This window comes from Streptomyces aurantiacus JA 4570, from assembly GCF_000414115.1.
Lineage (GTDB): Bacteria > Actinomycetota > Actinomycetes > Streptomycetales > Streptomycetaceae > Streptomyces > Streptomyces aurantiacus_A.
On sequence record NZ_AOPZ01000355.1, the window covers coordinates 1 to 55,314 of the forward strand.

Below are 55,314 nucleotides of genomic sequence, written 5' to 3' on the forward strand. Positions count from 1 at the left end.
GGCCGCCCGCGCGGGCCGCCCCGCCCTGGCCACCGCCACCGCCCTGGCCGGCACGGTCTGGGCCTACGACCTGGGCCTCAAACGCACCCCGGCAGGACCCGCGGCGATGGCGGCGGCACGAGGGCTCGACCTGCTGCTGGGAGCCGCGGCCACGGCGACGAACACGCGGGCCGCGACGACACGACCACGCGGGCCGCGACGACGACGGCGACGACCACGCCCGCCACTACGACGATGGCGACGACCACGCCCGCCACCACCTCCGCGGCCGCGGTCACCGGTGTGGCCAAGGGCCACCACCGCCCGGGCCGGTCGGCAGCCGCCCGCGCCGCCCTGCCCGCCGCGGCCACTCTCGCCGCCCACACCCTCGCCGTGACCGCGGTGTCCCGCCACGAGACCCAGGGCGGTTCGACCGCGACCCCGCTGGGCGCCCTCGCCGCCACCCTCGCCCTCGGCCACGCCGTCGCGTACGCCCCCCGACCCCCGGCAGGCCGGCGGACCGCAGCCACCGCCGCCCTGCCGGGCATCACCGTCGCCCTCACCGCGGCCTACGCCACCACCGCCGCCCGGCCCTACCTGCACGCGGCCCTGAACCCCTCACCTCCCCTGACCCAACGAGCCGTCGGCGGCGGCATCCGCGCCCTGATCCCGCTCCAGGCCGCCCTCGCCGCTCGCTCCGGCGCCCTCGGCAGCGCCTTGTTCACGGCGGCCCTGGCCCCCGCGGCCCGCCGCTTCGCCCGCAAGGTGAGCGTCACATGAGCGCCGACGGAGCTGTGGGCGGCGGCGAGGGTGCCGCGGACGGCGGCGAGGGTGCTGGAGTCAAGGGCGAGAGTGCCGTGAACGGGTCGGCGTCGGTGGGCGCACCCAACCGGCTCCGGTTCGGCTACGGCACCAACGGGCTCACCGACCTCCGGCTCGACGACGCCCTCGGCCTGCTCGCCGACCTCGGCTACTCCGGTGTCGGCCTGACCCTCGACCACATGCACCTCGACCCGCTCGCGCCCGACCTGGCCGCCCGCACCCGCCGCGTGGCCCGACGCCTCGACCGGCTCGGCCTGACCGCCGCCGTCGAGACGGGCGCCCGCTATGTTCTCGATCCTCGCCACAAGCACGGCCCCTCCCTGCTCGATCCCGACCCCCAGCGCCGCGCCGACCGCGTGCGCCTGCTCATCCGCGCCGTCCAGGTCGCCGCCGACCTGGGCGCCCACGCCGTCCACTGCTTCAGCGGCATCACCCCCGACGGCACCTCCGAGGCCACCGCCTGGCAGCGCCTCGCCGACGCGCTCACCCCCGTCCTCGACGCCGCGACCGGCGCCGGCGTGCCACTCGCCATCGAGCCCGAACCCGGTCATCTGCTCGGCACGCTGGCCGACTTCCACCACCTCCGCCTCCTGCTCGACGACCCCGAACCCCTCGGCCTGACCCTCGACATCGGCCACTGCCAGTGCCTGGAGCCGCAGTCGCCCGCCGACTGCGTCCGTGCCGCCGCGCCCTGGCTGCGGCACGTCCAGATCGAGGACATGCGCCGTGGCGTCCACGAACACCTGCCGTTCGGCGACGGCGAGATCGACTTCCCGCCCGTCCTGCGCGCCCTCGCCGCCACCGGCTACCAGGGCCTGACCGTCGTCGAACTGCCCCGCCACTCCCACGCGGGCCCCCAACTCGCCTCCCAGTCCCTAGAGTTCCTGCGCCGAGCGGACAGGCTCGCCGCCACCCCGCCCACAACCCACGGGGTCTCAGCCCAAGGAGGAACGTCGTGACCGAGCGCTCCACCGTCGCCGACCTCCGCTCCCACCTCGACGCCGTCCTCGGCGGCGCCGCCCGGGCCTGGCTGGACCAGGCCACCGACGAAGCGACCACGTACGCCGCCGCCGGACAGACCCCCGGCCCCGCCCGGACCTCCGCACCCGCCGCCACCCCCGTCTGGGAGCTGCGCTTCGCCGAAGCCGGCCGCCGCTGCGGCCCCGACCACGCCGACGCCGCCCGGCTGGTCCTCCTGCACGCCGCCCGTGCCGACACGGACGCCCTGACCCGGCTCTACGAACACGGCACCGCCACCGAACGCCGCGCCGTCCTGCGCTCCCTCCCGCACCTCGTACCCGGCCCCGACGCGCTGCCGCTGGTCGAGGACGCGCTGCGCACCAACGACACCCGCCTCGTCGCCGCCGCCGTCGGCCCTTACGCCGCCGCGCACCTGGCCCCGCAGGACTGGCGCCACGCCGTCCTCAAGTGCCTTTTCACCGGGGTGCCCGTGGACGCCGTCGCGGGGCTCGCGGACCGTTCCCGGGCCGACGCCGAACTGGCCCGCATGCTCGGTGACTACGCCGAGGAACGCACTGCCGCCGGCCGCGCCGTACCCGACGATCTGTATCGCGTCCTGGCCCTGACCGACCCCTCGGCGGTCAACGGCGGCGAGGCCCCGGCACCCACCGGCCCCGAAGGCCCGGCAGCCGCCCGCCCCGACCGCTCGGCACCCACGGGCCCGGCCGGCCCCGCGGCCCCCGCGCCCTTCGCGGCCCCTTCGACGTCCACCGGCGAGGAGCAGGAGTCCTGATGCGCATCTTCGACCCCCACATCCACATGACCTCCCGCACCACCGACGACTACGAGGCGATGTACGAGGCCGGAGTCCGCGCCGTCGTCGAGCCCGCGTTCTGGCTCGGCCAGCCACGCACCTCGCCCGCCTCCTTCGTCGACTACTTCGACTCCCTTCTGGGCTGGGAACCCTTCCGCGCCGCGCAGTACGGCATCGCGCACCACTGCACCATCGCGCTCAACCCCAAGGAGGCGAACGACCCGCGGTGCACGCCGGTCCTGGATGTGCTGCCCCGCTATCTCGTCAAGGACAACGTCGTCGCCGTCGGGGAGATCGGCTACGACTCCATGACGCCCGCCGAGGACACCGCGCTCGCCGCCCAGTTGCAGCTCGCCGCCGACCACGAACTGCCCGCCCTCGTGCACACCCCGCACCGCGACAAGCTGGCCGGTCTGCGCCGTACCCTCGACATCGTCGCCGAGTCCGAGCTGTCCGTGGAGCGGGTCCTGATCGACCACCTGAACGAGACCACCGTCAAGGAGGCCAAGGACGCCGGCTGCTGGCTCGGCTTCTCCGTGTATCCCGACACCAAGATGGACGAGGACCGGATGGTGGCGATCCTGCGCGCCCACGGCCCGGAGAAGGTCCTGGTCAACTCGGCCGCCGACTGGGGCAAGAGCGATCCGCTGAAGACCCGCAAGGTCGGCGACGCCATGCTCCATGCCGGGTTCTCCGACGACGACGTCGACCGGGTGCTGTGGCGCAACCCCGTGGCGTTCTACGGACTCAGCGGCCGTCTCGCCCTGGACGTCACGGACACGGACGCCACCCACGAGGGCAACTCCATCCTGCGGGGCGGTGCGTGAGTCATGCGCTTCCGCCACCCCGACGGGTCCACCGTCCACCTCGCCTACTGCACCAACGTGCACCCCGCCGAGACCCTCGAAGGCGTCCTCGCGCAACTGCGCGACCACTGCGAGCCCGTCCGCAAACGGCTTGGCCGCGACCGCATCGGCATCGGTCTGTGGCTCGCCAAGGACGCCGCGCACGCCCTGGTCACCGACCCGGCCGCGCTGCGCGGACTGCGCACCGAACTCGACCGGCGCGGCCTCGAAGTCGTTACCCTCAACGGCTTCCCCTATGAGGGCTTCGGCGCCGAAGAGGTCAAGTACCGCGTCTACAAGCCGGACTGGGCCGACCCCGAACGCCTCGCCCACACCACCGCCCTGGCCCGTGTCCTCGCCCAGCTGCTGCCGGAGGACGTCACCGAAGGCACCATCTCGACCCTTCCGCTCGCCTGGCGCACCACCTTCGACGCCACCCGTGCCGAGGAGTCCCGCACCGCCCTCGTCACGCTCGCCCAGCGTCTGGACGCCCTCGCCGAGCTGACCGGCAAGTCCATCCGCGTCGGCCTCGAACCCGAACCGGGCTGCACCGTGGAGACCACCGGCGACGCCATCGCGCCCCTCACCGCGGTCGGCCACGACCGCATCGGCATCTGTGTCGACACCTGCCACCTCGCCACCTCCTTCGAGGACCCGGGGACCGCGCTCGACGCCCTCGCCGCCGCCGGCATTCCCGTCGTCAAGTCCCAGCTCTCCGCCGCCCTGCATGCCGAACACCCCCATCTGCCGGAAGTACGCGCGGCGCTCGCCGCCTTCGACGAACCCCGCTTCCTGCACCAGACCCGCACCCTGCCCCGCGAACCCGAGGCCCCCGCGGCCGGTGGGACCCTCGTCGCCACCGCGCTGCGCGGCACCGACGACCTGGGCGAAGCCCTCACCCGCCAAGCCCTGCCGGACTCGGCGCCCTGGCGCGCGCACTTCCACGTCCCCCTGCACGCGCCCCCCGCCGCACCACTCACCTCCACGCTCCCCGTCCTCAAGGACGCCCTCACCCGGCTCGTCGGCGGACCGCACCCGCGCACCCGCCATCTCGAAGTCGAGACCTACACCTGGCAGGCCCTCCCGCCCGAGCTGCGCCCACGTGCCCGCCCCCAGCTCGCCGACGGCATCGCCGCCGAACTCACCCTCGCCCGTGACCTCCTGACGGAACTCGGCCTGAAGGAACTGCCATGACACCTCCCTCCACGGGTGGGCCGACCCCGCTGCTCGTCCTCGACGTCGTCGGCCTCACCCCCCACCTGCTCGACCACATGCCGCACCTCACCGCCCTCGCCAGGTCCGGCTCCCGGGCGCCGCTCGGTACCGTCCTGCCCGCCGTCACCTGCGCCGCCCAGTCCACCTTCCTCACCGGCACCCACCCCGCCGAGCACGGCATCGTCGGCAACGGCTGGTACTTCCGCGAGCTCGGCGACGTGCTGCTGTGGCGCCAGCACAACGGCCTTGTCGCCGGCGACAAGCTGTGGGACGCCGCCCGCCGCGCGCACCCCGGATACACCGTCGCCAACATCTGCTGGTGGTACGCCATGGGCGCCGACACCGACTTCACCGTCACCCCCCGTCCCGTCTACTACGCCGACGGCCGCAAGGAGCCCGACTGCTACACGCGGCCCCCCGCCCTGCACGACGAACTCACCGAGAAACTCGGCACGTTCCCCCTCTTCCACTTCTGGGGCCCGGGCGCGGACATCGTCTCCAGCCGCTGGATCGTGGACGCCACCCGCCACATCCTCACCACCCGCCGACCCGACCTGGCCCTGTGCTACCTCCCTCACCTCGACTACGACCTGCAGCGCTTCGGCCCCGACGACCCGCGCTCGCACCAGGCCGCCGCCGACCTGGACACCACACTCGCCCCCCTCCTCCACCAGGCGAAGACCGAAGGCCGCACCGTCGTCGCCCTGTCCGAATACGGCATCACCCGGGTGAGCCGGCCCGTCGACATCAACCGGGCCCTGCGCCGCGCCGGTCTGCTCGAAGTGCACACCCAGGACGGCATGGAGTACCTCGATGCGATGGCCTCCCGCGCCTTCGCCGTCGCCGACCACCAGATCGCCCACGTCTATGTGCGCAAGCCGGAGGACCTGGAGGCCACCCGCGCTGCGCTCGCCGACCTGCCCGGCATCGAGCAGCTCCTCGACGACGAGGGCAAGAAGGCCCACCACCTGGACCATCCCCGCGCCGGCGAGCTCGTCGCGGTCGCGGAGCCGGACGCCTGGTTCACGTACTACTACTGGCTCGACGACGCCCGCGCGCCCGACTTCGCGCAGCTCGTCGAGATCCACCGCAAACCCGGCTACGACCCGGTCGAGCTCTTCATGGACCCCCAGGACCCCTATGTGCGGCTCAAGGCCGCGGGCGCCCTGGCCCGCAAGAAGCTCGGCATGCGCTACCGCATGGCGGTCGTGCCCCTGGATCCGTCACCTATTCGCGGCAGCCACGGCCGCCTCCCCGCGAGCGAGGACTCCGATTCCGGCCCGCTCATTCTGTGCTCCACCCCCCACGCCGTCACCGGCCGCGTCGAGGCCACCGATGTGAAATCACTCCTGCTGCGGCTCGCCGGCCTGCACTGAACCTCGCCGGCCCGCACTGAACATGGGTGCGCTCCGTGGCGCGCCGCGCGATCCACGGGACCGGCGTCGCACCCGCCGCGTCCCGCACCACGTTCGAGCCGCGTTCCGAACGATCTCCACTGAACCAGAGGGCGCGGCCCACGCCATCAGGGTCCGCCCCGGAGCCCACCCTGATCCGTGATTCGAACCCATCCCTGATCCGACCCCGACCTCCATTTCCAGGGAGAGCCACATGACCCGCAAGCACACACCGGACGACCCGGAACTCGCCCACAGACTCAGCCGGCGCGGCATGCTCGGCGTCGCCGCGGGCGCCACCGCGGCTGCCCTCGTCGGCACCGCGGCCGCCGCGGGCCCGGCGTCCGCCGCTTCGGGCTCGGCCGAGGCAGAGGCGTCGGGCAAGGGCCGCGGCCGTCCCGTCCTGCCGCCGGGCCGCCTCGGCGTCCAGCTCTACAGCCTCCGCGACAAGGTCTCCACCGCCGGATTCGCGGCCGTCTTCGCCGAGTTGGAGCGGTACGGGTACGACGAGGTCGAGTTCGCCGGGTACACCCAGGGCTCCGCGGGCCCCATCACCCTCGCGCAGCTCAAGCGGCTGGCCCGCGATCACGGGCTGCACCCGATCGGCAGCCACGTCGGCTACTACGACAACGGCAACCCGAACGCATACACCTTCGCGCAGAACCTCACCAAGGTCCTCGACGACGCCGAGGCGCTCGGCCTGAAGCACATCGGCACCGCCGCGGGACCCTTCCGGTACGGCGCGACCGTCGACGCGTGGAAGCGGGCCGCGGAGGACTTCAACACGTACGGCGAGGCGGCCCGCGCGCGGGGCATGAAGTTCTATCAGCACAACCACGCCGAGGAGTTCTCCTTCGCCACGGACAAGCCGGGGGTGCGCCTCTATGACGTACTCCTGGCCGAGACCGATCCGGACTACGTCTTTCTGGAGATGGACATCTACTGGGCGTACGCGGCCCAGTTCCGCTTCGGCAAGCAGGTGGACGGCACGCCGCGCCCCTTCGACCCGCTGGACTACGTCCTCAAGCGACCGCACCGCTACCCGCTGTTCCACGTAAAGGACGGCATCCGCGACGACTCCGCTCGTGACGGCTACCGCATGGTGGACGTAGGGGACGGCGACATCGACTACAAGCGATTCCTGTCGAAGGTGACCGCCCGCACGCACGGCGGGCGCCGCTACCACCACTGGCAGGCCGAGCACGACAACCCTGCGGAGTCCTACGCGTTCGCCCGGAAGTCCAGCGCGCACCTGCACTCGCTGCGGGAACGCTGCGGCGACTGAGCGTACGGCGGGGCCCGGCACGCACGGGGGAGGGGTTCTGCCCACCGGTCGCGGTGGGCAGAACCCCTCCCCTGGAACACGCGGCGGAACGCTACACGGCGGCCGCACGCGCGCGTGGGACCCCCGGTTGCCGCAGCAGCAGCGACAGAGCCGCCGCGAGCAGCGACACGGCGCCGGCCATCGTGTACGCGCCGACATAGCCCCAGGAGTCCACGACCATCGCGCCCATGCCGCCTCCGAAGAGGCCGCTCACGAGCTTCGCGCTGTAGACCATGCCGTAGTTGGACGCGTTGTTGTTCTCTCCGAAGTAGTCGGGTACGAGCGCCGCGAACAGCGGATAGAACGCGCCGCCGGCGAAGCCCGACAGGAAGGCGAAGGCCAGGAACAGCGGTTGGTCGCGCATCTCGCCCGCCCACAGGACACCGAACTGTGCCACGGCCAGCGTCAGACACACGTAGGTCAGCGTGCGCTGCCGGCCGAGACGGTCGGACAGCCAGCCCACGACGCCACGCCCCGTGCCGTTGATCACCGACATGACACCCATCGACGACGCCGCGATCAGCGGGCCGAAGCCCATCTCCTTGGCGAACGGCACCTGGAAGGAGATCCCGAAGATCGACACTCCGGCGCAGCACAGCATGCACGCCCACATCAGCGGCACGACGCCGGTGCGTAACGCCTCACCGGGGGTGAACTGCCGTACGGCGGGCGGGTTCTTGGCCAGGGCCACGGCGGTGCGCGGATCGCTGCTGGGCCGCAGCGGATCGACGTCGGCCGGCCACCAGTTCTTCGGCGGGTCCTTGAAGAACAGGCCCGCCACGAGGGTCACGGCGAGGACGTAGAAGCCGACCAGGTCCAGCACCGCGCGGTAGTTGGACGTGTCGAAGCCGTACGAGAACAGGAAGATGAAGGGCACCGCTCCGTAGGCGAACCCTCCGTTGACGAAGCCCGTCTTGCCGCCGCGCCGCTCGGGGTACCACTTGCCGACCATGTTCACGCACGTCGAGTAGATCAGCCCGGAGCCGACCCCGCCGAGCAGGCCGAAGCCGACCATCGCCGCCGCCACGTTGGGCGCGTGGCTGAGGCTGACGAACCCGAGCAGCGACAGCACGGAGCCCACCAGCATGGCTCTGCGGCTCGTCAGGACGCCCTTCTCGCGCAGCTTCCCGGCCGGGAAGGAGACGCCCGCCTGAAAGAAGATCCAGACGCTCAGCACCCAGAAGGTGTTCGACGACGTCCAGTGGTGCGCCGCGGACAGGGTGTCCTCGGCGGCTCCGTAGGCGTACTCGAAGACGCTGATGGCGATCATGGCCACCCAGGGGAGGACCACCATCGTCCAGCGGGGGCGGCCGAGGATCTCCCGGTCGCTCTCGCCGACGCGGTACACGCGCCCGCGTTCGTCCGTGATCTCTTGGGGCGACTGATGCGACTGATGCGACTCGCGTGGCTCGTGTGGCGGGTGGGACGCGTGCGGCTCGTGCGCGTTGCTTCCGGCGATGGGCTCCGCCGTCATATCAAGCCATCTCCTCACCGAGGGGTTGCGGATTGGGTTTGATGTCCTTGGATTTCGGCCTTCCGGGCTGAGAAAGGAAGAGTGCGATGAATCCGGCGAACAGAGAAATGGATCCGGCCAGGGTGAATGCCCCGGTGTGACCCCAGTGGCTCACCACGACGGCTCCCATGCCGGATCCGAGGAGTCCGGAGACCAGCTTGGAGCTGTAGACCAGGCCGTAGTTGGAGGCGTTGTTGTTCTCTCCGAAGTAGTCGGCCGTCATGGCGGCGAACATCGGGAAGATGGCGCCTCCGCCGAATCCGGAGATGCTGGAGAAGACCAGGAACAACGGCAGGTTCTTGATGTCCGCCGACCACAGGATTCCGTACTGCGAGAGACCGAGGACGATGCACACGAAGATCAGGCAGCGTTTGCGTCCGTAGCGGTCGGAGAGCCAGCCGATGACGCCGCGGCCGGTGCCGTTGACGATGGCCTTCAGGGACATGGCCGTCGCGACGATTCCGCCGGCGAATCCGGCGTCCTCCCCGATGTCCACCTGGAACGCGATGCCGAAGATGTTCACGCCCGAGGTGCACAGCAGGCAGAACCACATCAGCGCGACCCGGCCGGTCTGCCATGCCTCCTTCGGCGTGTACTGCTTCACGGCGGGCGGGTTCATCGCCAGGGCCCGCCTGGCCCGTGGGTCGTCCGGCGGCCGCAGCGGGTCCACGTCGGCGGGCCACCAGTTCTTCGGCGGGTCCTGGAAGAAGTAGCCGGCCACGGCGACCAGCGTCGCCAGGAAGAGGCCGACGGACACCAGCACCCAGCGGAAGTTCGTCAGATCCATGAAGCCGGTGAATATGAACACGAACGGCACCGAGCCGTAGGCGAATCCGCCGTTGACGAATCCGGTCTTTCCTCCCTTTCGTTCCGGATACCACTTGCCAACCATGTTCACGCAGGTGGCATAAACCATTCCGGCGCCCATGCCGCTGAACATGCCGAAGCCCACATAGGCGACGACCACATGCGGCGCGAACGCCAGTGAGAGATAGCCCAACAGTGTGCCGACCGCGCCGAGCATCATGGCCCAGCGCGCCGGTAGCTTCCCGCTCTCCCTGAGCTTGCCCGCGGGGAATGCCACCGCGGCCTGGAAGAAGACCCAGACCCCCAGCATCCAGAAGATGTGCAGACTGCTCCAGGAATGCGCGGTGTGCAGTGTGTCCTCAGCGGAGGCGAACGCGTACTCGGCCGAGCTGATGCCCATCATGCCGATCCACGGCAGAATGACCATCCATTTGCGCTTGCGGCCCATGATGTCGATGTCGGTCTCGCCGAGCCGGTAGATCCGGCCGTTGGCGTCCGTCACCTCCCGGTAGGGGACGGCTGTGCGTATGTCCGTTGTCGTCATGTCGCTCGAGCACCCCTTGCGTCGAAAAGATCCTGGCCAGCGCCCCCTGTCCAATTCCTTTCGTGTGCGCACGGGTCCCGGGGCCGGCCGGCGCGCACCGCAGGCCGGCCCCCGCACCGATCACGTCATCGACTGCCCTCCCACCGGCCTGCCGCCCCCCAGCAGCCCGGCCGCCCGCGCCCAGCGGTACTTCGCCCCGAGCACCGCGACCGGCTTCTCCGTCGTGTACGGATACGCCACGACGCCCCGCTCGAAGAGGTACTGGCACGCCTCCTCCACCTCGATGTCGCCCGCGAGCGACGCGACGACGGGCTTGTCGATGCCGCGTTCACGGAACTCGGCGATCACGCGGGCCGTTAGTTCGGCGAAGACCATGGGAGGGGTGACGATGGTGTGCCAGTAGCCCAGTACGAGCGCGTGGACGCGCGGATCCTCCAGGCCGAGCCGGATCGTCGCCTCGTACGTAGAGGGGGGCTCGCCGCCGGTGATGTCGACGGGATTGCCCGCGGCGCCGAACGGCGGGATGAACTTCCGGAAGGCCGCGTCCAGGTCGGCCGGAATCTCCATGAGTTCGAGGCCGTTGTCGGTCACCGCGTCGGAGAGCAGCACGCCCGAGCCGCCCGCCCCGGTGATGATGACGATGTTGTCGCCCTTCGGCGCCGGAAGCACCGGCAGCGCCCGCGCGTACTCCAGCATCTCGTTCAGCCCCGGGGCCCGGATGACGCCGGCCTGCCGCAGGATGTCGTCGTAGACGGCGTCGTCGCCCGCGAGCGCGCCCGTGTGCGAGCCGGCGGCCCTCGCGCCCGCGGCGGTGCGGCCCGCCTTGAGGACCACGACGGGCTTCTTCGGCACGGTGGCGCGCGCGGCCTCCACGAAGGCCCGGCCGTCCTTGAGGTCCTCCAGGTGCATGGCGATGCACTGCGTGTTCGGGTCCTCGCCGAACCACGTCAGCAGATCGTCCTCGTCCAGGTCCGACTTGTTGCCGAGCCCGACGATCGCCGAGACGCCCGTCTTCGTCGCGCGGGCGAAGCCGAGGATGGCCATCCCGATGCCGCCGGACTGCGAGGTGAGCGCCACCGGGCCCTTGACGTCGTAGGGCGTGCAGAACGTGGCGCAGAGGTCCTGCCACGTCGAGTAGTAGCCGTAGATGTTCGGCCCGAGGAGCCGCACCCCGTGGCGTTCGCCGATCGCCACGATCTCGTCCTGGAGGGCCTGTTCACCGGTCTCGGCGAACCCCGAGGGGATGAGGACCGCGTTCGGGATCCCCTTGCGACCGACCTCCTCGAGCGCGGCGGCGACGAACTTGGCGGGTATCGCGAAGACCGCCACATCCACCTCACCAGGGACGTCCGTCACGCTCTTGTACGCCTTGCGGCCCAAGATGTCATCGGCCCGGGGATTCACCGGGTGGATCTCTCCGGAGAACCCACCGTCGACGAGGTTCCGCATCACCGAATTGCCGATCTTCCCCGGCTCGTTGGACGCGCCGACGACGGCGACGGAGCGGGGCTGCATCAGGCGCCGCATCGAGGCGAGTATCTCGGCGCGCGTGTACGTGCGCCGCTGCTTGGGCTGCTCGGTGGCGAGGATGACGCGGATGTCCGCGGCGAGCGCGCCCTCAGGAGTCGCGATGACCGGATTGAGGTCGACCTCCGCGATCTCGGGGAAGTCGGTGACCAGTTGGGACACCCGGCGTATCTGCTCGGCCAGCGCCCGTCGGTCCACTCCTTCGGCGCCCCGCACTCCGCGCAGGATCTCGGCCGCGCGGATCGAGTCGAGCATCGACTGGGCCTCGTCGGTGTCGACGGGCGCCAGGCGGAACGTGATGTCCTTGAGGACCTCGACGAGGACACCGCCGAGACCGAAGGCGACGACCTTCCCGAAGGTGGGGTCGGTGACCGCCCCGACGATCACCTCCTGCGCGGCGGGGCCCGACGGCAGCAGCTCCTGCACCTGCACGCCGTCGACGCGCGCCCCGGGCGCGTACGCACGCGCGTTGGCCACGATCCGGTGGAACGCCTCACGCACGTCCTCGGCGCCCTGTACGCCCACGATCACGCCGCCCGCGTCGGTCTTGTGCAGGATGTCCGGCGAGACGATCTTCAGGACGACGCGCCCGCCGAAGTGCGCGGCGTGTGCCACCGCCTCGTCGACGTCCCGCGCCAGCTCTTCTCCGGGGACGGCGATTCCGTACGCGTCCGCGAGGACCTTGCCCTCCGGCGCCGTCAGCGACGTACGTCCGTCGGCGCGCACGGAGTCGAGCAGCGTCCGCACCCGCGCGAGGCGTGCCTCGGAGCTCGCGCGGCCCTCCGGGCTCACGCCGCCCTCCGCGCTCACGCGGCCTTCCGCACTCACCTCGTCCTGGGCACTCATTCAGATCACTCCGTTCGACTTGAGCAGGCGCAGCTCCTCGTCGCCGAGGCCCAGCTCGCCGATGAACACCTCTTCGTTGTGCTCGCCGAGCAGCGGCGAACTGAGCACGTCCACGGGAGAGTCGGAGAGCTTGAGCGGCGAGCCCACGGTGGTGAACGAACCACGCTCGGGGTGCGGGACCTCGACGACCATCTCGTTGGCCACCAGCGAGGCGTCCTCGATGATCTCCTTGGTGGACAGGATCGGGCCGCACGGGATGTTGTGGGCGTTCAGCCGCTCCAGGACCTCCCACTTGGGCAGGGTCGAGGACCACTCCTCGATGAGCTGGAACATCTTCGTGAGCTGCGGGAGCCGCGCCTCTGGGGTGGCCCACTCGGGGTCGTCGGCGAGCTCCGGGCGCCCGATGAGCTCCGTGAGGGGTTTCCAGCCGACGGGCTGCACGATGACGTACACGTAGTCGTTGGGCCCGCCCGGGGCGCACTTGACGGCCCACCCGGGCTGCCCGCCGCCGGACGCGTTGCCGGAGCGGGGCACCTCGTCCCCGAAGTCGTCGTTGGGGTATTCGGCGAGCGGCCCGTGCGCCAGGCGCTGCTGGTCGCGCAGCTTGACGCGGCACAGGTTCAGCACAGCGTGCTGCATGGCGACGTTGACACGCTGCCCGCGGCCGGTGTTCTCCCTCTGGAAGAGGGCGGCGAGAATGCCCGCGACGACATGGATGCCGGTCCCGGAGTCGCCGATCTGCGCGCCCGTGGCGAGCGGCGGGCCGTCCTCGAAGCCGGTGGTCGACATGGAGCCGCCCATGGCCTGGGCGACGACCTCGTACGCCTTGAAGTTGGTGTAGGGCCCGTCTCCGAAGCCCTTGATCGAGGCGTAGACGACGCGCGGGTTGATCTCCTGGATGCGCTCCCAGGTGAAGCCCATGCGGTCGACGGCGCCCGGGCCGAAGTTCTCGACCATCACGTCGGAGCGGCGGATCAGCTCGGTGAGGAGTTCCTTGCCGCGCTCGGTCTTGGTGTTGAGGGTGATGCTCCGCTTGTTGCAGTTGAGCATGGTGAAGTAGAGCGAGTCCACGTCCGGCAGGTCGCGCAGCTGCTTGCGCGTGATGTCTCCGGTCGGTGCCTCCAGCTTCACCACGTCCGCGCCGAGCCAGGCGAGGAGCTGGGTGGCGGAGGGGCCGGACTGGACGTGGGTCATGTCCAGGACGCGGATGCCTTCGAGAGCCTTGGTCACGGCCGTGTCACCTCACTTGTACATCGTCTGGTTCATGGTTCCGGGGGCGTACGCGTCCGGGTCGACCCATACGTTGATCAGCGAGGGCTTGCCGGACTCGCGGGCGCGGCGCAGCGCCGGGCCGATGTCGGCGGGGTCGCGGACCTCCTCGCCGTGGCCGCCCAGCATCTGGGCGAACTTGTCGTAGTGGACGTCGCCGAGGGTGTTGCCGACCCGTTCGCGCTCCGTGCCGTACTTGGCCTTCTGGCCGTAGCGGATCTGGTTCATCGAGGAGTTGTTGCCGACGATGCCGACGAAGGGCAGGTTGTAGCGCACGAGCGTCTCGAAGTCCCAGCCGGTGAGGCTGAAGGCGCCGTCTCCGAAGAGGGCCACCACTTCCTTGTCGGGCCGTGCCTGCTTGGCCGCGAGCACGAAGGGCACGCCGACGCCGAGCGTGCCGAGCGGCCCCGGGTCCATCCAGTGGCCCGGTGCCTTGGGCTGGACGACCTGCCCGGAGAAGGTGACGATGTCGCCGCCGTCGCCTATGTAGATCGAGTCTTCGGTGAGGAAGTCGTTGATCTCGCTCACCAGGCGGTACGGATGGATGGGCGAGGCGTCGGACTTGAGGCTCGGCAGCCGCTTCTCGAGGGCGGTCTGCTCGGCGGCCCGCAGCTCGTCCAGCCACTCCTTGCGCCGCGAGGCTCCTCCATTGACGCGGCCGGAGGCGGCCGCGGTCACCGACTTCAGGACGAGCCCCGCGTCGCCCACGATGCCGAGGTCGATGTCGCGGTTCTTGCCCACCGTGCGGTAGTCGAGGTCGATCTGGACGACCGTCGCCTCCGGAGAGAGTCGTTTCCCGTATCCCATGCGGAAGTCGAAGGGGGTGCCGACGATCACGATGAGGTCGGCGTTGGAGAAGGCGTAGCGCCGCGAGAGCTGGAAGTGGTGCGGGTCTCCGGGAGGAAGCGTGCCGCGGCCGGCGCCGTTCATGTAGGCGGGCACGTTGAGGGCGCGGACCAGCTCGATGGCTTCCGCCGTGCCGCGGGTCGTCCACACCTGGCTGCCAAGGAGGATGGCGGGCTTCTCTGCGTGCACGAGGAGGTCGGCGAGCTTCTCGATGGCCTCGGGGTCGCCGGCCGAGCGGGTGGAGGCGCGGTAGTGCCCCGCGCGCGGGACGCGGGCCTTGTCCGCCGGGACCTTCGCGTCGAGCACGTCGCGGGGGATCTCCAGGAAGGAGGGCCCCGGAGCGCCGTGATAGCACTCGCGGAACGCCATCGACACCATGTCGGCCGCGCGCGCCGTGTCCGGCACGGTCGCGGCGAACTTGGTGATGGGCGTCATCATGTCGACATGCGGCAGATCCTGCAGTGAGCCCATCTTGTGCTGCGTGTGCGCTCCCTGGCCGCCGATCAGCAGCATCGGGGACTCCGCGCGGAAGGCGTTCGCGACGCCGGTGACGGCGTCGGTGGTGCCGGGGCCCGCCGTCACCACGGCGCAGCCGGGCTTGCCGGTGATCCGCGCGTACCCGTCGGCCGCGTGGGCGGCGACCTGTTCGTGGCGTACGTCGACGACATCGATGCCCTCGTCGACGCAGCCGTCGTAGATGTCGATGATGTGGCCGCCGCAGAGGGTGTAGATGACCTCCACACCCTCCGCCTTGAGTGCCTTGGCGACCAGATGCCCACCGGAGATGAGGGTGTTGTTGTCGCTGCTGCTGTCGTCGGGCATGGCGAAGTCCTGTCCCTTCGTAGGGGAGTTGGAGTGCGCTGTTCCACGCTCGGGGCGCCCTCGCAGTACATTGCATACAGTCGACGAATACTGTATGAAACTTGTTATCCCGCATCCGGTGGGTGGTGTCCAGGGGGCGTGCGCACTTTCCAGACAGGAGCCGGAAATGGACCTGTACGAGCACCAGGCAAGGGAACTCTTCGAGGAATACGGCATCTTGGTGCCGCGGGCCGAGGTCGCCGACTCGGCCAAGGAGGCCCGCGCGTGCGCCGAGCGCCTCGGGGGCCGCGTCGTGGTGAAGGCCCAGGTCAAGACCGGGGGCCGAGGCAAGGCGGGCGGTGTGAAGCTCGCCTCCGACCCGGCCGCCGCGGAACTCACGGCCCGGCAGATCCTGGGCATGGACATCAAGGGCCACACGGTGGGCGCGGTGATGCTGGCCCAACCCGTGGAGATTGACAGCGAGTTCTACGTCTCGTACGTACTGGACCGCGCCCAGGGGCGCTTTGTCGCGATCGCCTCCGCCGAGGGCGGCATGGACATCGAAGAAGTGGCCGCCGCCCGGCCCGAGGCGGTGGTCCGCGTGCCGATCGACCCCTTCGAAGGCGTGCCCCGGAAGAAGGCCGCCGAGATCGCCGCCGCGGCGGGGCTGCCCGACGCGGCGGCCGACACGCTGACGGCGCTGTGGAACGTACTCATCCGCGAGGACGCGCTGCTCGTCGAGGTCAACCCGCTCGTGCGCACCGCGCGCGGAGAGATCCTCGCACTCGACGGAAAAGTGACCCTTGACGACAATGCGCGCTTTCGTCAGGTCCGTTGGGGAGCATGGGACGAGACACACGATCAGGGAGGGGACGGCCTGGAGGCGGTCGCGGCCGCCAAGGGGCTCAATTACGTCAAGCTCGACGGCGAGGTCGGCGTCATCGGCAACGGCGCGGGTCTCGTCATGTCCACCCTCGACGTCGTCGCGGGCTGCGGCGCGCGGCCCGCCAACTTCCTGGACATCGGGGGCGGCGCGTCCGCGCAGACCATGGCCGACGGCCTGTCCGTCATCCTCTCCGACCCGTCCGTCACCGCCGTGTTCGTGAACGTCTTCGGCGGCATCACCGCCTGTGACGCGGTCGCCGACGGCATCGTGCGGGCCCTGGAGTCCGTACGCCTGACCAAGCCGCTCGTCGTCCGCCTGGACGGCAACAACGCCGCGCGGGGGCGCGCCATCCTCGGCGAGCGCGCCCATCCGCTGGTCGAGCAGGCCACCACCATGGACGGCGCCGCGCGCCGCGCCGCCGAACTCGCCCACGCAGCCTGAGGAGCCGGCCATGGCCATCTTTCTGACCAAGGAGAGCAAGATCCTCGTCCAGGGCATGACCGGCGCCGAGGGCATGAAGCACACCCGGCGCATGCTCGCGGCCGGCACGGACGTCGTCGGCGGCGTCAACCCCCGCAAGGCGGGCCGCACCGTCGACTTCGACGACCGCGCCGTACCGGTCTTCGGATCCGTACGCGCGGGCATGGACGCCACGGGCGCCGACGTCACCGTGGTCTTCGTGCCGCCCGCCTTCGGCAAAGCCGCCGTCATGGAGGCGGCGGACGCCGGGATCGGCCTCGCCGTCGTCGTCACCGAAGGCATCCCCGTGCACGACTCCGTCGCCTTCCACGCGTACGCCGAGCGGCACGGCACCCGCGTCGTCGGCCCCAACTGCCCCGGCCTGATCACGCCCGGCCAGTCCAACGCGGGCATCATCCCCGCCGACATCGCCAAGCCCGGACGCGTCGGCCTGGTGTCCAAGTCGGGGACCCTCACCTACCAGCTCATGTACGAGCTGCGCGACATCGGGTTCTCCACCTGCGTGGGCATCGGCGGCGACCCGGTCGTCGGCACCACCCACATCGACTGTCTCGCCGCCTTCGAGGCCGACCCCGACACCGAACTGATCGTCCTCATCGGGGAGATCGGCGGCGACGCGGAGGAACGCGCCGCGGACTACGTGAAGGAGTCCGTGAGCAAACCCGTCGTCGCGTACATCGCCGGGTTCACCGCGCCCGAAGGCCGGACCATGGGGCACGCGGGCGCCATCGTCTCCGGCTCGTCCGGCACCGCGCAGGCGAAGAAGGCCGCGTTGGAGGCCGTCGGCGTGCGGGTCGGCGGCACGCCGACGGAGACCGCCGAGCTGGTGCTCGAACGGCTCGCCGGTCCGGCCCGGGGGCGGGGGTGAGTGACCTCACTCATAGGTGACGGACCGCCGCTCCACTACCGTCACTGCCGCGGCCTGCGCCACCACCGGCGCCGTCGCCGCGCAGGAACAGCCATGCACCCCCGCCCCGACTGTGCACCGTGAGCGGAGAGAACCGAATGGCATCCACCCTCGACAACTCCCCTGCCCCGCGGGCCCACAAGCCCGGCCCCAAGATCCTCAAGGCCGGGACGGCCTGGTCCGACGCCTGGGAGCGCTGCCTCGCCGCCGCCCCCGAGGCGTTCCGGGACGACCGCGTCCTGAACCTCTGGCACGGCGGCTGGCGCCCCGACGGCCGGCCCCTGCCCGCCACCAGCCCCGTCGACGCGAGCCCCATCGCGGGCCCGCCCCGGCTCGACGCGGCCGCCGCGCGCCGGGCCGTGCGCGCCTCCCTCGACCAGCACCGCGCCTGGCGCCACGTCCCGCTGCCCGAGCGCCGCGCCCGGGTGGCCGCCACCCTCGACGCCCTCACCGAACACCGGGAACTCCTGGCCCTGTTGCTCGTCTGGGAGATCGGCAAGCCCTGGCGGCTCGCGCAGGCCGACGTGGACCGGGCCATCGACGGCGTGCGCTGGTACGTCGACGGCATCGAGCCGATGGTCGAGGGGAGGTCTCCGCTGGACGGTCCCGTCTCCAACATCGCGAGCTGGAACTATCCGATGAGCGTGCTCGTTCACGCAATGCTGGTACAGGCACTGGCAGGGAACGCGGTCATCGCCAAGACCCCGACCGACGGCGGCGTCTCCTGCCTCACCCTGGCCGGCGCGCTCGCCGCCCGCGAAGGGATTCCCGTCACCCTCGTCAGCGGCAGCGGCGGCGAACTGTCCGAAGCGCTCGTGCGCGCCCCCGAGATCGGCTGCGTCTCCTTCGTCGGCGGCCGGGACACGGGCGCCGCGGTCGCCACGGCGGTCGCCGACCTCGGCAAACGACACATCCTCGAACAGGAGGGACTCAACACCTGGGGCATCTGGAACTACAGCGACTGGGACGCGCTCGGCGCGGTGATCCCCAAGCTCTTCGACTACGGCAAGCAGCGCTGCACGGCCTACCCGCGCTTCGTCGTCCAGCGTGAGCTGTTCGACGCGTTCCTCGCCGCGTATCTGCCCGCCGTGCGGACGGTGCGCGTCGGCCACCCGCTCGCGGTCGCCGGGCCCGAAGACCCCTTCCCGCAGCTCGACTTCGGCCCGCTGATCAACGCGGCCAAGGCCAAGGAACTCACCGACCAGGTCGCGGAGGCCGTCGACCGCGGCGCCGTGCCGCTGTACCGCGGGGCGCCCGACGCGGACCGTTTCCTGCCCGGCCAGGACACGTCCGCGTACGTCCACCCGGTCACGCTCCTCGCGCCGCCGCCGTCGTCCCCGCTGCACCACGCGGAGCCGTTCGGCCCGGTCGACACGATCGTCCTCGTCGACACCGAGGCCGAGCTGCTCGCCGCCATGAACGCGTCCAACGGCGCGCTGGTCGCCACCCTGTCCACCGACGACCAGGCGACGTACGACCGCCTCGCTCCGCAGATCCGTGCCTTCAAGACGGGCCGGGGCAAGCCGCGCTCGCGCGGGGACCGCGAGGAGCTGTTCGGCGGGTTCGGCGCGTCCTGGCGCGGCGCGTTCGTCGGCGGGGAACTGCTGGTGCGGGCCGTCACGCGGGGCGCGGCGGGGGAGCGGGCGCCGGGGAACTTCCCCAGCTACCACCTGATGGCGTGAGGCGCTCGGCCCGGGCCGCCCGCTCCTAGCCGATGCCCTGCCGGTCCGGCAGCAGGGCGAAGTCGCGGTCCGCGGACTCCGGCACCGTGCGCTCCACCGCCTGCTCCAGGAGCGCCCGGTGCCGGACGAGCGGTGCCCGGCGACCGGCGGAGGCGAGCAGGAGCAGGTCGTCGATGCCGGCCAGCATGCGCCGGGTGACCTGGGGATGGCCCGCGGCGCAGGCGCGGATCTCGGTGAGGCCGAGGTCGACCAGGTCCGGCCAACCGGGCACGGGCTGCACGAGGCGTACGGCCCCGCGCCGGTCGCGATGGCGCAGCGCGCCCAGCGGATAGGGGGCGACCGACGCGAGGAACTGGACGATGCGGTCCAGGGCCTGCACGGCGGTCGTCGGATCGTTCACGGCCGGGGACAGCGCGCGCAGCGCGATGTCGGACAGCTGCCGGAGACCGAAGCCGAGATCCTGGTGGAAAGTGCGCTCCACGCCGACGGACACCGTGTACCGGAGCGCGTGGCGCCCCGGCGCCGGACCGCCGTGCACGGCGAACACGGGCGTGCCCGGCACCACGAAGTCCCCGATCCGCGGCAGCAGCCGCAGGACGACGCCCTGGCGGCGTGCCGCCCGCACCGCCCGCGCGATATTCACGTCCCGCAGCACCCCCGCGCGGCCCTCGTGGGTGATCCGCGCCGTCTCGGGCCCGAGAGGGCCGTCGTCCGGCTCCTTCTCGACGGGGTGTTTCACGGCCACCCGGAACGACTCGCGCGCGATGCGGTCGATCACGAAGCCGATGCGCATCATTCGCAGAGTGCCGTTCACGTACGCCACGAAGAGAAGCAGGCTCAGCAGCACCATCAGGAAGGCGAGCACGCCTTCGAGCAGCGGCACGGTCGTCACCAGGCGCGGGTCCTGCTCGCTCTCGAAGGACGTCAGCGTCATCAGGGAGAACAGGAACGTGGCGAGGAAGACCGTCAGCGTGATCTTCGTGATCCGGGAGCGGACATAGAGCCGGACCACGCGCGGGCTGAACTGGCCGCTGGCCATCTGCACGGCCACCAGCGAGATGCTGAAGACGACACCGATGAAGGTCATCATCGCCGAGCCGATGGTGCTGATCACCACCTTCGTGTCCTCGGCGACCCGGTTCAGGTCCTTGATCGTGTCGTATTCCTCGTCGTCCTGAAGGAGCCGCACCAGCTCCGCGTCCAGCTGGGCGGCGGCCCACCACAGCACCAGGGAGCCGACGAGCCCCACCGTGGGCGCGAACCACATCGTGTCCCGCAGATGCTCGCGCAGCGGAGACAGCATCCGGGGCCGTCGTGCCCGCCCGTCACCCAGCGCACCCGTAAGCAAACCGTCACTCATGGTGAAACCTTAGGCGCGGCCGGGGGCGAACCCGCGCAGCGCGCGGCCGCCCGGCGGAGGCCGCGGATACGCAGGTGAAAGGCACTCCGAAACCTTGGTATTGTTGTCTTCGTCGCCGCGGGGAAGACCCCGCGAGGCGGCAGACACCTAGTCCGGGTGGCGGAATGGCAGACGCGCTAGCTTGAGGTGCTAGTGCCCTTTATCGGGCGTGGGGGTTCAAGTCCCCCCTCGGACACCAATCAGTACATTCATGGACGGTGCTGGCCGATTTTCGGTCGGCGCCGTTTGTGTTTGAAGGCGCTGGCGCTCGAGGCGCGGCGTCAGACGGTTCCGGTGAGCATCTCGGCGATCGCGATGCCGGAGACCCGGGTCGCGCCGTGGGTGATCATGTGTACGGCGCCGAGTGTCGCGCCCGTGGGCACGCCCATCTCGACGACCAGGGCGTCGGGGCGGGTGCGCAGCAGGCGGGTCAGGGTGTCGGACATCCAGCGGTGCCGGGCCGCGTCGCGGACGACGACCACCAGGGCGCGGCCGTCCGCCGGGGCCAGGGCCGCGCGGTCGAGGACCTCGTCCGGGCCGTCGTGGTCGTCGAGCTCGGGCTGGGTGAGGCGCACGGACGTGGTGTCGGGCCGCAGGTCGCGCAGCGGGTCGGCGACGCCCCAGGGGGTGCCGCCGTCGACGGCGGGGTTCATCACCGGTGAGAGTTCGACCACGTGCGGTGCCGCGGTCAGGGGGAGCGGGGGCGCCGCCGCGTCGGGGCGCCGGTGCACCCGCACCGCGCGGCGCGCCGCGACCAGGCCGATGTCGGAGCGGTCGCCCGAGGCCAGATCGGAGTGCCCACCCGCCCGCGCCACCGCACGCGAGCGCCGCCCCGACCACGCGGCGAACTCCCGCACCCGCCCGCTCGCCTCCGTGAGCCGCTCCTCGGGCAGCCGCCCGTCGAGCACCGCCTTGACGAGCGCGCCGGCGAGCAGTTCGACGGTGGACTGCTCGGCGCTGTCGCCGCCCACGCACACCGCGTCCACGCCGCCCGCGACCGCCCGGACCGTCGCGCCGTCGATGCCGTACCGGTCGGTGACCGCGCCCATCTCGATGCCGTCCGTGACCACCATGCCCTCGAAGCCCAGCTCGCCGCGGAGCAGATCGTTCAGGATGCGCGGGCTGAGCGTCGCGGGCAGGGCCGGGTCGTACGCGGGCACGAGCAGGTGCGCCGTCATGATGGCGCGCACGCCCGCCTCCGTCGCGGCGATGAACGGCGGCAGGGCCGTGCGGGCGATCTCCGCCGCGGTGCCCGTGACCTGCGGCAGGCCGAAGTGCGGGTCCACGGAGGCGTCGCCGTGGCCGGGGAAGTGCTTGGCGCAGGCGGCGACGCCGGCCGTCTGCAGGCCGCGGATCCAGGCGGCGGTGTGGCGGGACACGACGTCGGAGCGGGCGCCGAAGGAACGTACGCCGATGACCGGGTTGAGCGGGTTGGAGTTCACGTCGGCGCTCGGCGCGTAGTTCAACGAAACGCCCGCCGCGTGCAGTTCCCGGCCGATGTCGCGGGCGACGCTCTCGGTGAGGTCGACGTCGTCGACGGCGCCGAGCGCGAGGTTGCCCGGGCGTGAGGCGCCCGTCCACGCCTCCATGCGCGTGACGTCGCCCGCCTCCTCGTCGATCGCGACGATCAGATCGGGGTTCTCGGCGCGCAGCGAGGCGGTGAGGGCGGCGACCTGCTCCCGGTCGACGATGTTCCGGCCGAACAGCACCACCGCGCCGAGCCCGTCGGCGATCCTGCGGCGCAGCCAGTCGGGCGCCTCGGTGGTGCCCACGAATCCCGGCTGCAGGACGGAGTTGGCGAGCCGCTCCAGCTGCGGGTGACTGCTCGACGAGACCATGCCGGGACCTCCGGGGGGACGGATGGGTGACCGGACGGCGGCCGGCCGGTGGACGAGAGCCGCGCGGACGGCGGTGGTCGGGTCGGTCGCCGGGCAGCTTGGTGCAGACCAATCGGATGTTGGCTCAGGCCAATTGGACCTGTCAAGGAGTGCGAACCGGCAGGAAACGGAGGGTGAACCAGCAGATGGGGGCCGTGAGGTGGATGCGTTGCGGCAGGCGGGGAGGGAGGGGCCCGCGGTACGGGGCCGTGGGCGACGGGCCTCGCGCGTCCGGCGGTCCCGGCGGCGCGCACGGCAGTCCAAGTATTGGGTACGACAGTCCAAGTGCCGCGTACGGCAGTCCAAGTGCCGCGTACGGCAATCCGGTCACCTCACCCCGCTCCCGCCGGAGGCCACCTTGTAGGACTCCGGCTCGCGCGATGGAATTCCGGGGAGCGGGGGCGTGGCGTGCGACCGTGCGCGCCCCGCGGTGGCAGGCGGCATGCGGCAGGGGCACGGCCCGAACAGGCCCCCGGGCGAAGGAGGTTCACCGTGCGGCGGTACGAACTCGTCGGCAGGCGCGACATCAGGCTGGTGGCCGACGCCCCCGTGCCCGACCCGGGGCCCGGCCAGGTCCTGGTGCGGGTCCGGTCGTGCAGCGTCTGCAACCGCAGCGACCTCGCGTACTTCCACTACCACGGCCTCAGGGAGCACTGCGCGACCGGCTGTTACGGCCATGAGATCGCCGGCGTGGTCGAGGCCACCGGCCCCGGCGTGACCCGGGTCGCGGCCGGGCAGCGCGTCTTCGTGCGGACGCCCCTGACGACCGGGTACGCCGAGTACGCCCTCGCGCGGGAGATAGCCGTCGGCGCGCTGCCCGACGCCATCCCCTTCGAGCAGGGCTCCATCCTCCAGCTCCTGCCGCTCGCGGTGCACGCCACCCGCGGCGTCCGGCTCGGCGACCGGGTCGTGATCGTCGGGCAGGGGCCGGTCGGCCAGATGGCGCTGCGCATGGCGGTGCGGCGCGGTGCGGCCCACGTCACCGTGGTCGACCTGGACGACTGGCGCCTCGAACGGTCACGGCGGGCGGGCGCCCACGCGGCCCGCGTGGTCGACGGTGGCGCGGACCAACTGGCGGCGATCGGGGAGGAGTTCGCCGCGGCGGGCGAGGAGTACGACGTCGCCGTCGACGCCGTCGGCACCCCCACCACCCTCAACGCCTGTGTCGGCCTCGTCCGCCAGAACGGCCTGGTCGTCATGCTCGGCACGCACCACGTGGACACGCACGTCACCGTCGACCTCGTGACCTGGGAGCGCAAGGGGCTGCGCGTGCACAGCTCCGCCGAACCCCTGGACACCGCCCGCGCCGAGGCGCTCGCCGTCGCCGAACGCCTCCTGCGCCATGACTCCGAAGCGCTGCGCCTGTCCGACCTGCACACCCACACGTACGCCCTCGACGAACTCCCCAAGGCCATGGAGCAATTGTCGGCAAGTAGAACGCTCTATCCAGACGGGGAACGTGCTCCCTACGACGGGCCGCCGCCCGAGACCCTGAAGGTGGCGATCGTGCCGTGAGAGGCGGGTGTGCCGAAAGCGGTGGGCGGGGCCGGTGAGGTGGGGGATCGCCGGGTACGGCGACGTCGTGGAGCGGCGGGTGCTGCCCGCGCTGCGGGCGCTGGGGGAGGAGCCGGTCCGCCTCTGGGGGCGTGACGCGCGCAGGGCCGCGGACGTCGCCGCCCGCCACGGCGTACCGTTCGCCGACAGCGACGAGGAGGCGCTGCTGCGGGGCGTGGACGCGGTGTACGTCGCCACTCCCGTCGTACGCCATGTCCCCCTGGCCGAACGGGTGTTGGCGGCCGGGCTGCCCGTGCTCGTGGAGAAGCCGCTCGCGGGCGGGCTCGCTACCGGGGCGCGGCTGGGCGTCGACGGCGGCCCGTGCGCGGGCGTCGCGTACTACCGCAGGCTCGCCCCCGCCGTACGCCGCCTGCGCGACGAACTCCTGAGCCGGCCGCCGGAGCGCGTGGACGTGCGGTTCCGGTGCGCCTTCGACCCGTGGCCGGGGCATCCGATGCGGTGGCGCACGGCCCCCGCCCTGTCCGGCGGCGGTGTGCTCGCCGACGCCGGAAGCCACCGGCTCGACCTGCTGCACCTGCTGTTCGGGCGCGCGGACGAGGTGCGGGCCCGCCTCGGCCGGCGCTTCCCGGAGGGCGCCGAGCGGCTGGCCGAGGTGGAGCTGCGGTGGGCCTCGGGGCCTCGGGCACGGGTGCGCGCGGAGTGGAGCGGGGCGCCCGCCGAGGACCGCTTCGAGGTGAGCGGGGGCGGCCGGGTCCTCACGCTGGATCCGCTGGACTCGGGGCTGCTGCGGCGCCACGGCTTCCCGGGGGCAGGCGAGTTGAGCCTGCCGCCCGCCGCCAACCCCCACCAGCCGCTCATCGCCGACTTCGTCACCGCGGTCGCGACCGGCCGGCCCCCCGCCTGCCCCGTGACCGAGGCGCACCTGGTCGACGAGGTCCTCGCGGCGGCGGAACGCTCATCCGCGTCGGGCGGCGCCCCCGTCCGCCTGCCGCCGACGGCCGACGGGGCGCCCCCGCCTCGTACCCGAGCTCAGGCCCCGTCGTCCGCAGACCAGGCCCGCAGCCAGCGCGGATCCGGTGTGTCCGACTGACGGACGAAGCGGGTGTCGATGGACAGCCGCATGGCGTCCGTCGTGGCGTCCAGGGAGGCGTGGATGACGCGCGGCACGTGGACCATGACGTCGCCCGCGGCGAAGTCGGTCCACAGCCAGCGGCGGCGCAGGCTGCGTGCCGTGAACTCCAGGTCGTGGCAGATCTGACGGCGGTCGTCCGGGCGGTCCGTGGTGTCCCGCAGTGGCTCGTACGCCTCGGGCGGCAGCCGGTGCGAGCCCTCCAGGTAGACCAGCGCGCCCGACTGCGGAGGGCAGTCGCCGACCGGGATCCAGGTCGTGACGACGTCGGGCGATCCCTCGTCCATGTAGTCGAAGTCGACATGGGCGCGCGAGGCACGCCGGGCGCCGCGGTGGAAGTGGCGCAGGATGCGCCGCGGCAGCATCCGGGCGTCGCCGTCCAGCAGGTCGGTGGCCAGCTTGCGGAGCCGGGGATCGTCGAGGAAACGGTCGAAGGTCTCCGAGCGCACGAAGTCGTGGGCGGGATGCCCCGGGACGCCGTGCTCGGGCAGCCCGTCCGGCACCCGGCCGGAGAACACGCCCTCGCGCGCGCTCGTTCCGGGCGCCAGGAATCCGGGCGGCAGCCGTGAGAAGTACCGGCCGCGCAGCCGCAGCACCTCCTCGCGGTCGAGGAACCCCGGCAGATACAGATAGCCGTCCGTGCGCAGCCGCTCCCGCAGGGCGACCGGATCCGGCAGCGGATCCGTGGAGGTGGCGCGCAGCGGACCGAAGAGCTCGGGGGAAAAGGGTATGGGTATGCCGTTCGACGAGAGATTCACGAGGAGTCCTTACGTCCTTACGTCCTTGTGCCGGCGGATGGTCAATAGACGCCTTCGACGGCCGCCCCGGGTCCGGCCAGACCGTCGTGGAAGGTCCGGACCGCCGCCACGCCCTCCCAGGGGAACCACGGGTGCGGGCCGGTCCTGATCGCGCTGTCCCGTTCGAGGAGGTTGGGCAGGAACAGGTCCTCCAGGAGCGTGGTGACCCGCACCCGCCCGCGCTCGCCCACGGGCACCTCGCGCCACGGGTCCTCGGCGTCGACGACCTGGAGGACGGCGAAGGGCGGCGGCAAGTGGTAGGCGTGCCCGGTGCCGCCCGGCGGCACGGGCGCGCCCGGCACCGCGTCGGCCTGTAGGGCGTGCCCGGCCAGCGTGTTGCCGTACGTGTCGATCCACTGCACCCCGTCGAGGTGCTCCTGGCGCAGGAAGGCGGCCTCCGCGGCGGAGCACGTGGTGCCGCCGGTGCACACCGCCCGGATGCCGTACGTGTGCAGCGGGCGCGGCAGCCGCATGGCGAGTTCGAGGAGCAGCCGGGAGGTGGTGAACAGCAGCGCCGGGCGCTCGGCGGCCAGCAGCGTCAGCGTCTGCTCCACCAGGTGCGAGGTGTACGCGTCCGCTTCGCCGCCCGCGCGCAGCGACGCCTTCACCCAGCGCGGGTCGAAGTCGATGGCGAACACCGCGCCGCGCCAGCTGTCGGCGAGGCCCTCCACGAAGTGCCCGTACGCGTGCGGGCCGCTCGGCGTCATCGCGAGGACGTCGCCGCCCGCGACGCCGCGCGCCTCAAGCACGGTCCGGTAGATCTCCACGTCGTACGCGAGGCGCGTGACGTTCACGATCCGGCAGGGCGCGCCGGTGGTACCGCCCGTCTCGAACACCCGGAACGGGCGGTCGCGGTAGCCGCGCGGGCGCAGGTCCAGAGCGCTCGCGGCGCGCAGCTCGGCCTTGTCGAAGAGCCCGAACAGCTCCAGGGCCGCGAAACCGTCGACGTCCGTGAGCGGGTCGAAGCCGAGCGCCTCCCGGCGCCGCACCCAGAACGGGGAGCCCGTCTCGGGTTCGAAATGCCAGCGCATCATGCGGCGCGTCCACGCGTCCAGGTCCACGGCGAGCTGGGGGACGCGCCGGCGCAGCACGTCGTGGAGGGTGTCGAAGGTGGCCTGCGGGGCGTGCTCCGCACGGGACGAGGTGGTCATGGTTCTTCTCCTGGTGCCGCCGGCGGTCGGTACACGAACAGGGCTTCGTCGGCGAGGGCGCGCGCGGCGTCGGCGGTGGCGCCGACGACGGCCGCGAAGGGGAAAGGGACCTCGTGGCCGATGAGCGGATGGCGCCCGGCAGCAGGGAAACGCCCTGCAAGAAGGGCCAGTTGGGGGCGTATGAAGATGTCTCCGGCGGTACTTTCGGTGACCGTCGGCTCGCGGGTGACGACGGTCGGCTCGCGGGTGAGGAGGCGGTCGCCGGGGCGCAGGCGGTCGCGTACGGAGGCGGCGGCGCGGTGGGCCTCGGCGGGCTCGCGGAAGGCCGTCAGGGGCCAGCGGGGGTCGGCCGGGTCGGGGGCGGGGCCCGGGTGCAGGGCGTCGAGCGCCGCCGCGAGGGCCTTCGCCAGGGGTTCCGGATCGTGGTCCACGCAGACGACGGTGCGTACGTTGCTGCAGAACCGGCCGGAGTCGGCGGCTATCAGGGGCAGCAGCCAGGCCGCGGTGTCCTCGACTGAGCCGGTGCCCGAGGCGGGCGGTGGTACGAGGGCGCAGCCGCGGCCGGGTCCGTGCAGCGTGAGGGCCGCCGATGCCCGCACCGACGCGGCGAGGCCCGCGCCGCCGTACACCACGTGCCGGTCGGTGAGGGTCAGCAGGCCGTGCAGGGCGTGCTGTTCGGTGGGGTACAGGCCGAGGCGGTCCGGTGGCCAGCCGGCCGCGAGCAGTGCCGCGACCAGGCGGGCGGCGGACAGCGGTTCGCGGCGGCTCGGGCGCACCCAGACGCCCGCGGACCGCTCGGCCTGCTCCAGAACGGCGTCCAGACAGGTGAAGGTGTTGCCGGGCAGCGACACCAGGGCCAACGCGTCGTCGGGGGACCGGACTTCGCGGCGCGCCGCCTCCTCGTACAGCATCGCGCCCCAGCGTTCGACCAGCGGCCCCGGCAGCCCCGCGCTCTCCCACAGGGCGGCCCGGAAGGCGTCCGCGCTCTGCGGGCCGAGACCGCCGACGGTGACGGTGCCGTGCCGGAACAACTCCAGGGCGGCCAGGACGAGTTCGCGCCGCCGGGGGAGCGGGGGCAGGCCGGTGCGGACGGTGTCCCACCAGCGGCGGTCGGAGTGGGCGACGATGTGCGGGACCAGGGCGAGGTGGGTGCCCGTCGTGCCGGGCAGCGGTGCCGTGTCGAGCGAGGGCTGCCAGTCGCCCCTGCGGAACGCGGAGACGACCGGCGCCGGGCCCGCGTGCGGCGACGTCACGACAGCTCGCCGCGCAGCGCCTCGACCACCCGGACCTGCTCGGCCCGGGTGAGCGTCGGGTACAGGGGCAGCGCGATGTGGTGCCGCGCGAACCAACGGGCCTGCTCGAAGGGGCCGTCGGTGCTCGCGGGCCCCGGCTTTGTCTCGGCCGCGCCCGTCTCGGCCGCGCCCCCGCGCCCGTCTCGGCCGCGCCCGTCTCGGCCGCGTCCGTGAAGTACGGCTGGTCGCACAGCAGATGGTCATACACCTCGCCCGCGAGCGAGACGCCATGACGTTCGCGCAGTCGCTTCTTCAGGACCGCGCGGTCGACCGGGGCGTCCAGATAGGCGAGGTACTTGTAGTAGTTGCTGTGTGCCGCGGCGGGCACCGTGTGGGCGCGCACGCCGGGCACGTCGGTCAGCAACTCGTCGTAGTGGTAGGCGAGTTCGCGACGCGCCGCCAGCGTGGCGTCGAACCGCTCCAGGTCGACCGTGCCGACGGCGGCGTGCAGTTCGCTCATCCGCCAGTTGCCGCCGGGCCGGTCGTGCAGCGTGGAGCCGTGCGCGCTCTTGCCGTGGTCGCGCCAGCGCCGCACCTGCTCGGCGTCCTCGGCGTTCGCGCACGTCACCAGGCCGCCCTCGCCGCTCACGGCGACCTTCGTGGGGAAGAAGGAGAACGCGCCGAACCGCCCGAATCCGCCCGCGAACCGGCCGCCGAGCGTCGAGCCGAGCGCGTGCGCGGCGTCCTCCACGACCGCGACGCCGCGCCGCTCGCACAGCGCGAGGACGTCGTCCAGCGCGGGCGGGACGATGCCGCCGATGTGCACGGGCAGCACGGCCGCCGTGTCCGGATGCCGGTCCAGGGCGGCGCGCAGCGCGTCCGGGTCCAGGCCGAGGCCGTCCAGCTCGATGTCGACGAACCGGACCCGGGCGCCCGCGCGCACCGCGGCCGCCGCCGTCGCGAAGAACGTGTTGACCGGCACGAGCACGGTGCGCCCGGCCACGCCGACGATGCGCAGGGAGATCTCCAGGGCGGCCGCGCCGGACGCGACGGCCACGCCCTCGCGGCCCGTCCAGGCGCCCGAGAGCTCCTCGAAGCGGGTCAGTTCGGGGCCCTGGGTGAGATGGCCGGAGGCGAGCGCGGCGTCGACCCGGTCGAGCACCGCGCGGCGTTCGGCCACGCCGAAGTGGACGCGCTGGGCGGGCACGTCACCGGGGGCGGCGCCGGGACCGGCCAGGGCGCGGGTGAAGAAGTCGGCCGCGTGCCGTACGTGGGTGCCGTGGCCCATGGGCAGTTCGTGCACGTCGAGCCGGTCCTTGGCGCCCGCGGCCGCGTAGCCGCGGTGCACGGTGGCGGCCGCGGCGCGGGCGTCGGCCGGCTCCAGGTAGGAATCGGCCGTGCCGTACTGGAGGTGCAGCGGGGCCGGGGCGAGCGCGGCGTAGAGGTCGCCCAGGTCGGCGTACTCCAGGACGCCCGGCAGGACGGCGCCCTCGTACCCGGTGAGCAGCCGTTCGTACAGCGCCGGGTAGCTGCCGAGGTGGCTGGCCGCGCACACCGGCAGCGGGCGCGGCGCGAGCAGCGCGGTGTGCAGGGCGACCGCCGCGCCCAGGCTGTGCCCGAACAGGCCGACGCGGGCGGGGTCGACGAGCGGGTGCGTGCCGAGGACGTCCAGCGCGCCCAGGGTGTCGCCGACGAGTGCGCCGAGCAGAGAGCGGCCGGTGAGCGCGAACGCGTGCGCGAGCAGCGCGCCCGGCTCGCGGCCCGCGCGGCGCTCCTCGTCCAGGCCGCCGATGCCGTGCTCGAAGGTCAGCGTGACGAAGCCCGCCCGGGCCAGGTGCTCGGCGACGTTGCGGTCGGGGAAGTCCGGCGGGGTGTCGCCGGTGAGCTGGTCCAGGCGGGCGTTCCTGCCGCCGAACACGAGGACGGCGGGGCCCGGGGCGGTGCTGTCCGGCGGAGCGAGCAGAGTGGCCTGGAAGGCGCCCCGCACCGGGGAGTTGAGGGTCAGGCGTTCGCGCCGCAGGCCGCCCGTGACGGTCGTGTCGACGGCGGTGACCGCGAGTGGCTCGTGCTCGACGCGGGCCAGGCGCGCCACCACCGCGCGGACCTTGCGGGACCAGGCGGTGTGCGCGGAGGCGTCGGAGAGGGTCGGGGTGAGGCTCAGCGTGGGGTCGGCTCCGAGCAGGCGGCGCACGTGGGTGGTCTGCATGCGGGTGCGAACGCTCCTGTGGGTGGCGGGGGGTGGGTGCGGGTGGGTGCCCTCGCGGGGGCACCCCAGGCCCGCCCCTTCTCCGAAACCAGGGGGCCACCGCCCCGCGGCTCGTCCTCAAACGCCGGACGGGCTGAAAGATCGCCGGGGCGGGGTGGGTGATGTGCCGTCTACGCGCAGGTAGGCATGGCAGGGACTGGGCGAGAGGGAAGAAGACGTCAGACGAAGTCGGCGTGCAACGTGCTGGGGACCTCCAGCGCGTACGCGTCCAGTGCCTCGTCGAGTTTGATCTGGCCGCGTTTGAGGAGCTCGAGGAGCTCGTTCTGGGGGCGGTAGAAGCAGGACTTGCACAGGTCGGTCCGGCTCGGGTTGGACGCCTCCCACTCGGCGCGCGGGCCGCCTTCGAGGACGGTGGGGTAGCCGAGGTCGACCACGTCGCCTATGCGGTAGCGGCTGTTGAGGTGGACCTGCGGGCACGGGTAGAGGTGCCCGTCGGCGCCGACCGCCGTCACGAACCGGCTGTAGTGGCAGTGCTCGAAGTCGCCCTCGACCTCTTCCACCTGGTCCATCGGGCCCCGGTCCAGCTTGGGCACCGACACCTCGAAGTCGTCCGTGGACATCGCCGCCGCCTCGACGAGCGAGCCGGAGATCTCCGCCATGACGGTCTCGATGGTCTCGTGCCCCATCGCGCTGTAGAACTCCGGCTCGAAGCGGACGTAATGCGCCCCGGACTCGTGGGCGATGCGGGCCGCCGCCACGATCTCGCGGTAGTTCTGCATCGTGATCACGTAGTTGAAGCCGATGCGGAAGTCCGGCGCGACGGCGTTCTCGCGCAGGGTGCCGATGGTCCCGATGAACTTGGAGAACGTCTGCTCACGGTCGCGCGTGATGTCGTTGAACGTGGCTTCCGTGCCCGCGTTCATGCCCACCCGCACCCAGGTGTGCGTCGCGGTCACGCAGTCGGCGACCTTGGGGCGGCCGAGCCGGGAGCCGTTGGTGATGAGGCCGATGTGCAGGCCGTCGCCGTGCCCGGCGTAACAGATGTCGGCGTAGCCCGGGTGGATGGTGCACTCGCCGCTGCCGCAGAAGGTCACGGCACGGCCGTCGTTCTCGGCGAACTCCTTGAGCAGGGTGATCGCCTTGTCGGTGGTGAGGGAGTCCTTGAACGAGAACAGGTCGTAGAACTGCTCCTCGTTCGGCGAATGGAAGTTGCAGAAATTGCAACGCATATTGCAGGCGCCCATGATGCCGATCCGCATGTGGACCGGTTTGATCTCCTCGTCGGCAACGAATCGCCGCAAGAGATCACCGTGCGCCAGGACTTTCTGTGGCGAGTGTGCTTGATCGAGACTCACGTCCGGGAGACCGTCGCGGTTCCGGGGTGCGGCCATGGTGATATCGCGGGCACCTTCAGTGCTGTTCACGAACCCCTCCACGCGCATTTTGGCGACGCTTTTCGTTGTCCGAGCGACGTTCGCGACAGTAGGAGAGCGCTTCCTGGAGTGTCAACGGGTCTAGACAACCAGGAAGTTGAGTAAACATCTATGGCGCCATGGGTTCCGGCCAAATGTGCCGGGCACGTGTTCTTGGCACGTGCCCGGCGGGCCCGCTTCGCGCGTCGACGGACCCGCCTCAGGGGCACGGATGCTTGAACGTCTTCTCGAACGACCGGTACGTCTCCTGCGGCTCGCGGTTCGCGGCGGCCGGGTGCTCGATGACCGGTATCGGCTTGCACACCGGCCACTGGTCGGTGTCGGAGGACTTCTCGAAGCCGTACGTACCCGCCGCGCCCCGCAGACAGCCGATGCAGCGGGTGGAGTCGCCGGTGTCGACGATGCTCGCGTCGATCAGCGTGTTGTAGACGTCGTCCTTGTTGGGGGTGCGCGCCGGGTCCGGCGTCTTGGTGCTGCCGTCGATCTCCCTGGTGCCCTCGTTGGCTTCCGAGTACGAGCGGTCGAAGGCGTTGGACAGGAGCGTGAACGCGTCGTGGTACATGATCGCGTAGCCGTCGTCGAGGGGCTTCGTGCCGAAGTCGTGCCGCTGGTTGAGCCGGTTGAAGAAGGTGAGGAAGTCCCCGAGCCCGGCGGGCGCGCCCTTCTTCGCCAGCCACCACTGCCGTGTCACGGACGCGGCGGCCACCAGCGTGGTCTTCGTCTCGCGCAGCATCTGCGTGAGTTCGGGCGTACTGAGCGTCGGTTCCAGACCGATGCCCACTTTCAGGATGCGCACGGGGCTGCTGCGATCGCAGGAGGGCTCCTGTGACAGGCGTTTCACGAGTGCCGGGAGATCCTGGTCGCGGCCCGCGAAGAACACCGTGTCCGAATCGGTCACGCAGATCTTCTGCGCGGCGGACTGGAATCGCTGCGGGATACCGGCGGCAGGACCCGTCGACCCCAGGAACGACGCCGAACGCTGCCGCAGCCCGTACGTCTTGCCGAATTTCTTCTCGAGCAGCCGGTGCAGATTGCGCGAGTACACGTCGTCGGGCCGGCTGTCGAAGACGAGGAATCCCTTTCCCTCACCCGGGTTCTTCTTCAGGTATTGACCGAGCGCGTCGGCGAGCAGGTCGTTGTTCGGTGAGGTCTTGAAGAAGTACGGGGCGTTCATGTCGGCGGAGGTGATGACCGGGCCGACGGTGGCGATGCGGCGCTCGCTCAGCTCGCGCATGGCGTCGCGGGTCTCGGGCGTGCTGCTCGGCAGGCCCATGACGCCCACGAGCGGCGACTGCCGGTCGTCGACGAGGTCTTCGAGATCGTCGACCACCGGCGGCCACTTGTCGAGATCCTTGCCGTCGGGCGCCATCAGGAGCTGATAGTGCGGGCCGCCGCCGCTGTTGGCGCGCAACTGGGCGGCGTGTGCGCCCGCGAGCGCGCGGCGGATCATCTCCGCGGTCATGGCGCTGGACTCGTCCGAGGTGAACGGCATCATCAGCGCGATCCGGCCGTACGGTATCCGGGCCTGACCCTGCTGCGGCGAGGCCCATGCCTTCGCGACGCGGGCGTTCTCGTCCGCGACGTCCTGGATCAGCCCCTTGACGTCGTCGTTCGCGTCGAACGCCGTGTCCGTGACGCCCACGCACTGGCCGTCCTGTTTCTCCAGGCCGCCCGCGCAGGGCTCGGGACGGGTCGCGAGATACACGACCACGCCCACGGCGATCAGGACCAGCGGCACCAGGACGGCGATGGCCTTGTCGAGGGGACCGAACCCGTTGCGACGGCTCAGGAACATGCTTCCTCACAGTTCGGGCAGCGGGAGGGGGCGCTTGTCACGGGCGGCGGCAGGCCAGGTGCGGGCGGCCTGGCTGAGCACGCCGCGCCACGTCTGGTGCCGCAGCGAGAGGAAGGCCAGCTCCGCCCCTATGTCGTCGCAGAGGTCGGCCTCGGGCTCGGCGAGCGCGTCGGACAGATACCACAGGCCGTGCAGCAGCCGGTTGATGCAGCGGTCGATCTCGTCTATGTCGTGATAGCGGTCGTCGTACGCCCCGGCGGCCATCGCGGCCCGTTCGTCGTCCCAGTCCGCCGCGGGCGGGGCCGGCGCCGTGGCCGCGTACCACAGGCAGTTCAGCCAGCGCAGCGCGCTCTGCCGGTCCTGCTCCGACTGGAACTCCTCGGACAGCGCCGCCACCACCGTCTTGGCGTCACCGGCCGCCAGCGTGTGCCGCAGCGCGTCCGCCTCGCTCTCCTCGCCGCGCGTGGTGTGGTGGCGGCGCAGGAAGCCGTGGATCTCCTGCCAGCCGCGGCGCGAGTCGGTGCCCTGCGAGGTGCGGCGCGCCTCGTGCACCAGGAGCGTGTTGAGCAGCGGGTCGGCGGCGAGCGGCCGGTCCTGCGGGGTGTCGTGCTGCCACTGCTCGGCCTCCAGATAGTCGGCGGCCGCGTTCGCGGGCAGCTGCTCGGGGCCCTCCAGGCGCAGATGGGCGGCGAGGGCCTGCGCGGCCGTGCTGTCGCGGGCCAGCGACAGCGGCACAAGGCGTGCCCGCTGGTGCGGTGACGGCAGGAGCCGCTCCAGGAGCGCGGCGGTCACCGGCAGGCCGTCCGAGGTGGTCAGCTCCAGGAGGTTGCGCGGCCCGAGCGGTCCGGCCGGGGGCCCGGGGCGCTCCTCGTGGGACGCCGAGGCGCGGGTGTGCTCCAGGACGGCCTCGCACAGCACGCTGCTCGCCAGCGGGTGCCCGCCGGTCAGGGTGTGCAGCGCGGAGGCGAGATACGGGTGCAGCGGGGCCGAGGCGGCGTCCAGCATCAGCAGCACGTCGTCGCGGCTGAGCGGCGTGAGCGGGACCACGAGCAGGCCCGCCGACGGGGTGTGGCCGGTGCGCCGCCACCGGGTGGAGGCCACCAGGTCCGGCAGTTCGCGGTGAGTGGCGTCGGCGGCCTCGGGCGGCGCGTCGCCGAGCCGGGTCGCGACCACGACCAGCGGGTCGTGCGGCGCGGTGCCGGGCCGCGCGCGGTACTCCAGGACGAGGTCGACCAGGCGCGCGCCGGCGGGGGAGTGGGTGTTGTCGAGCAGGGCCAGCGGGCGCGGGTCGCGGTTGAGCCGCTGCCACTTGCTGCGGGAGGTGGCGATGTCCTCCAGGAAGGCGTGGACGAGGGTCTGCTCGGCCGCGTGCCGGTAGTCGCCGCCGCGGTGGAACCAGTCGGCGAGACGCGCGAGGCCGTCGTGCCCGTCCGGCGCCGCGCCCGCGGCGCCGGCCTCGGACTCGGCGTACCGCTCCTGGTACCACTGGCGCAGCGGGGCCGCGCTGCGGGAGCGTGTGTAGCGCTCGAAGTACTCCGCGAGCACGGCGTACGTGACGGCGTGCGCGCCCGGCCGGAAGTCGCCGCCGGCGCCCGCCTCTTCGAGGCGCTGCCGCACCCGGCCGGTCCACCGCTGCGCCACGTCCGTCTCGGTGCCGTTCTCCAGGTGGCAGGCGATCAGGAGGCGGGCGATGCGGGCGGTGGCGCGGGCCCGCTCGTCCGCCGTGCCGCCGTGCCCGCCGAACACGGCGATCAGGCCCGGCAGGAGCAGCGGGAAGCGGCGGCCGAGGCCGGGCGCGAGGAACCGCACCAGCTCCTCCAGGAGCTCGACGACCAGATCGGACGCGGCGGTGTCGACGAGGGCGAGCGGCAGCCGCCCGGTGTAGTGCCGCTCCAGGGCGGCGAGGACGGCGGAGCGGCCCATGCCGTGGCGGCCGGTCAGGAGCACCAGGGGCAGGTCCTTGTCGTACTCCCAGGGCACGCGGGCGCGTTCGGCGTAGGCGAGGCCGGTGAGGCGGGGGACGAGGGAGTGGAGGAGCGGATCGCGTGCGTACAGCCGAGGCGCTTCGGATGTGTGCATCTCGCCGGGTACCGCTCCCGTCCTTCGCTGGCCGCTGGCTTCTCGTCTGCTGTCCGTCGCTCTGCGTGCCTCCTGTGGTTCCCCGTCAACCGCTCCCCCTCAACCGCTCCCCGTCACCCGTTCCCCGTCATCCATCACCGTTCTCCGGCGGTCGCGACCGCCGTTCCATGCCGCCGTCAACTGCCGCGAGGGTGCAAGAAGTTACACCCCCCACTATCCCCTGGCCAGGGCTTTCGGCGGAGCCGATCGGGCATATTACGGCGGAACCGTGACACGCCGCGGTATGCGGCGGGACACGGCGATGGAGCCGGTACGCGAGGGGGCGGACGCTAGCCGTGCGCCGTCGCCTCCGCCATACCGCGCGCGGGCTTGCCGGGGGCGTGACGCGGCGCACCCGGGGGCCGAGGAGGCGCACAGGGGGCTCGAAGCGGCGCGCCGGTCGCGGCCTCAGTGCCGCGGGCGCACGGTGAGCTCCACCCGCGCGGGCAGCTCGTCGGCGTGGTGCACCTCGCCGGGATAGTCGAGCCGCACCTGGCGCAGCTTGGGCAGCCCCGCCAGATGCACCAGGTCGACGGTGTCGAAGAGAGTGAGGTGGATGTCCTCGAGCCCCGGCAGACGGCGCGCGATCCGCCGCAGCGACACCGCGGCGCCGGGCCGCGACCGCACCTCCAGGCAGGTGAGCTGCGGGATGCGGGCGCCCGGCGGGAACAGCATCATGCTGAGCTGCTCGTGCGACAGGCGCAGGGTGCGCAGCGCGGGCAGCCCGGCGAGCAGCGCGTCCCAGTCGTCCGGGCGGAGCCGGTCGCTCGCGTTGTGCAGGCGCAGCTCGCGCAGTTCCCTCAGGGCGGTGATGTCGGCCAGCTCGACGGCGTCCGGCGGCAGCGCGAGCACCCGCAGCGCGTCCGGCCGGGGCAGGTCGCGCAGCCCGCGCCAGGGCACCGCGGCGCCCAGGATCAGCGAGTCCAGGCGCGGGCACGCCGAAAGCCGTGCCAGGGGCTCCAGTTGGGGCAGGTCCGCGAGGCTGAGCCGACGCAGCAGCGGCAGCCGGGTCAGCGGCGCGGTGTCGCTGATGGCGCGGCAGCCGTGCAGCGCGAGGGCTTCGAGGGCGGGGAAGTCCGCCAGGAAGCCGAGCGACGTCAGCCGCATGTTGCCGCGCAGCCGCAGCTCGCGCAGCCCGCCCGCGTCGAGCGCGCCGACGATGTCCAGCTCGGCGAAGTCGCCCTGCAGCACCACCCGTTCGTACCCCGACATCGCGCTGAGCGCCTTCAGCTCGGCCGCGGAACGCACGATGACGGCCTCGCCCGCGCCGACCGCGAGCAGCGGCTTGATGATCTCCTCGGCGTACGCGTCGGTGTCGAACCGGTCCCAGTGGGCCAGGAGCTGGCCGCGCACCGCCGGCTGCCGCGTGGTCACGAACTCGCTCAGCCGGGTCAGTGCCGCGTCCCCGCCGATGCGGCAGATGGCATGCACCGTGGTCACCTCGGCGTCGCCCGCGAGGCTGTCGGCACCGGGCAGCAGGCCGAGAAGCAGCTCCCCGGTCTCGGCCAGCGCCCTGGCCTCGCGCATGCTGCGCGGCGGCAGGAGCTGCGCGGCGCGCTCCTCGACGGCCTGGCGGACCTCCGGGTCGAGGCGCGTCGCCTGGTCGAGCGATGCGAGGGCGAGCAGCCGGAGGCGGGCCCGGACCGTGTCGTCCTCCTCGCGGTCGGCGCGGGCGGTGAGCCGGGTGAGGAGCTCGGCGCGCTCGTCGGGCCGGGCCTGGGCGACGGCCATCTGCAGGACGTCCTCCCACTGGTCGAGGTGGGCGTGCGCGACCAGGGCCCCGATGTCGTGGTCCTCCAGGGCGGCCTTCGCGCCCAGGAAGTCCTGGAAGGTGCGGTGGATGAAGTCCACGGCGCCCTCGGCCGGTTCACGCAGCAGGCCGGAGCGGTCCAGGAGCAGCCGCAGGATCTCCTCGGCGGTGCCGAAGGAGGCCAGCTGCGGCACGGACGGGCGCAGCCGGTCCACCAGGTCGACGGCGTCCTGCCGCTTCAGGCGGGTGCGTTCGTTGCGGATCAGCCAGTACGCGAGTCGCTTCAAGGGCTCGGCCGCGGACCTCTCGTCCAGCGGCGGCGTCTGCTCGCCGTACACGTGGCGCTCCCGGTCGCGGCGCTCCAGGAGCATCGTGAGCGCGGCCTCGTACAGCGCCACCCGCCCGAGCGGCAGGACACCCTTGCGTTCGAGGTGCAGCGCGCAGATGAGCACGCACAGCAGCGGGTTGGTCGCGAGCCGGCTCAGCTCCGTCGACGACCGCAGCGACTTCATCAGCGTCCGGGCGAGCTCGTCGCCCCCGCCTGCCGCCTCGTGCCAGCGCTGGATGAACCGCCGCACGTCGCCCGGCCGCATCCGCGTGAGCGTGAACTCCCGGAAGCCCTCGCGGCCGAGCCAGTCCCTGGGCAGCGCGGAGGGCCGGGTGGTGACCAGCCACAGATTGCCGGGGAAGGTGGTGCGGAGCTTCTTGAGCCAGGCGCGGGCGCGCGGCCGCTCGGCCTCCGGGATCTCGTCGACGCCGTCGATCAGGAGCATGCCGCGCCCGCTCTGCAGGACCCGCACCGCCCACCCCTTGGGCTCGCTGCCCGACAGCGGGCAGTCGATCCACGGCAGGAAGCCCTCCGGCATGGGCAGTTCGGTGTCCTCGCGGGCGAGCGTGCGCAGCGGCAGCACGAACGGCACCCGGCCGAGGAGCTGCGGCAGATGGCCGGGCACGCGGTCCTGCTGGGCGGTGGTGATGGCGAGCCACTGCACCAGCGTGGTCTTGCCGGTGCCGGCGACGCCGCGCAGCAGCACGCGGTCGTGTGCGGCGAGCGCCGCCTCGACGGGCCCGGTCGTGCGCTCCGACTCCGGGTCGGGTTCGGCGCCCCGGCCGTCGGCGTCGCCGTTGACGGCGCCGGGCAGGGGTTCGGCCGGGTCGCGGGCGGGCGCCGCCTCCAGGCTCAGATAGGCGGTCTCCAGCGGCCATGCCTGGCTGCGCGCGTCGTGCAGGTCGACGCCGTGGATGGAGAGGGTGCTGTGCTGGCCGACCACGTAATCGGCGTAGTGCCGCTCGAAGTCGGTGTCCTCGGAGAGGGTCGCGGGCAGCCGCTCCAGGAGCAGGCGCAGCTGCTCCTTCTGCTCGCTCAGGCTGCGCCGCACCTCCACCTGGGAGCGGGCCTCGAAGCCGGGGCGCTTGCTGAACTGGTGGACCAGGTGGAGGCAGGCGGTGACGAGCAGCCGGTCGTGCAGCCGGGCGGCGGCGTCGCTGAGCAGCGCGCGGGTCTCGGGGGCGCTGGCGCGGACCAGGGCGGCGGCGAGCTTCTCCGGCCCGAGGTCGAAGGCTTGTACGTCGTCCATGTCGAGGTCGCCGAGGGCGCGCAGGGTGTGGCCGAGGGCGTAGCCGACGGCGTTCTGCTCGTCGGGCGCGATGGGCGGGTCGTGCGGGCCCGCGGCGCGCATCGCGCGGCGTACCAACTCCCGGGCGAGCTGGTAGAGATCGGCCTCGCTGAGCGTGCGCCGGTCACCGGTGAACGACAGGAGCCGCCCGATCCGCACCGGCCGCTCGCCGAACTCCGCGCCCGGCAGGCTCTTGGGCGGCAGCAGCAACCGCTTCACCAGCGGCACCATCACTGATGACGCGATCCGCAGCCCCACCGTGCCGGCGTCCACCCGAGCCCCCATCCGTGAACAAGACCGCCCCCTCGAAACCTTAGACGGTGACGGCGGAGGGCGCACCGACGCCAGATCGGCCACCCGTCCGGCGCCACCTCGGCCACCCTCCCGGCACCAACGGTCCTCGGCCACCGGCACCAACGGTCCTCGGTCCTCGGCCACCGGCACCAACGGTCCTCGGCCACGGGCCGCGCCTGCCGAGGCCCCCGCTCGTCGGTTAGCCTCGCGTCGTGATGACATCTGCCGCATCCCGACGGGCACCGAGGCTGTTCGGTATCAGTGACCTGCACATCGCCTATGACGAGAACCGGAAGTTCGTGGACGGTCTCTGGCCGGAACACGAGGGCGACTGGCTGATAGTCGCCGGTGACATCGGCGAGGTGATGAGCGACATCGAGTGGGCGCTGCGCCTGCTCACCGAGCGGTTCGACACGGTGATCTGGTCGCCGGGCAACCACGAGCTCTGGACGCCCCGCGACGACCCGAACCAGCTGCGCGGCGAGGCCCGCTACCGCCATCTCGTCGAGCTGTGCCGGAGCCTCGGCGTGCACACCCCCGAGGACCCGTTCCCGGTGTGGCGCGGCGAGGGCGGGCCCGCGGTCGTCGCGCCGCTGTTCCTGCTGTACGACTACACGTTCCGGCCCGCGGGGAAGCACTCCAAGAAGGCGGCCCTCGACTACGCGTACGAGACCGGTGTGGTCTGCACGGACGAGATGCTGCTGCATCCCGACCCCTACGCGACCCGCGAGGACTGGTGCCGTGCCCGCGTCGCCCTGACCCAGGAGCGGCTCGACGCGCTCGACCCCGAGCTGCCCACGGTCCTCATCAACCATTGGCCGGTCGTGCGCGAACCCACGCGTATCCTGACTTATCCCGAATTCGCCCTGTGGTGCGGCACGGAGGCGACGGCCGACTGGCCCGTGCGGTACCGCGCCGCGGCCGTCGTCTACGGCCATCTGCACATCCCGCGCACCATCTGGCACGAGGGCGTCCCGCACGTGGAGGTGTCCGTCGGCTATCCGCGCGAGTGGCGGCGCGAGCGGCACCCGTCGCCCCGGCTGCGGCAGATCCTGCCCGCGCCGGAGCGCCCGTGAGCCCCGCCCGTGTCGTGAACACCCCTGCGCACAGGCGGAGTTGCAGCGTGTAGTCAGTGGCCTGTCAGCGTCCCTCGTTCATGTTCGTCGTCGGCCTCGAACTCACCGTGATCGTCCTGGTCGCCGTCGTCGGGAAGTTCTGCGGCACCTACGCCGGTGCGCGCTCGCAGGGGCTGCCGTCGCAGGACGCGGGCCGGCTCGCGGCGCTGAGTCGAGCACCGGTACGAGTCCGGGGTGCGGGCGCCGCGTGAACGTACGGCGCGGCGCCCGCGTGGCCTGGCGTGGCGATGGAGCCGCGCCGGGTCCGGCCATAGAGTGGGCGGCGCAGGCCATTCGCGGCCGCCGCGCCGCCCACCCGCACGAGGGGACGACGACGCACGTGAACCCAAGCGCACCCGCCTCCGATGCAGCCAACCCAAGCGCCCCCGCCTCCGATGCAGCCGACTCCGCCGCAGCCGCTGGGAGCCCGGCCGGCTCCGCCCCTCCCGCTCCCGGCACCGCCCCCCGCACCCCCGACACCCCCGCCGCCCGCTTCACCGGCCGCGTCGCCGTCGTCACCGGAGCCGCATCCGGCATCGGGGCCGCCACCGCCGTGCGGCTCGCCGCCGAGGGCCGCCGAGGGAGCCGCCGTCGTCGTCGCCGACGTGGACGGCGAGGGCGGCGAGGCGGTCGCGGAGGGGGTCCGGGCCAAGGGCGGCAGCGCGGTGTTCGTCCGCACGGACGTCGCCGAGGCCGCCGACTGGGACCAGGTGGTCGCGGCCGCGCACAGTTTCGGCCCCGTCGGCGTCCTGTCCAGCAACGCCTACGCGTGCGAGATCGCGCCCGCCCACAAGACGAGCCAGGCGTCCTGGGAGCACCAGCTCGCGGTGAACGTCACCGGCGCGTTCCTCGGGTTCAAGGCCGTCCTGCCCGATCTGCGCGCCCACCGCGGCGCCGTCGTCCTCACCTCCTCCGTGCACGCCCACACCGGCATCCCCGGCCGCCCCGCCTACGCGGCCAGCAAGGGCGCGCTGCTCTCCCTGTGCGGCCAGCTCGCCGTCGAGTACGGGCCCGAGGTGCGGGTCAACGCCGTGCTGCCGGGGCCGATCCTGACGCCCGCGTGGGGCGAGGTGGGCGAGGCGGACCGCGCCCGCAGCGTCGAGGGGACCGCGGCCGGGCGGTTCGGCTCCCCGGAGGAGGTCGCGGCGGCCATCGCGTTCCTCGCCGCGGACGAGGCGTCGTACGTCACCGGGACGAGCCTGGTCGTGGACGGCGGCTGGAGCGTCGTCAAGGAGTCGGCCTGAGCCGCCGCCCGCGCCGACCCCGGACCAGCTCCGCATCCACTCCGCATCCACTCCGCATCCGCTCCGCAGCAACGAGGGCCGACCGTCGAGAGGCAGACCGTGAAGATCGACCGCGTGGAGACCTTCCTCGTCCCGCCGCGCTGGCTGTTCTGCCGCGTGGAGACCGACGAGGGCGTCGTCGGCTGGGGCGAGCCCGTCGTCGAGGGCCGCGCCGAAGTGGTGCGCGCCGCCGTCGACGTACTCGCCGAATACCTGCTCGGCCAGGACCCGCTGCGCATCCAGGACCACTGGCAGGTGCTCACCAAGGGCGGCTTCTACCGCGGCGGCCCCGTCCTCTCCAGTGCCGTCGCGGGCCTCGACCAGGCCCTGTGGGATATCGCCGGCAAGACGTACGGCGCACCCGTGCACGCGCTGCTCGGCGGCCCTGTGCGGGACCGGGCGCGGGTGTACGCCTGGGTCGGCGGCGACGAGCCCGCGGTGCTCGCCGAGCACATCGCCGCGCAGGTCGAGGCGGGCTTCACCGCGGTGAAGATGAACGCGGCCGGGGTCACCTCGCCGATCACCACGCCCGCCGAGACCGCCGCCGTCGTCGACCGCGTCGCCGTCGCCCGCGAGGCCCTCGGCCCGGACCGGGACGTGGCCGTCGACTTCCACGGCCGCTTCACGCCCGCGAGCGCCCGCCGCGTCCTCGCCGAACTCGCCCCGCTGCACCCCCTGTTCGCCGAGGAGCCGCTCCTGCCCGACCAGGGCCACCTGCTGCCCGCCCTGGTCGCGGCGAGCCCCGTCCCCATCGCCACCGGCGAACGCCTCTACGGCCGCGCCGAGTTCCTGCCCGCCCTGACCGCGGGCGTCGCCGTCGCCCAGCCCGACCTGTCGCACGCGGGCGGCATCACGGAGGTGACGCGCATCGCCGCCCTGGCGGAGACGTACGGCGCGCTGCTCGCCCCGCACTGCCCGCTCGGCCCGATCGCGCTCGCCGCGAGCCTCCAAGTCGCCTTCACCACACCGAACTTCCTCATCCAGGAGCAGAGCCTCGGCATCCACTACAACAAGCGCGGCGACCTCCTCTCGTACGTCGTGGACACCGAGCCGTTCCGCTTCACCGACGGGTACGCCCACCGCACGTCGCTGCCCGGACTCGGCGTCGAGGTCGACGAGGAGGCCGTGCGGGCGGCCGACCGGAGCGGGCACGCCTGGCGCAACCCGGTGTGGCGGCAGCCGGACGGATCCTTCGCGGAATGGTGAAACCCGCCTGGGACAGGGCCTGTTGACGCGGCGGACGGCACACCTACCCTGGTAGCGGCCCAAGGGGGGAGCGAGCCGCATGAGCGAACGCGTCCGCAACACCGGCCCCGGCAACCGCGCCACCGGCCCCGGCAAGGGAGAACGCGTCGCCGACTGGGCGGACGGCCGCCTCGGCGTGCACACCCTCGCCAAGACGCAGATGCGCAAGGTCTTCCCGGACCACTGGTCGTTCATGTTCGGCGAGATCTGCCTCTACAGCTTCCTGATCCTCATCCTCACCGGCGTCTGGCTCACCCTGTTCTTCGAGCCGAGCGCCGCCGAGGTCGAGTACAACGGCTCGTACGAACCGCTCAAGGGCGTCCTGATGACGCGCGCCTTCGAGTCGACCGTCGACATCAGCATGGAGGTGCGCGGCGGGCTGCTCATCCGGCAGATCCACCACTGGGCGGCGCTCGTGTTCGTCGCCGGGATGCTCGTCCACATGATGCGGGTGTTCTTCACCGGCGCCTTCCGCAAGCCGCGCGAGATCAACTGGCTGTTCGGCTGGACCCTGCTGATGCTCGGCCTGATCACCGGGCTGACCGGCTACTCGCTCCCCGACGACCTGCTGTCCGGCACCGGCATCCGCTTCGCGCAGGGCGCCATCCTGTCGATCCCGGTCGTGGGCACGTACATCTCCTTCTTCCTCTTCGGAGGGGAGTTCCCGGGCCACGACATCATCCCGAGACTCTTCGCCGTGCACGTGCTGCTGCTGCCGGGCATCATGCTGGGCCTGGTCGTGGCCCATCTGATCCTGGTCTTCTACCACAAGCACACCCAGTTCGCCGGGCCCGGACGGACCGAGAGGAACGTCGTGGGCGCGCCGTTCCTGCCCATCTACATCGCCAAGGCGGGCGGCTTCTTCTTCCTCGTGTTCGGCGTCCTCGCGATGATGGGCGCGATCGCCACCATCAACCCCGTATGGGCGCTCGGCCCCTACCGGCCCGACCTCGTCGGCACCGGCGCCCAGCCCGACTGGTACCTCGGCTTCTCCGAGGGCCTGATCCGGGTGATGCCCAGCTGGGAGATCAACGCCTGGGGCCACACCCTGGAGCTGGGCGTCTTCATCCCCTTCGCGCTGTTCCCGCTCATCATGGCGGCGATCGCGGTCTATCCGTTCATCGAGAAGTGGGTCACCAAGGACCGGCGCGAGCACCACATCGCCGACCGGCCGCGCAACGCGCCCACGCGCACCGGCCTCGGCGTGGCCTGGCTGACGCTCTACGGCGTACTGATGGTCGGCGGCGGCAACGACCTGTGGGCCACCCACTTCCACCTGTCCATCAACGCCATCACGTGGTTCGTGCGCGTCGCCTTCTTCGTGGCCCCGCCGCTCGCGTTCGTCGTGACCCGCCGGATCTGTCTGGGCCTGCAGCGCCGGGACCGCGAGAAGGTGCTGCACGGCAGGGAGAGCGGCACCATCAAACGCCTCCCGCACGGCGAGTACATCGAGGTCCACCAGCCCCTCAGCCAGGCGGAGCGGTACCGACTCACCGCGCACGAACAGCCCCGGCCCCACGAGGTGGGGCCCCTGGTCGACGCGAACGGCGTGGCCCGCAAGGTGCCCCGCTCAGAACGCCTGCGGGCGCGGCTGTCCCACGCGATGTACGGCCCCGGCTCCCAGGTCCCGAAGCCGACGGCGGAGGAGTACCGGCAGGTGCACAGCGGGGAGGGCCACCACTAGAGAGCCGGCGTTCGGCGCGGCACGCCGGATGTGGTGCCGTTCCGTCCGCCGCTGCCCCCTGGAAGACTGCCGGGGTGGATTCGGTGGACAACAGCATTTCGGGCGGGAGCTACCGTGACGTCATCCAGGCGGGGCACGTCACGGTGCGGCAGTGCGTGAGCGGTGAAGTGCGGGCCCCTCGGGTGCCGTTGATGGCTCCGGCCGCTCCCGGACGCCTGGTGGACCGGCTGCCGGTGCGGGCCGCGCTCGACCGGATCGCGGACGCCCGCGGCGAGCGCGCCCCGGCGAAGGTCGTGGTGGTGACGGGGCCGCCCGGCATCGGCAAGACCGGGGCCGTCCTGTACTGGGCGTCGCTGCGGGGCGCGGACTTTCCCGGCGGGGTGCTGTACGCCGACATGAGCCCGCGCGGCGCGCTGGAACCGGCGGACACCCGCGCCGTCCTGGAGTCGTTCGTCGGCGCGCTCGGCACCCCGCGCGCCGAGATGCCCGCCGACGAGGCCGCGCTGGCCGCGTACTACCGCCATCTCACCGCGCACGAACCCTGCCTGGTGCTGCTCGACGGCGTCGTGACGGCCGCTCAGGTCGGCCCGCTGCTCCCGGGGCACCCCGGCGGCATGGTCGTCGTGACCAGCCGGCTGCTGCTCGGCGGGCTGCGGGGCGCGCTGCCCTCGTCCGAGCCGGAGTACGTGCGCCTCGCGGGCCTGGACGACGAGTCGTGCCGGGAGCTGTTCCTGCACACGGCCGGCCTGTCCTCTCCCGCCGAACTCAGCGCCCACGGCCAGGAGTTACTGCGTACCGTCGTCCCCGCCTTCGCGGGTCTGCCCGCCGCCGCGCGGATGGCCGGGGCGCGGGCGGCCGACCCGCTGGAGGGCGGCGTCGAGGAGTTCGCCCGCCGGCTCCTGGCCCTGCCCACCTTCCAGGAGGCGCTGACCGTGTCCGACGACCCGCACACGTACTCCCTCCGCCCCGTCTTCGAGGACTCCTACGCGGCGCTGGAACCCGCGGCGGCCGCCGTGTTCCGGGGCCTCGGCCTGAACCCGACGTCCGAGTTCGCCGACGGCCTCGTCGACGAGCTGGCGGGCGGCGCCGACGCGGGCGCCCGGGTGCGGCGCACGCTCCTCGGTGGCAACCTCCTGGAACGCCCCGCGCCCGGCCGCTGCCGCATGAACGGCCTTCTCCACGAGTACGCGGGCACGCTGGCCCGCGCCGACGCGGACGAGGCCGGGGTGGTGGCGGGGCGCGTCACCGACTGGTACCTGCGGCGGGCGGCCGCCGCCGAAGTCCTGGTGTCCTCCCGCTGGCGCCTGTCCCGCATCTTCCACGAACACGCCCTCCTGGAGGGCGTGTTCGCCACCGAGACTGAGGCTCTCGACGCCCTGGAACCCGATCGCGAGAACGCCGCCGCCCTCACCGCCCTGGAGTTCGCCCGCGGCCACGACCACACCGTCTGCGCCCTGGCGGAGTCCCTGCGCGGCTTCTTCTTCCGCCGCAAACACCACACGCTGTGGGTGGAGGTGTGCGAGCTGGCGGTGCGGGCGGCGGAACGGGTGGTGCGGGGCGGTTCGGGCGAGGCGCCGGGGCGTGCTGGTTCGGCGGGTGGTCCGGGCGGTTCGGGCGGCGGGGCTGCTCCTGTAGGGGCTCCCGGTCGGGATGGGGCGGGCGGGGGCGCTGTCGGCGTACCCCGCGGCGCGGCCCCGGTCTGCGACGCCGGGCTTCTCCTTGCCCGCTGCCACTACGAGTTGGCCTTCGCGCTCTTCGACCAGGGCGGCGCGGAGAGCGTGGAGCGCGCCCGGCACCAGTACGGGCTCGCCCTGCGGCAGGCGCGGGCGGCCGGGCACGCCCGCACCGAGTCCACCGCGCTCGAAGGGCTCGGCCAGGTCGCCCTGGAACAGGGGCACCCGCAGGACGCCCTCGACCACTTCCGGCAGGCGCTGCGCGCGCTCGGCGAGCTGCCGCATCCCCGCGGCCGGGCGCTCCTCGAGTACCACATGGGGCGCGCGGCGAGCGCGGCCCACCTGCACGAGGAAGCCGCCGCGAGCCTCCTCGGGGCCCGTCGGCGGTTCGCCGCCCTGCCCGAACCCGACCGCTACAACGAGGCCCGCGCGCTGACCCGTTACGCCCAGGCCCGTCTGGCCGCCGACCGCGCCGACGAGGCGGTCGCCCCGCTGGACGAGGCGATCGCCCTCTTCCAGGGCCGCGGCGCCCCCAAGGAGGAGGCCGACGCCCGCCTCACGCGCGGCGACGCGTGGTCGGCCTGCGGCGACGAACAGCGCGCGCGGGAGGACTGGCGGGCGGCGCTCGCGACGTACCGGAGGCTGGGGAGCGTGGGGGCTGCGGGGGCGAGGGAGAGGCTGGGCGGGGAGGGGTGACCGGGCGGTGTGCCCCCGCCGTGGGCCTACTCTGCCGTGTCCTCAAGGCCGCCGGTACCCGCCCCGACGCACCGCACCCGCAGCAGCCCCGGTGCCCCCTCCGGCGTCAGCCGGACCTCCGCCTCGCCGGTCCAGCCGTCGCCGTGCCGGAGCAGGCAGGCGTACACCGCCGACGCGGTGAGCGACGGGGTGGCCCAGGAGACCCCGGACTCCCAACTCGCCTGGTATGTCGTGCCGTTGCGGGTGCGGAGGAGGCAGGCGCCGGACGGCTCGGGGGCCGCGGCCAGGGTGCAGCCGGGGTGTCGGGCGAGCAGCTCGGCGAGCGGGGACGCGGACCGGGCCGCTCCGGTCGCGCGGTGCCGGGCCGTCACCACGTCGGCCGCGCGGGCCCAGCGCGCCTCGGGCTCGCCGTCGGTGACGGCGAGGTGGGCGTCGGCGAGGTGGGGGTGGTGGGCCGTGTCGGCCTGGAGGAGGGCGGGGTAGCGGCGGATCAGGACGCGGGTCGGCCCGGGGTCCGGGCCCGGCCCCGGGGCTGACGGCGTCGTCGCCTCGGCCTCGACGAACTGTGGTGCGGCCACGGGGGAGTGGCGCGGGCGCGGCAGATCCAGCGGTACGTCGACGGGGCGCGGGAGGAGCGGGGCGGCGGGCTCGGCCAGACCCAGCGTGCGGTAGCAGAGGCGGCGCAGGCGGGACAGGGCCTCGCCGGGACGGGAGGTGATCTGGGCCGCGATCTCGGCGAGGCGGGGGTCGGCGGGCTTTCGGCGTGCGGCGCGCTCCAGTTGCGCGGAGAGCGGGGCCGTCGGCGAGACGCGGGGGAGGGCGGCGCCGAGGCGGGCCATCGGGGAGTCCGCCGCCACGGTCTGCTCGTCGAAGGCGCCCAGCAGACCGGGCAGGCCGAGCCCCGCCGCGTACAGGGACACCGAACCGTGGTCGCCGATGAACGCGTCGGCCGCGCACAGGGCCGCCTGCCAGGTGTCGCCCGCGGGCGGGGGCAGCAGCAGCCCGGCGTCCACGTGGGGCCGCAGCCAGGACCGGAGCTGCCAGCCGCCGTGTCCGTACCAGGCGTTGGGGTGCACGGCGGCGAGGACGCGGAAGGAGTCGTGGGGGAGCTCGGCGAGCGCACGGCGCACGAGGTCGCCCGCGGCGCCGAGCAGGGAGGTGCGGCCCCAGGTCGTGCTGAGCAGGAGCAGCTTCTGGTCGGGGCGTACGCCGAGAGCGGAGCGGTACTCCGCGCGGAAGGGGAGGGAGGCGCGCAGCCGGTCCATGCAGGGATCACCGACGACGTGCGCCACCGGCAGGGCCTCGGGGCAGCCGGCGCGGAGCCGGGCGAGCTGTTCCTCGTGGGACAGGACCACCGCCGACGGTATCAACTCGCCGTCGTACACAAGCCATTCAGCCGTCAGCCCGAAAGCTCCCGGCTCCCGGCTCCCGGCTCCCGGCCCCGGCTCCCGGCTCCCGGCTCCCGGCTCCCGGCTGCTGAGTCTTTTATTGTATCCGGCGCCGTGCGGGGCTCCTATGAGCGGAGCGGAAATGCTCTGCAATTCCCCGCCGCGACTCGTGCTCACGGCCAGGTCGAATTCGAGTTTCGACGCCTCTTCCCAGGTAAGGAAGGGCAATTCACGGGCGGCGACGAATTCCGCGATGCCGTCGGCGAACGGCGAGGACCCCGTGCACGTGAACACGGTCTGCACCCGCCGGTCGCCCTCGAAGACGGCGAGGAGGTCGAGCAGCCGGGTCGCCGACGTCACGTTGTGGATGACGCCGAGCACGGTCCGCTCGGGCGCGACGGTGAGCCACCGGGCGGGGGCGCCGGGAGCGGCCGGGTGGACGTGGTTCGGCTCCCGCACGGCGCGCACCCTCCCCACGTCCCCGGGGCCGGACCGCGCCGGCCCCGGGCCGACCCCGGTGATCGGCCCGACCGCCGACCTTACCCGCAGGGCCTGCGAACGGGCCTCACGGAGCGGCGAGCTCCCGCAGCCACGCGGGCCGCACCACCTCCATGCCGAGCCCGGCGGGTGCCGGCAGCGGGCCGTGGGACAGGTCCTCCTGGCGGTAGCGGCGGCAGTCGCGGTGCCAGATGTAGATGCCGGCCATCCAGTGCTTCAGCTCCTCCACATAGCCGTCGAGGACGTCCCGCGCCTCCTGGTCGAGCCTGAACTCGTCGTACAGGGCGGGCAGTTCGTTCGCGACTACGTGCTCGAACTGGTGCATGCGGGACCTCATCAGGTCGTCGATGATGCCGAGCGCCGTCGGATAGTCGCAGTCGAAGAAGTTCTGCACGACGAGGATCGCGTTGTGCACCTCGCCCTCGTACTCGATCTCCTTCTGGTACGAGAAGACGTCGTTCATGAGCATCGAGTAGTCGGCGGCGGAGTTCTCCAGATTCTGCAGGGGGCCGGTCGCGTAGATCTCCTGCGGCACCCGCTTGCCGTGCCCGAAACGGCTCAGGCTCATCGTGAAGTGCGCGCCGAAGGTGTGGCGGCGCATCTCGATGTAGTCGACGGGCTCCGGGACGCGGTTCAGCGCCTGGTTGGCGAGCTCCCACAGCCAGCTGTCGGTCATGTCGACCAGCGTCCGGCGCAGCGAGGCGCGGCCCTCGTCGTCCATCGGTCCCGCCGTGCGCGCCCACAGGTCGGCGAGGCCGCGCTCCATGGCGTTGACGGGCGGGGGAGTGGGGGAGCAGTCCAGCGGCATGAAGAGCCGGAGGCGGTCGGTGCACACCTTCGCGCCGAGCAGGTCGCGGGGCCTGCCGAACACCACCGGGTAGTAGTCGTCCCCGTACGTCCCCCAGGTCAGCCAGCACGAGCCGATGTCCAGTTGCTCCGGCGTCGCGTCCGGGTGCAGGCCCGCGGCGCACAGCGGGAAGTCGTACCCGGCGAGCTTGCGGGCGTCCCAGATGTGCGAGGTGGGCACGCCCGGCTGGGGCTCCAGCATGCCCATGCGGCCGGCCCAGTCGACGACCTCGCGCCGCGAGTGGTCGACGTGCGGGGAGATCGTGGTGGTGTACGGCAGATAGAAGTCGGGGATCCGGGACGGGCCGACGCGCTGGTGGGGCACGTGCGTGAAGCGGCGCGCGCGTGGGGCACCGGTCGCGGCGATCAGTTCCTTGATGCCCGCGGCCGACGTGCCGATGCCGGTGGGGCCCGCGAGGGGCGAGACGCGGTCGGTGGCGCCCTCGTTCATGTACCGGCTGGACCGCATGTGCCACTCGTGGCCGCCCGACTGCCAGTCCTGGAGCCCCTTGGCGTAGGCCAGGACTTCGGCGCACCGGGCGGGCGGCAGCGCCGTCTCCGCGAACAGCGGCTCCAGTTCGCCGAAGAACGTGTCCTCGAACTGCTGCATCCGCGACGTCAGCAGGTCGTTCACGGAGTCGGCGGCCTCCTGGGTCGAGCAGCCCAGGAAGGTCTCCAGGACCAGGACGCCGTTGCTCAGCTCGCCCTCGTCCTCGACCTCGCGCTGGTAGGAGAACAGGTCGTTGCGCAGGTGCACGGCGTCGGCGAAGGTGTCGCGCAGCACGCGAAGTGGGCGGGACCCGGCCACTTCGGCCGGTACCTCCGCGCCCGTCGCGTACTCGACGAGCCCCGCGGACCAGGGGGCGCCGCCCACCTTGCGGCGCATCTCGATGTACTCGACGGGGTTCGCGACGCGGTGCGCGTTGATGTTGGACAGCTCCCACAGCGACTCGTTGAGGAGGTTGCGGGTGCTCTCCGCGAAGCGGGCGCGCCACTCCATGGACATGCTGGGCACCGTGCGCGCCCACAGGTCGGCGAGGCCCGCCTCCACCGGGTTGGTGGCCTCCGGCATCGGCGTCGCGAGGTCCATCGGCATGAACGCGGGCAGCCGGTCGAGATACGCCTTGCCGCCCTCGCGGTCCTGGGTGCGCTTGAACAGCTCCAGGAAGTGGTCGTCGAAGAAGAACACCCACACGTACCAGTCGGTGACCAGCGACAGCGCGGGGCCGTCGCAGTCCGGGTGGGTGTACGCGCACAGCAGCGCGTAGTCGTGCGCGTCCAGGTCGGCGGTGTCCCAGACCCCGGAGCCCTCCAGCATCCCCATGTCCCGCGCCCACTGCCGGGAGTGCGAACGCGCCTCCTCCGTATGGGGGTTGAGGCGCGCCGGATGCACCATGTAGAAGCTCGGCAGTTCGAAGGGGCGTGACGACTGCGGCATACGGGGCTCTCTCCTCGCGGGCGGCGTACGGGCAGCCGAGCACTACCCGTGGTGCGCCGTCCGATGCCGGGTGCCGCCCGGGGTCACACCATCGCGTGATGGGCCGGGTCGAAAACGGCCCGGGGGTCAAACACCCGTGCGGGAGCGGGAGTTGAGGGTGCGGCGGCGCGAGGGTGGCGGGTGCGGTGCGCTGGACGGGCCGTCGGTCGACGGGGCCGGAGGCGACGGTGTGTCCGGCGGTGACGGTGTGTCCGGCGGTGACGGTGCGTGCTGTGGTGACGGTGCGTGCTGTGAGCCCGGCGTGTCCTCGGGCCCGGCCGCCGCCGCGCGGATCGCCGCCACCCGGCGCGGGAGCCGCTCCCGAAGTCCGGTCAGCCGCGCGATCTCGGCGTCGAGCTGGTCGATGCGCTGCTCGGCGACGCCCGGATCGAGGCCGCACCTCCTGCGGATCGCGTCCCCGGACCGCGGCAGACCGTCGTCGTCCAGGAGATCCAGGCCCGCCGCGCAGGAGCGGATGTCCTCGACGGTCAGGCCGAGCGCGAGCAGTTGCCGGATGACGCGGACGCGCGACACGTCCCCCGGCTCGTACTCGCGCTGCCCGGTCGGGCTGCGGCGCGGCGGCGGCAGCAGCCCGCGCTCCTCGTAGAAACGCAGCGCGCGGGGCGTCGTCCCCGCGGCGGCGGCCGCGTCACCGATGCGCATGCCTGATCCCTCCAGTCCTCCGGGTCCCCTGGCGACCGTGCCCGCGCCGCCGTTGTCCGTGCCGCGCGACGCCTCGCCCTCTACCGCGCGACGCCTCGCCCCTGTCGGTGGCGGCTAGAGCTCCACGACCACCGTCCCCAGGTGCCGCCCCCGCATCACTTCCTCCAACGCGCGCGGGGCCGCGTCCATGCCCGCCACCCGCTCGTGCGGGAAGACGACCTTCCCGGAGCGCAGCCAGCCCCCGAACCGCTCGTCCCACTCCGCCTGCGCGCGCGGGTCCTCGGGTGTGCGGGTGCCGCGCAGCGTGACCCCCTTGAGGATCAGGGCGAACGAGTCGATCTCCACCGGCGCCGTGGTGCCGCCGAGTTCCGGGTCGAGCTGGCCCGACAACGCGCCCACCAGGGCGAACCGCGCACCGGCGCGGGCTGCGCCCAGGGCCGCGCGCAACTGGTCGCCGCCCACGTTGTCGAAGACCACGTCGAGGCCGTCGGGCGCGGCCTTCGCGAGCTGTTCGGCCAGCGGCCCCGCTCCTCGTACGACCACCGCGTCGTACCCGAGCTCGGCCGTCATCCGCTCGGCCTTCCAGGCGGAGCCGGTGCTGCCGACGACGCGCCCCGCGCCGAGCTGCCGCGCGATCTGCCCGGCCAGGGAGCCGAGGGAACCAGCCCCGCCCGACACGAACACCGTGTCGCCGGTGCGCACTTCGGCGGTCCGGGTCAGCGCGTGGTACGCCGTCCAGCCGGCCGCGAGGTGGGCGACGGGATCGGGGAGCACCTCGCCCAGCGCCCGGCAGGCGGCGGCGGGAACGGCCGCGTACTCGCGCCAGCCGAGCCAGTGGGACACCGTTTCGCCGACGCGTGGGCCGTCGTCACCGGCCGCGGCGACGACCTCGCCGACCGCCGCGCCGAACAGCGGGTCACCGACGCCGAGCGGCGGGAACGGGGCGCCCTCGACCCCGCCGCCCATCAGCGTCCGCAGGGCCGCGAAGACATGGAAGAACCGGTTGCGTACAAGGACTTCGCCCGGCCCGGGGACGGGCGCGGGCGTCTCGACGACCGTGAAGTCGGCGGCCGTCGGCAGCCCTTGGGGGACGGCGGCGAGGCGGACCTCACGGGAGACGCGGGGGAGTTCGGCGGGTGTGGCGGAAGGCGCGGAAGAGGACATCACGGCTCCTCGGTGTGCGAGCGGCCCGGGCCGCTCGCTGTGTGGGCTGCGAAGACGCCGCGAAGCTAACTCTTGACGCGCGCGTCAAGGGCAAGCGCGGGAGTGACCAAGCGAGAGCTAAAGGTGTTGTGTCCGGCGCCCGCGCGGGCGAAGGTGATCTCTCGTGACCGAACACACGACCGCCGCCACCGAGCGCGGCACCCCGCGCGGAGACGCCCCGAGGGCCGGCCTGAGCCGCGGCATGGTGCTGCTCCTCGCCGTCGCCTGCGGGGTCGCCGTGGGCAACATCTACTTCCCGCAGGCCGTCAGCCCGCTCGTCGCGTCCGGCCTCGACGTGTCCGGCGACACGGCGGCCCTCGTGGTGACCGCCGCCCAGTTCGGCTACGCGGTCGGCATCTTCTTCCTGGTGCCCCTCGGCGACCGCGTCCCGCACCGGGTGCTCATCGCCGTCCTGTTCGCCGTCACCGGAGCGGGGCTGCTCGCCGCGAGCGCCGCGCCCGCGCTGCCGCCGCTGCTCGGCGCGAGCGCCCTGGTGGGGATCACGACGGTCGTGGCCCCGATCGTCGCGCCCATGGCCGCCGGGCTCGTCCCCGCGGAACGGCGCGGCGCCGTCACCGGCACGCTCCTGAGCGGCTCCATCGGCGGCATGCTGCTGTCGCGCGCGTTCGGCGGCGCCCTCGGCGAGTGGCTCGGCTGGCGGGCCCCGTACGTGGTGACGGCGGTGGTGGCGCTCGTGATCGCGGGAGTCCTCGCGCGCACGCTGCCGCAGACCGTCCCCACGTCGCGCCAGCGCTACCCCGCGCTCCTCGGCGCATCGCTGCGTCTGCTGCGTACGGAGCCACTGCTGCGCCTGTCGTGCTTCTACCAGGCGGCGGTCTTCGCCGGGTTCCAGGCCGTGTGGACCGGGGTGGCCCTGTTCCTGACCGGCGACACCTACGGCCTGGGCGCGTCCGCCGTCGGCGCCCTGGCCCTGGTGAACGCGGGCACCATGCTGGCGACGCCGTTCGCGGGCCGCCAGATCGACCGGCGCGGCCCGGACGCCGTGAACGCCGTCTGCGCGGGCGCGGTCGTCGCCTCGGCGGGCGTCCTCGCCCTCGGCGGACTCGGCGGGGCGATCGGGCTCACGGCGCTGGCCCTCGGGACGCTGCTCCTGGACGTGGCCATGCAGTCCGGGATGGTCGCCAACCAGGTGCGGATCTTCGCCCTCAGCGGCGAGGCGCGCAGCCGCCTCAACACGGCCTACATGACATGCGCCTTCATCGGCGGCGCGGCGGGCTCGTCCCTCGGCGCGCTGGCGTACGCGACGCTGGGCTGGGCGGGCGTCTGCGCGCTGGTGGCGGTGCTGGGGGCGGTGACGGTGCCGGTGGCGGCGCGGCGGGCCCGGCTGCGGGGCGTCCAGGAGCGGGTGGCGGCGCGGCGGGCCCGGCTGCGGGGCGTCCAGGAGCGTTGCGCTTCTGACTGATGAGACAGTCAGAAGCGCAATTACAGGAATCAGGCGGCGTGAAGCCGAATGATTGGAGGCTTCCTGGGTCGTGCGTTGTGCTGAGCTCAACGCGCGGGTACGGTGTCGGGCATGGAGCAAGACCCCGAGGTCCCCGCCCGAGTCCGGGAGGTCATCGCCGCCGCGGGCGTGACCCAGCGTGAGTTCGCCCGGCGGATCGTCATGGACCCGTCGAAGCTCTCCCGTTCCCTCGGCGGCACCCGGCGCTTCACCGCCGCGGAGCTGGCCCGCATCGCGGACACCGCGGACGTCGACGCCGCCTGGCTGCTCGGCACCCGCGGCGCGGGAGACCCGGCGCCGCCGCGGCC

38 protein-coding genes, 1 tRNA gene and 2 pseudogenes are annotated in these 55,314 nt (G+C 72.7%); 21 read left to right on the top strand and 20 right to left on the bottom strand.

Translation table 11 applies throughout. The annotated features are described in order from the left end of the window. From STRAU_RS40745 to STRAU_RS29485, 7 genes and pseudogenes are all read left to right on the top strand, one after another. Positions 1 to 759, top strand: a pseudogene (locus STRAU_RS40745) (UbiA prenyltransferase family protein); the annotation flags it as partial. After that, complete coding sequence (locus STRAU_RS29460; protein WP_078621575.1) at positions 756 to 1,760, top strand: sugar phosphate isomerase/epimerase family protein; 1,005 nt, start codon at positions 756 to 758, stop codon at positions 1,758 to 1,760. The pseudogene STRAU_RS40745 and the gene STRAU_RS29460, both read left to right, overlap by 4 nt. Further along, entirely contained in the window at positions 1,757 to 2,554 is a 798-nt protein-coding gene (locus STRAU_RS29465; protein ID WP_016644071.1) for an EboA domain-containing protein, read from the top strand. The genes STRAU_RS29460 and STRAU_RS29465 overlap by 4 nt, the downstream gene beginning before the upstream one ends. Then, a complete protein-coding gene (locus STRAU_RS29470) occupies positions 2,554 to 3,402 on the top strand; it encodes a TatD family hydrolase (protein ID WP_016644072.1) in 849 nt (282 codons plus the stop codon). The genes STRAU_RS29465 and STRAU_RS29470 overlap by 1 nt, the downstream gene beginning before the upstream one ends. 3 nt (positions 3,403 to 3,405) lie before the next feature. Then, a complete protein-coding gene (eboE, locus tag STRAU_RS29475; protein ID WP_016644073.1) occupies positions 3,406 to 4,614 on the top strand; it encodes a metabolite traffic protein EboE in 1,209 nt (402 codons plus the stop codon). Then, complete coding sequence (locus STRAU_RS29480) at positions 4,611 to 6,011, top strand: alkaline phosphatase family protein (protein WP_016644074.1); 1,401 nt, start codon at positions 4,611 to 4,613, stop codon at positions 6,009 to 6,011. Before eboE ends, STRAU_RS29480 begins: the two co-directional genes overlap by 4 nt. A gap of 232 nt (positions 6,012 to 6,243) precedes the next feature. Beyond that, positions 6,244 to 7,314: a sugar phosphate isomerase/epimerase family protein gene (locus tag STRAU_RS29485; RefSeq protein ID WP_016644075.1), complete on the top strand. Its 1,071-nt coding sequence runs from the start codon at positions 6,244 to 6,246 to the stop codon at positions 7,312 to 7,314. Between the two features lie 91 nt (positions 7,315 to 7,405). Here the strand turns inward: STRAU_RS29485 and STRAU_RS29490 are convergent, their stop codons facing one another. The 5 genes from STRAU_RS29490 to STRAU_RS29510 form a co-directional block, all read right to left on the bottom strand. Then, positions 7,406 to 8,827 (bottom strand): OFA family MFS transporter, encoded by a 1,422-nt coding sequence (locus tag STRAU_RS29490; protein ID WP_037662746.1) that lies wholly within the window; start codon positions 8,825 to 8,827, stop codon positions 7,406 to 7,408. Between the two features lies 1 nt (position 8,828). Beyond that, positions 8,829 to 10,217, bottom strand: a complete 1,389-nt coding sequence (locus STRAU_RS29495) for an OFA family MFS transporter (protein WP_016644077.1) — start codon at positions 10,215 to 10,217, stop codon at positions 8,829 to 8,831. Between the two features lie 120 nt (positions 10,218 to 10,337). Next, a complete protein-coding gene (locus tag STRAU_RS29500; protein WP_016644078.1) occupies positions 10,338 to 12,590 on the bottom strand; it encodes an acetate--CoA ligase family protein in 2,253 nt (750 codons plus the stop codon). After that, positions 12,591 to 13,820 (bottom strand): formyl-CoA transferase, encoded by a 1,230-nt coding sequence (gene frc / locus STRAU_RS29505; protein WP_016644079.1) that lies wholly within the window; start codon positions 13,818 to 13,820, stop codon positions 12,591 to 12,593. A 12-nt stretch (positions 13,821 to 13,832) separates the two neighbouring features. Continuing rightward, entirely contained in the window at positions 13,833 to 15,527 is a 1,695-nt protein-coding gene (locus STRAU_RS29510; RefSeq protein WP_016644080.1) for a thiamine pyrophosphate-binding protein, read from the bottom strand. A 166-nt stretch (positions 15,528 to 15,693) separates the two neighbouring features. Between STRAU_RS29510 and sucC the strand changes: the two genes are divergently transcribed. The 3 genes from sucC to STRAU_RS29525 all read left to right on the top strand — a co-directional run bounded on the left by sucC (position 15,694) and on the right by STRAU_RS29525 (position 19,461). Beyond that, positions 15,694 to 16,833, top strand: a complete 1,140-nt coding sequence (gene sucC / locus STRAU_RS29515; protein ID WP_016644081.1) for an ADP-forming succinate--CoA ligase subunit beta — start codon at positions 15,694 to 15,696, stop codon at positions 16,831 to 16,833. 10 nt (positions 16,834 to 16,843) lie between these two features. Beyond that, positions 16,844 to 17,740, top strand: coding sequence for a succinate--CoA ligase subunit alpha (gene sucD, locus STRAU_RS29520; RefSeq protein ID WP_016644082.1), 897 nt, complete (start codon positions 16,844 to 16,846; stop codon positions 17,738 to 17,740). A gap of 137 nt (positions 17,741 to 17,877) precedes the next feature. After that, positions 17,878 to 19,461, top strand: coding sequence for an aldehyde dehydrogenase family protein (locus STRAU_RS29525; RefSeq protein WP_016644083.1), 1,584 nt, complete (start codon positions 17,878 to 17,880; stop codon positions 19,459 to 19,461). Positions 19,462 to 19,486: 25 nt separating this feature from the next. Here the strand turns inward: STRAU_RS29525 and STRAU_RS29530 are convergent, their stop codons facing one another. Further along, positions 19,487 to 20,821, bottom strand: a complete 1,335-nt coding sequence (locus STRAU_RS29530) for a DUF2254 domain-containing protein (protein ID WP_037662749.1) — start codon at positions 20,819 to 20,821, stop codon at positions 19,487 to 19,489. 150 nt (positions 20,822 to 20,971) lie between these two features. On the opposite strand from STRAU_RS29530, the gene STRAU_RS29535 reads away from it, so the two are divergent. After that, positions 20,972 to 21,059, top strand: a tRNA-Leu gene (locus STRAU_RS29535). Positions 21,060 to 21,141: 82 nt separating this feature from the next. Here the strand turns inward: STRAU_RS29535 and STRAU_RS29540 are convergent. Further along, a complete protein-coding gene (locus tag STRAU_RS29540; protein ID WP_016644086.1) occupies positions 21,142 to 22,698 on the bottom strand; it encodes a glycoside hydrolase family 3 protein in 1,557 nt (518 codons plus the stop codon). Between the two features lie 531 nt (positions 22,699 to 23,229). Between STRAU_RS29540 and STRAU_RS29545 the strand changes: the two genes are divergently transcribed. Together STRAU_RS29545 and STRAU_RS29550 are read left to right on the top strand one after the other, a co-directional pair. Next, positions 23,230 to 24,252 (top strand): zinc-dependent alcohol dehydrogenase, encoded by a 1,023-nt coding sequence (locus STRAU_RS29545; RefSeq protein WP_016644087.1) that lies wholly within the window; start codon positions 23,230 to 23,232, stop codon positions 24,250 to 24,252. 34 nt (positions 24,253 to 24,286) lie between these two features. Beyond that, positions 24,287 to 25,342: a Gfo/Idh/MocA family protein gene (locus STRAU_RS29550; RefSeq protein ID WP_052029338.1), complete on the top strand. Its 1,056-nt coding sequence runs from the start codon at positions 24,287 to 24,289 to the stop codon at positions 25,340 to 25,342. Here the strand turns inward: STRAU_RS29550 and STRAU_RS29555 are convergent. The 9 genes and pseudogenes from STRAU_RS29555 to STRAU_RS29595 form a co-directional block, all read right to left on the bottom strand. Next, positions 25,282 to 26,139, bottom strand: coding sequence for a phytanoyl-CoA dioxygenase family protein (locus tag STRAU_RS29555; RefSeq protein WP_016644088.1), 858 nt, complete (start codon positions 26,137 to 26,139; stop codon positions 25,282 to 25,284). The genes STRAU_RS29550 and STRAU_RS29555 overlap by 61 nt on opposite strands. A 41-nt stretch (positions 26,140 to 26,180) precedes the next feature. Continuing rightward, the gene (locus STRAU_RS44015; RefSeq protein ID WP_016644091.1) at positions 26,181 to 27,329 is read right to left on the bottom strand and encodes a phenylacetate--CoA ligase family protein; all 1,149 of its coding nucleotides are present in this window, start codon (positions 27,327 to 27,329) and stop codon (positions 26,181 to 26,183) included. Continuing rightward, on the bottom strand, positions 27,326 to 28,582 hold the full coding sequence (locus tag STRAU_RS44020; RefSeq protein WP_016644090.1) for a hypothetical protein: 1,257 nt from the start codon (positions 28,580 to 28,582) through the stop codon (positions 27,326 to 27,328). The genes STRAU_RS44015 and STRAU_RS44020 overlap by 4 nt, the downstream gene beginning before the upstream one ends. Beyond that, positions 28,579 to 28,812: a hypothetical protein gene (locus STRAU_RS44025; protein ID WP_016644089.1), complete on the bottom strand. Its 234-nt coding sequence runs from the start codon at positions 28,810 to 28,812 to the stop codon at positions 28,579 to 28,581. Before STRAU_RS44025 ends, STRAU_RS44020 begins: the two co-directional genes overlap by 4 nt. A gap of 17 nt (positions 28,813 to 28,829) precedes the next feature. Beyond that, positions 28,830 to 30,767: pseudogene (locus tag STRAU_RS44505) on the bottom strand (DegT/DnrJ/EryC1/StrS family aminotransferase); the annotation flags it as partial. A gap of 218 nt (positions 30,768 to 30,985) precedes the next feature. Next, positions 30,986 to 32,068 (bottom strand): radical SAM protein, encoded by a 1,083-nt coding sequence (locus tag STRAU_RS29580; RefSeq protein ID WP_016644093.1) that lies wholly within the window; start codon positions 32,066 to 32,068, stop codon positions 30,986 to 30,988. Positions 32,069 to 32,399: 331 nt separating this feature from the next. Continuing rightward, positions 32,400 to 33,995 carry an ABC transporter substrate-binding protein gene (locus STRAU_RS29585; RefSeq protein ID WP_016644094.1) on the bottom strand — a complete coding sequence of 532 codons (1,596 nt, stop codon included), beginning with the start codon at positions 33,993 to 33,995 and terminating at the stop codon, positions 32,400 to 32,402. A gap of 6 nt (positions 33,996 to 34,001) precedes the next feature. Continuing rightward, complete coding sequence (locus tag STRAU_RS29590) at positions 34,002 to 36,074, bottom strand: adaptor complexes medium subunit family protein (protein WP_016644095.1); 2,073 nt, start codon at positions 36,072 to 36,074, stop codon at positions 34,002 to 34,004. A gap of 447 nt (positions 36,075 to 36,521) precedes the next feature. Continuing rightward, on the bottom strand, positions 36,522 to 39,752 hold the full coding sequence (locus STRAU_RS29595; protein WP_016644096.1) for an NACHT domain-containing protein: 3,231 nt from the start codon (positions 39,750 to 39,752) through the stop codon (positions 36,522 to 36,524). A gap of 236 nt (positions 39,753 to 39,988) precedes the next feature. Here STRAU_RS29595 and STRAU_RS29600 point away from each other — a divergent pair, with 236 nt between their 5' ends. From STRAU_RS29600 to STRAU_RS42565, 6 genes are all read left to right on the top strand, one after another. After that, positions 39,989 to 40,849 carry a metallophosphoesterase family protein gene (locus STRAU_RS29600; RefSeq protein ID WP_052029339.1) on the top strand — a complete coding sequence of 287 codons (861 nt, stop codon included), beginning with the start codon at positions 39,989 to 39,991 and terminating at the stop codon, positions 40,847 to 40,849. 56 nt (positions 40,850 to 40,905) lie between these two features. Further along, positions 40,906 to 41,100 (top strand): hypothetical protein, encoded by a 195-nt coding sequence (locus tag STRAU_RS29605; protein WP_037662751.1) that lies wholly within the window; start codon positions 40,906 to 40,908, stop codon positions 41,098 to 41,100. Between the two features lie 393 nt (positions 41,101 to 41,493). Then, positions 41,494 to 42,132 (top strand): SDR family NAD(P)-dependent oxidoreductase, encoded by a 639-nt coding sequence (locus tag STRAU_RS29610; RefSeq protein ID WP_016644099.1) that lies wholly within the window; start codon positions 41,494 to 41,496, stop codon positions 42,130 to 42,132. Between the two features lie 99 nt (positions 42,133 to 42,231). Further along, complete coding sequence (gene dgoD / locus STRAU_RS29615; RefSeq protein WP_016644100.1) at positions 42,232 to 43,377, top strand: galactonate dehydratase; 1,146 nt, start codon at positions 42,232 to 42,234, stop codon at positions 43,375 to 43,377. Positions 43,378 to 43,456: 79 nt separating this feature from the next. Then, the gene (gene qcrB, locus STRAU_RS29620; protein ID WP_016644101.1) at positions 43,457 to 45,100 is read left to right on the top strand and encodes a cytochrome bc1 complex cytochrome b subunit; all 1,644 of its coding nucleotides are present in this window, start codon (positions 43,457 to 43,459) and stop codon (positions 45,098 to 45,100) included. A gap of 83 nt (positions 45,101 to 45,183) precedes the next feature. Further along, a complete protein-coding gene (locus tag STRAU_RS42565; RefSeq protein ID WP_158692153.1) occupies positions 45,184 to 47,469 on the top strand; it encodes a tetratricopeptide repeat protein in 2,286 nt (761 codons plus the stop codon). 26 nt (positions 47,470 to 47,495) lie between these two features. On the opposite strand, the gene STRAU_RS29630 is transcribed toward STRAU_RS42565, so the two are convergent. The 4 genes from STRAU_RS29630 to STRAU_RS29645 all read right to left on the bottom strand — a co-directional run bounded on the left by STRAU_RS29630 (position 47,496) and on the right by STRAU_RS29645 (position 53,505). Next, positions 47,496 to 49,316 (bottom strand): hypothetical protein, encoded by a 1,821-nt coding sequence (locus STRAU_RS29630; RefSeq protein ID WP_158692154.1) that lies wholly within the window; start codon positions 49,314 to 49,316, stop codon positions 47,496 to 47,498. A 106-nt stretch (positions 49,317 to 49,422) separates the two neighbouring features. Then, positions 49,423 to 51,639, bottom strand: a complete 2,217-nt coding sequence (locus tag STRAU_RS29635; protein ID WP_016644104.1) for a terpene synthase family protein — start codon at positions 51,637 to 51,639, stop codon at positions 49,423 to 49,425. Between the two features lie 126 nt (positions 51,640 to 51,765). Next, positions 51,766 to 52,341 carry a MerR family transcriptional regulator gene (locus STRAU_RS44510; RefSeq protein WP_016644105.1) on the bottom strand — a complete coding sequence of 192 codons (576 nt, stop codon included), beginning with the start codon at positions 52,339 to 52,341 and terminating at the stop codon, positions 51,766 to 51,768. Between the two features lie 114 nt (positions 52,342 to 52,455). Beyond that, the gene (locus tag STRAU_RS29645; protein WP_037662755.1) at positions 52,456 to 53,505 is read right to left on the bottom strand and encodes an MDR family NADP-dependent oxidoreductase; all 1,050 of its coding nucleotides are present in this window, start codon (positions 53,503 to 53,505) and stop codon (positions 52,456 to 52,458) included. Positions 53,506 to 53,668: 163 nt separating this feature from the next. Here STRAU_RS29645 and STRAU_RS29650 point away from each other — a divergent pair, with 163 nt between their 5' ends. Together STRAU_RS29650 and STRAU_RS29655 are read left to right on the top strand one after the other, a co-directional pair. Continuing rightward, positions 53,669 to 54,967, top strand: a complete 1,299-nt coding sequence (locus STRAU_RS29650) for an MFS transporter (RefSeq protein WP_016644107.1) — start codon at positions 53,669 to 53,671, stop codon at positions 54,965 to 54,967. A gap of 111 nt (positions 54,968 to 55,078) precedes the next feature. After that, a partial coding sequence (locus STRAU_RS29655; protein WP_037662757.1) for a helix-turn-helix domain-containing protein occupies positions 55,079 to 55,314 on the top strand: 236 nt, incomplete at its 3' end.

Coding starts and splice junctions, on each gene's coding strand:
- STRAU_RS29460 (WP_078621575.1), top strand. CDS start 756: ATGAGCGCCGACGGAGCTGTGGGCGGCGGCGAGGGTGCCGCGGACGGC.
- STRAU_RS29470 (WP_016644072.1), top strand. CDS start 2,554: ATGCGCATCTTCGACCCCCACATCCACATGACCTCCCGCACCACCGAC.
- eboE (WP_016644073.1), top strand. CDS start 3,406: ATGCGCTTCCGCCACCCCGACGGGTCCACCGTCCACCTCGCCTACTGC.
- STRAU_RS29480 (WP_016644074.1), top strand. CDS start 4,611: ATGACACCTCCCTCCACGGGTGGGCCGACCCCGCTGCTCGTCCTCGAC.
- STRAU_RS29485 (WP_016644075.1), top strand. CDS start 6,244: ATGACCCGCAAGCACACACCGGACGACCCGGAACTCGCCCACAGACTC.
- STRAU_RS29490 (WP_037662746.1), bottom strand. CDS start 8,827: ATGACGGCGGAGCCCATCGCCGGAAGCAACGCGCACGAGCCGCACGCG.
- STRAU_RS29495 (WP_016644077.1), bottom strand. CDS start 10,217: ATGACGACAACGGACATACGCACAGCCGTCCCCTACCGGGAGGTGACG.
- STRAU_RS29500 (WP_016644078.1), bottom strand. CDS start 12,590: ATGAGTGCCCAGGACGAGGTGAGTGCGGAAGGCCGCGTGAGCGCGGAG.
- STRAU_RS29510 (WP_016644080.1), bottom strand. CDS start 15,527: ATGCCCGACGACAGCAGCAGCGACAACAACACCCTCATCTCCGGTGGG.
- sucC (WP_016644081.1), top strand. CDS start 15,694: ATGGACCTGTACGAGCACCAGGCAAGGGAACTCTTCGAGGAATACGGC.
- sucD (WP_016644082.1), top strand. CDS start 16,844: ATGGCCATCTTTCTGACCAAGGAGAGCAAGATCCTCGTCCAGGGCATG.
- STRAU_RS29525 (WP_016644083.1), top strand. CDS start 17,878: ATGGCATCCACCCTCGACAACTCCCCTGCCCCGCGGGCCCACAAGCCC.
- STRAU_RS29530 (WP_037662749.1), bottom strand. CDS start 20,821: ATGAGTGACGGTTTGCTTACGGGTGCGCTGGGTGACGGGCGGGCACGA.
- STRAU_RS29540 (WP_016644086.1), bottom strand. CDS start 22,698: ATGGTCTCGTCGAGCAGTCACCCGCAGCTGGAGCGGCTCGCCAACTCC.
- STRAU_RS44015 (WP_016644091.1), bottom strand. CDS start 27,329: ATGACCACCTCGTCCCGTGCGGAGCACGCCCCGCAGGCCACCTTCGAC.
- STRAU_RS29585 (WP_016644094.1), bottom strand. CDS start 33,995: ATGTTCCTGAGCCGTCGCAACGGGTTCGGTCCCCTCGACAAGGCCATC.
- STRAU_RS29590 (WP_016644095.1), bottom strand. CDS start 36,074: ATGCACACATCCGAAGCGCCTCGGCTGTACGCACGCGATCCGCTCCTC.
- STRAU_RS29600 (WP_052029339.1), top strand. CDS start 39,989: ATGACATCTGCCGCATCCCGACGGGCACCGAGGCTGTTCGGTATCAGT.
- qcrB (WP_016644101.1), top strand. CDS start 43,457: ATGAGCGAACGCGTCCGCAACACCGGCCCCGGCAACCGCGCCACCGGC.
- STRAU_RS29635 (WP_016644104.1), bottom strand. CDS start 51,639: ATGCCGCAGTCGTCACGCCCCTTCGAACTGCCGAGCTTCTACATGGTG.
- STRAU_RS44510 (WP_016644105.1), bottom strand. CDS start 52,341: ATGCGCATCGGTGACGCGGCCGCCGCCGCGGGGACGACGCCCCGCGCG.
- STRAU_RS29645 (WP_037662755.1), bottom strand. CDS start 53,505: ATGTCCTCTTCCGCGCCTTCCGCCACACCCGCCGAACTCCCCCGCGTC.